Raw genomic sequence first — 57,671 nt, 5'->3', positions numbered from 1 at the left:
CCGGCGGGATTTATCAACTGTTTTGGCCCACAAATACCGGCGAGGTTCCGGCGAACAAACGGACAAATAGTAAAAGTTTCGCCTTCTCACTTGCCGGTTCGGCCGGCTCGTGACGCCCCCCCCCCGGTGGCCCTCGTCCTTTTCAAAGGTGGCGGGGTTCTTAGGGGGCGGCAACCGCCGGTGGCGATTGCCCGTCGCCGACCGAGGCGGCAGCCGAGAATCAGAGCCCAAGAGTTGGCGTAGCCAACTCTCCGCCGCCGGAGGCCAACATTTCGTCATAGACTCTTCATTTCGGACACACCCCCTTTAGTTTAGGCTATGGACATTTGCGCGGGGGCATGGTATAATATATGTTAATTTGATTTTTTGGAGTTGATCTCATTGGATTTTAACGCTTTTGAGCTGATACAGACCGCGCTGGGGGCGGAACTTACCCAGCAGGGCTTTGAAGAGCCCGTCGCGCTGGAGGACGCTGCCGGCCGCGCGTCCATGTTCCGGGCGGCGGATGTAGCCTACAGCCTGCTATATGCCACCGAGCGGAAAAGCTTTGTCCTGCGCTCTACGACCCTGACGGCGGATAGCAAGCCGGGAGACTGGCGGGAGCTTTCGGCCTGGCTCTTTGATATGAAAACTGCCGATCGCTCGGACGCGGAGAGCATCATCAATGACTTTTTGGAGGTCGTGCGGGGCCCCAAGCGGGTGGCGGTGGTGCAGCAGCGCAAAAAGGCCGCCAAGGGTGAGGACCGTACGGTAGACCCGCTGTTTTTCATCAACCGGCTGGCGAATATCTTCCCGGAGATAAAAGGGGAACTGAACGAGGAGAAGATCGTGTACGGGCAGGTGCGGTATATCACCTTTTTAAAGGCCCATGTAATCCCCCGGGCCGATGACCTGCTGCAAAAGTACCCGGACAGCGAGCCGGCGGACAAGCTGTGCGCGCTGCTGGACGATATGTATAAAAACGGCGATATGGACCTGCGTTCGATCATAAGCTTTACCTTTTTAAACGGCCTCTCCGACGGGGCCTTCCAGGCGGCACAGGGCAAGCTGGAAGACGAACTGAAAAAGCACAGCGGGTATTCCAGAAAGCTGAAGGGGAAAAACATCAAGCCGGAGAAGAAAAAGAAGGCAAAAGGCAAGAAGGTAGAGGCTCGGCTGGAGGGCTGATGCCCAAAGCCCGGCATAAGGGCTTTGGGCCAGGGCGGCGGGCGTGCCATACGGCAGGGCCCGCCCTTTGGTTACGGGGGTATGGGAAGGCGCCGGTTTTCCCCTATTTCCCGGCATTGGCCTATTGACAAGTCCGGGGCGGTTATGCTATACTAAAGATACCTCGAAAAGGGGTTTCTTTTTTTGCGCCCTTCTTTTTGAGGGAGGCAGAGGGCCACGGCCCTGCGCCTTAGGCAAAACATCCAACGTTTATGGAGGTGCTGAAGAGATGCGAGTGAAGATCGTGCTGGCCTGCACGGAGTGCAAGCAGCGCAACTACCTGACCAAGAAGAACAAGAAGAATGACCCGGACAGGCTGGAAATGAACAAATACTGCCGGTTCTGCCGGAAACACACCCTGCACAGGGAAACCAAGTAAGGAGCGGGTGAAGATGGCGGAAAACGAGAAAAGCACGAAAAAGCCCAACGCCCTGGTAGCCTTTGGCAAAAAAGCCACAAAGTTTGCCAAAGATTGCAAGGGGGAGCTGAAAAAGATCGTTTGGCCCACCCCGAAGGCGGTGTTCAAGAACACCGGCGTGGTGCTGGTAACCATCATTGTGCTGGGGCTGTTCGTATTTTTGCTGGACACGGCGTTTATGAACCTGCTGGGCCTGGTGATGAACGTAGCGGCGTAAACAGGCCCTTGCCTGGCTGATTTTTTGGAGGTTGACATGGCGGAAGAAGCGAAGTGGTATGTGGTGCATACCTATTCGGGATATGAAAACAAAGTGGCCTCAAACCTGGAAAAGACGGTGGAAAACCGCCAGATGCACGAGCTTATCCAGGAAATACGCGTGCCTACCGAACAGGTGACGGAGATCACCGACGACGGCAGGCGCAAAGAGGTAGAGCGGAAGATTTTCCCCGGTTATGTCATCGTAAAGATGATCATGACCGACGAAAGCTGGTATGCCGTTCGGAATATCCGGGGCTGCACGGGTTTTGTGGGGCCTTCCTCCAAGCCGGTACCCCTTACGGACGCAGAGGTGGCCCGCCTGGGCATTGACCTGCGGCAGGTGGAGGTCAGCTACGGCGTGGGCGATTCGGTGAATATCATCGACGGCCCCCTGGAAGGCTTTGTGGGCGTGGTGGAGGAACTGGATACGGAGAAAAACCGGATCCGGGTAACGGTTTCCATGTTCGGCCGGGACACCCCGGTGGAATTGGAACTGGACCAGGCCGAGCCGGTAGGCTGAGAAAGCGCGGCCGCCCCAGGGGCAAGGCCGCCAGGCAGGCAAACGAAAAGAAGGCCGCACAGACAGTAGCCGGCTTACGGGCCGGGAAAAGGGCCGGGGGCGAAAGGTCCTTGGGGCAGCGCCCCAAGCCGCCAAAGGCCCAAAAGAAAGCGCAGCGCCCGGGGTATTCCGGGGCGCTGGTGGGAGGTACGGGTAAAAATTTCCTGCCCGCACCGTTATGACCACATGATTGGGAGGTAATGTAAAATGGCACAAAAGGTAACGGGCTTTATTAAGCTCCAAATTCCTGCCGGCAAAGCAACGCCGGCCCCGCCGGTAGGCCCTGCGCTGGGCCAGCACGGCGTCAACATTATGGCGTTTACCAAGGAGTTCAACGAGCGCACCAAAAACGACGTGGGGCTGGTTATCCCTGTAGTCATCACCGTGTACGCCGACCGCTCCTTTACCTTTATCACCAAGACCCCCCCTGCCGCGGTGCTGATCAAGAAGGCCGTGGGCATCGAAACGGCCTCCGGCGAGCCCAACAAGAAGAAGGTCGCCAAGATCACCAAAGAGCAGATCCAGAAGATCGCCGAAACCAAAATGCCCGATCTGAACGCCAGTTCTATTGAAACAGCCATGAGCATGATTGCCGGCACCGCCCGCAGCATGGGCGTGGAAGTCGTAGACTAAGGGAAGGGGGAAACTGCAATGAAACACGGTAAGAAATACAGAGAGAGCGCTAAGCTCATTGACCGCGCGAAACTTTACGATACCGCAGAGGCCCTGGACCTGTGCGTAAAGACCGGCACCACCAAGTTTGACGAAACCGTAGAACTCCACGTAAAGTTGGGCGTGGACGGCCGCCATGCGGACCAGCAGGTCCGTGGCGCCATTGTGCTGCCCAACGGCACCGGCAAAAACGTGCGGGTGCTGGCCATCTGCAAAGGCGACAACATCGAGGCCGCCCAGGCCGCCGGCGCCGACTTTGTAGGCGCGGAGGAAATGGTGCAGAAGATCCAGTCCGAGGGCTGGATGGACTTTGACGTGGTCGTTACCTCGCCCGACATGATGGGCCTGGTGGGCCGCCTGGGTAAGATCCTGGGCCCCCGTGGCCTGATGCCCAACCCCAAGGCCGGCACCGTGACCCCGGACATCGCCCGGGCCGTGCAGGAGGCCAAGGCCGGTAAAATCGAGTACCGCCTGGACAAGACCAACATCATCCACTGCCCCATCGGCAAGGTGTCCTTTGGCCCCGAAAAGCTGGCCGAGAACTTCAACACCCTGATGGACGCCATCGTGAAGGCCAAGCCCGCTGCCGCAAAAGGCCAGTATGTGCGCTCCTGCGTGCTGAGCGCCACCATGGGCCCCGGCATCAAGATCAACCCGGCAAAGTTTGTCTAAAGCATTTGCATAACAAAAAGGCGCCCCTATCCATAGGGCGTCTTTTTTGTGAGCCGGCAAAGGAGCCGGGCGGCACCGTAAACCAGCCAGCCGGCCAGGCTGCCCAGCCAGATCAACCCGGCAATGCCCAGGGGGAAGAGGTAGAGCAGGTTTTCACCCAGAGCCAGGAACGCGCCCAGGACCGCCGCTATCAGCAAAACGCCCAAAGCGGCGGGTAGCAGCTTGAGCAGGAAGCGTTTTGTACGAAAGCACAGCAACACCTGGCAGGTGAAGGCCAGAAATACGGGCAGCACGAAATAGCAGAAACCAAAAAGATCGGTAAAAATGAACTGGATAAATCTTTGATTCAGCGGGTTTAACATAACAGCTCACCATTTTGCTTTTCTTTTAGTATAGCATGATGGGTGATACGGCCGCAAGATGTGCAGAGAAACTGTAAGAATACCGTAAGAGGGGAGGGCAATCCCGTTTTCTTTTGCGGAATCCTTGAAGGTTTTGGCTTGACTTTTCCTGTGGGCCGTGCTATAATAACAAAGCTGTCCAACCAAAGACAGCAGGCGCCCGCCATGCGGGCTGAAATGGGAAACCGGCCTGCCGAGGGGAGATAAGCGTGTGGAACAGGGGCATACCCCTGCATTTGCTTGCATTCCAGCGCCTTTCCCGGCCTTTCCGGCGGGAAGGCGCTTTTGTTTTGGACTGGCAACACCATGTATCGGAGGTGAAACAAATTGCCCAGCGAGAAAATTCTGGAACAGAAAAAGCAGCAGGTGGCTGAACTGTGCGAGGCCTTTAAGACCGCCAATGTTGGCGTGCTGGTAGACTACACAGGCATCAGCGTGGAAAAGGACACCAAGCTGCGTAAGGAACTGCGTGAGGCCGGCTGCGAGTACAAGGTTGTCAAGAACACCCTGCTCTCCCGTGCTTTTAAGGACGCGGGGATCGAGGGCCTGGACGGGTACCTGAACGGCGCCACAGCCATTGCCTACAGCGACAAGGGCTATACCGAGGCCCCCAAGATCTTCTCCGAGTATGTAAAAGCCAACCCCAACGCCGCTTTCCAGGTCAAGGCCGGCTTTATTGACGGCGCCGCGGTGGACGCCAATGGCATTGAGGAATTGGCAAAACTGCCCCCCAAAGAAGTGCTGCTGGCCCAGGTGCTTGGCGGCCTGAATGGGCCCATCCAGGGCTTGGCCAACGTGTGCAGCGGCGCGATCCGCAGCCTGGTTATCGCACTGAACGCCATTGCGGAAAAGCAGTCTGCGTAAGGGTAGCCTGTGGGATTTGGCGCAGATACCAAAAAGATTGTACCATAAAACAAAAATTATCCTATTAAATTGGAGGAAATTACCATGTCTGAGAAAGTAACCAATCTCATTGAAGAAGTAAAGGCCCTTACCGTCCTGGAGCTCTCCGAGCTGGTCAAGGCTCTGGAGGAGGAGTTCGGCGTATCCGCCGCTGCCCCCGCTGCCGTGGCCGTAGCTGCCCCCGCTGCCGCTGCCCCCGCTGCTGAGGAAAAGACCGAGTTTGACGTAGTCCTGAAGTCCGCCGGCGCCAACAAGATCAACGTCATCAAAGTGGTTAAAGAGGCTACCGGCCTGGGCCTGAAGGAAGCCAAGGCTCTGGTTGACGAGGCCCCCAAGGCCGTGAAGGAAGGCATCTCCAAGGACGACGCCGAGGCCCTGAAGAACAAGCTGACCGAGGCCGGCGCTGAGGTAGAAGTAAAGTAAGCTTTGCGGCTACGGGATGCGTGAAGAATACTTGTGCAAGGACGGGCAGGGAAAACCTGCCCGTTTTTGCTATCGGGCACGGCATACAGGAGGACGAAAGCAGTTTGGAGCGGGTTATATGTGAACATTCTGTTAACATTTCTGAATCCCCTTGCATTTTTCCGTAATACGTGCTAGAATGTAACCAATTTGTAACAGTTGTAATTAAAATGCAATCTTCAATAGACATAATTTACCGCCAATGGGGCGGTAGGGAGGCATGGAATGGGCCGGAAGGTTTTCAGCAAACTCATCCCCTTTATGCTGGTGTTGATCCTTACAGTGGTGCTGGTCGCAGTGCTAAGCGCTGCCAGCCGGGTCAGCCAGGAGGAAGCGGTTGACCGTTACATACAGCAGGCCCAAAGCCGGCAGGTAGAGCAGCAGGAGCTCTCCGCGCCTGCGGTGGAGGGGCCGGGCATCTCGTTCCTTACCAGCCTGACCGGGTTCATGGCCCTTTTGGCCATCCCGCTGGCCGCCCTGCTGATGTACGCAAGGGCCTGCCGCAGGGCAAACCACAGGCGCAGTGTCCGTGCACGCCGGCAAAGCCGCCGGAATGGGCAAGATCTGTACCAGCAAGGTGCATATGCCACAAGATATAGAGTATAAGGGTTTTCGTCCTTTCATATTTTACCTCGAATTGGGCCGGCTTTTGCCGGCTCAATTTTTTGCTTGTTTTTTGTGGCCCCATTCCCGCCTGAACGGGCCGAAATAGCACTTGACAAATCCTGCGTTTTTTCGTATAGTTAATACATTGCGTTTGCATCTGAAAAAGGCCGCGTGTGTCGGAGGTCCGCGGCCATAAAAGCGGCCCGGATTTACGCTGCTCCGGCCTGTGCCTGCTGCCGAAAAGCGCAGGCAGAGGACCCAAAATCCTTTGCGGGAGGCAGCGCGCCCCATTCCGGGCTGGGTTATGTTGTGAATAACGAAAGACACGCAACTAATTTTTACCCGGTGCCTGTCCGGCGCCGGCCGCAAAGGAGAAATGCAAATCATGAACCAAAGCACATGGGGAAAGTCTATCATTTCGCTCAAAGACATCGCCGTATCATTTGATGGCGAGCCGGTGCTGTCCGGGTTTGGCCTGGACATCCGGGACGGGGAGTTCCTTACCCTTTTGGGGCCCTCCGGTTGCGGAAAAACCACCGTGCTGCGCACCATCGGGGGCTTTATCAGGCCGGATGCGGGGGATGTGTTTTTTTATGGCGAAAACATCACGGCCCTGCCCCCCCACAAGCGGGAGGTGAACACCATCTTCCAAAAGTACGCCCTGTTCCCCCACCTAAACGTGTACGACAACATCGCCTTTGGTATGCGCCTAAAAGGCAAGCCGGAGAAGGAAGTCAAAAAGACCGTGCACGAGATGCTGGCCATGGTGAACCTGACCGGCTACGCCCACCGGGGGGTCAGCCAGCTTTCCGGGGGGCAGCAGCAGCGGGTGGCTATGGCCCGGGCCCTGGCCAACGAGCCCAAGGTCCTGCTGCTGGACGAGCCCCTCAGCGCCCTGGACCTGAAACTGCGCAAGGATATGCAGGTGGAGCTGAAAAAGCTCCAGCAGCAAACCGGCATCACCTTTGTGTTTGTAACCCACGACCAGGAAGAGGCCCTGTCCATGTCCGACCGGGTGGTGGTCATGGACGGCGGGGTGATCCAGCAGATCGGCTCCCCCACGGACATTTACAACGAGCCGGAAAACGCCTTTGTGGCGGACTTTATCGGCGAGTCCAACATCTTGGACGGGCTGATGCTGGAGGATTACCAGGTGAAATTTGCCGGGCACAGGTTCCAGTGCCTGGATAAGGGCTTTGGCACCAACACCCCGGTGGATGTGGTCATCCGGCCCGAGGACATTGACGTGGTGCAGGCGGACTCCACCCATATTACCGGCGAAGTGACCAACGTAACGTTTAAAGGCGTGCATTACGAGATCATCGTGGATGTGGCGGGCTTTAAGTGGATGATCCAGTCCACCGACTGCCGGCAGGTAGGCGACCGCATCGGCCTCTCCCTGACCCCGGACGATATCCACGTTATGGCCAAGTCCCAGTATTCCGGCAAATTTGGCGATTACAGCACCTTCTCCGATGAAATGGAGGAGGACAGGCTGGCCAGCGAGGAGGGCAGCGGGGATGAAAACTAACTCCAGGCTCCTTTCCGCCCCCTATACGGTGTGGATGACCATCTTTATTGTGCTGCCCATGATTTTGGTGGCCATTTTCGCCTTCACGGACAAGGGGGGGCACTTTACCTTAGACAACATCCTCAGTGTGGGCCAGTACTCCAATGTGTTTTTGCGCTCCATCTGGCTGGGGGCCTTGGCCACGGTTATTTCCCTGGTAATGGGGTACCCCCTGGCTTATACCATTTCCCGGCTGCCGGCCAAGCGCCAAAGCGTCATGGTCATGCTGGTCATGCTGCCCATGTGGATGAACTTTTTGCTGCGCACCTATGCCTGGATGACCCTGCTGGAGGACAACGGGCTCATCAACGCCGCCCTTTCGGCCGTGGGCCTGCCCCGGGTCCATATGATCAACACCGCCGGGGCCGTGGTGCTGGGCATGGTGTACAACTACATCCCCTATATGATTCTGCCCCTGTACTCGGTGCTGACAAAAATCGACCCCAGCGTGATCGAGGCCGCCCAGGACCTGGGCGCCGACGCCCGGAAGGTGTTCCTCAAGGTAACGGTGCCCATGAGTATGCCAGGCATTATTTCCGGGGTAACCATGGTGTTTGTGCCCGCAGTCAGTACCTTCATTATTTCCAAAATGCTGGGGGGCGGGGGCAACCTGCTCATCGGCGACCTGATCGATATGCAGTTCTTAGGCAGCGCCTACAACCCCAACCTGGGCTCGGCCATCTCCCTGGTGCTCATGGTGATCATCCTCATCTGCATGGGCATTATGAACCAGTTTGATGACGGCCAGGAAAACGCGGGAGGGGGTATGCTGCTATGACAAAAGCAATCGGCAAGGTGTACACGTGCCTCATTTTCCTGTTCCTGTACGCGCCCATCCTGGTGCTCATCGTGTTCTCCTTTAACGATACGGAAACGGCCAGCCGCACCGTGTTCAGCGGGTTTTCCCTGCGCTGGTACGAAAAGCTTTTCAGCGACCGGCTGATCCTGGAAGCCCTGCGCAACACCCTGGTGATCGCCCTGGCCGCGGCTGTGGTGTCCACCGTGCTGGGCACGGTGGCGGCCATTGGCATCAGTTCCATGAAACGCCTGCCCCGCCGGGTGATGATGAACATCACCAACTTCCCCATGGTGAACCCGGAGATCGTCACCGGCGTGTCCATGATGCTGCTGTTCGTGTTCGCGGTGGGGCTGTTTGGGGGCAGAAGCCTGGGGATGGCCTCCATCATCGCGGCCCACATCACCTTCTGCCTGCCCTATGTCATCCTCTCGGTGCTGCCAAAACTGCGGCAGATGGACCCGGCCCTGTACGAGGCGGCCCAGGATCTGGGCTGCCCGCCGGTCAAGGCTTTCTTCAAGGTGGTGCTGCCGGAGATCATGCCCGGCATCGTCACGGGGATGATCATGGCCTTCACCCTGTCCATCGATGACTTCGTGATCAGCTACTTCACCAGCGGCACCACCCAGACCCTGCCCATCTACATCTATTCCATGACCAGGAAACGGGTGAGCCCGGAGATCAACGCCCTGTCCACGGTGCTGTTTGTGGTGGTCATGGCCCTGCTCATCGTGGTGAACACCCGCACGGCCAAGGTGAACCGGCAGATCCGGGAAATGGAGGAGGAGCAATGAAACAGCTTTTTGTACTGCTGATGGCCGCCCTGTGCGCGGCGGCCCTGGCCCCCTGCGCCTGTGCCGGCAGCGGGGAGGCGCCTGCCCCCCGGCGCAATGTGACCATCAATGTGTATAACTGGGGGGAGTATATAGCCAACGGCACGGACGGCTCCATGGACGTAAACGCCGAGTTTACCCGGCGCACGGGCATTGACGTAAACTACACCACGTTTGACAGCAACGAGTCCCTGTACTCCAAGCTGGCCGGCGGCGGCGCGGACTATGACCTGATCGTCCCCTCCGACTACATGGTGTCCCGGCTGATTGACGAAGGGATGCTGGCCCGGCTGGACTATGGGAATATCCCCAACTTCTCCTACATTGACCGGCAGTTCCTGGCCCCGGATTACGACCCGGAGAACCTGTATTCGGTGCCGTACACCTGGGGGGTAGTGGGCATCTTTTACAACACCGACTATATCCAGGAGGAGATCACCGGCTGGGAGAGCCTCTGGGATGACCGCTACCGGGGGAAGATCCTGATGTTTGACAACCCACGGGACAGTTTTGCCGTTGCCCAGTTCCTGTTGGGGCAAAATGTAAACGGTACCGACGCGGCTGCCTGGCAGGAGGCCGCGGCCCTGCTGAAACAGCAAAAACCCCTGGTGCAGGCTTATGTGATGGACCAGATCTTCGACAAAATGGAGAGCGGGGAAGCCTGGATCGCCCCCTACTACGCAGGCGACGCGGCCATTTTGGTGGATAATTCGGACAACATTGCCTTTGCCGTGCCCGAAGAGGGCACCAACTTCTTTGTAGACGCCCTGTGCATCCCCGCCACGGCCAGCCATAAGGCGGAGGCGGAGGCGTACATCAACTTCCTGTGCGACCCGGAGATCGCCGGGGCCAACATGGACTACGTAGGCTATTCCACCCCGGAGAGCGCCGCCAAAGCCTTTATGGACCCGGAAGTGGTGGAGAGCCCCCTGCATTACCCCAGCCAGGAAACCCTGGCCAATACCCAGGTCTTTGTAAACCTGCCTACGGAAACAGCGGCGCTGCTGGACCAGTTGTGGGCAGAGGTCAAAATGGGCGGGCCGGGGGAATCGGCGGTGCTGGTGGCGATCATACTGGGCTTTTTGGCAGTCTATATAGCCATTATCGTGTATAAGCGCCGTAAAAGAAAGCGGGAACTGGCCTGACCGTCAAGCGGCCTAAGCCTAATAAAAGGACGCCCCCGGTAAAACCGGGGGCGTCCTTTTATGGGTAAAAGCAACGGGCAGCACGGGTGGGGCGCGGTACAGGGGGGCAGCCGCCTTATGCCAGCCAGGCGTCTATGGCCGCAGCCTGCCCGCCGCGGACAGCCAGCGCCAGCTTTTCTTCCAGCACATCGCCGGCCACGTCTATATCTCCGCCCTCCATATGCACCTGCATACGGGCCACCTTTACGCCGTTGGGGCCATAGCAGTCCTGTTTGCCGGGGTTATGGTATGTAACCCGGCACCGGCCGCACAGCATAAACGCGGCCTCGCCCTGGGCGTCAAACATACGGCCTGCCAGCAGCGGGGCCAGGCGGAACCGTACCTGGCCGTCCTGGGCAAAGAAACCGCCCTTCCCCAGGAACATCCCCAGCCACATGGAAATAGCCTCTACCGTAGAGCCGGACAGCCGCCCCACAAACCCCTGGCCGTGTACAGAGGGGTCCGGGTTTGCGCTGGAGGCCAGGAAGGAGGAGTTCTCCAGAATGCTGCGCCCGTAAACGGCGGGGTCCTGGTAGGGGATAAGCGCGTCGCCCATGGCCGCGTAGAACGCCTCGTACAGGCCGGCTTTCAGCATCCCCAAAATGTACTTGTACTCCATATGCAAAAAGACGCTCTCCCGCTCCAGCCAGCCCGGGGTAAAGGCCCGGATGCGGCCGTTCTCCATAGAAAGGCCCTCAATCGGCGCGGAGGTCTTGTACATTTTCAGTTTCCCGTCATACACGTCCGTTTCCTTCAGCCGGGCGCACATGGTGGCGGCCGCCTCCTGTTCCTGCCCGGTAACGGCGGCCAGCATCCGGGCCGGCCCCTCCAGGAAATAGGGCAGATCCTGCCGGGTGAAATGCTCCACCCGGACGCTGGGCAGGCCGTAGGGGCTGATGCGCTCCGTGCCGTCCGGGTTCTTTACCACCTGATACCGGTCGGCCTCATAGGTAAAATAGGTGGGCATAATGCCCCGGCCGATCTCCAAAGCCCTGGCCGTGGCAGCGTGCAGCTTGCCGGAAAACGCGGACAACACCCGTTCAATCTCCGTAAAGGGTACCGCCACCTTTTCCCCGCTGACGGAAAATTTCGTCCTGTCCCGGAAATCCTCCCGCAGGGTAGCGGCCCTGTCCCAGTAGTCAAAGGGGGAGAGGCCCTCCGCCAGCAGCCCCATAAGCCCCTGCATAAAACCGGCCAGCTCCCGGCACAATTCCACACCCAAGCCGGTTTGCCGGGCCAACTGCCCCCGTACGGCCGCCAACATAAAATCCACCAGGCGCTTAAGTTCCAAGGTTTCGGGCATACTGCTGCCAAAAAGCCCCGGCAGGCCGTTCATGGCGTCGTTCCAGCCGGGCTTGCCGCCCTCCATCTCAATGCCCAGGCCCTCCGGGTCCAGCAGGGCAAACTTGTTGATGGCCAGGGTCATCATCTTCCCGAACAGGCTGGTGGTCACCGGCCGGCCTGTTTCGTCCCGCAACCAGTTGGTGCCGTTCTCCACAAAGCCCGGACGCCCCGCTTTTTCCCGGCAATGCTCCACCGCGCCGTACTGGCGCACCTTGCCTTTACTTAGCACATAGGTGTCCCGGCGGGGGCGTACAACCCCCACGCTGTCATAGTACCGGTAGCTGTTATCCTCAAAAAGCAGCCGGCCCTTGTCCTCCGGGTAAATCAGCAAGTAATTCTCCACCAGGTCAAGGGCATAGTCCCAGTGGTCGCACCAGTAGCCCTCGCCAAAACCGGCCTCCTGCCGCTGCTCGGCCAGCAGGAGCAGGGCCTCCACCAGCGCCTCTTCGTCCCCCTGCACGGCCAGCCCATGGGCCGCAATGGCGTTGGTGATCTGCCCCGGCGTAAAGGGCTTAGCTATAACCTTTTCCAGCACCGCCTCCCCGCCGGGCACAAACCGGGCCAGTACCCCACGGGCCTGCTCCAGGTTGCCACTGGGGATGGCAAATGTGTTGGGCCGTATCTCCAGGGGGTTGTAGCCGTCCATCTGCACCAGGTTATAGAACTGGCGCACGTTCAAATCCCCGATCTCCGGGCAGAAAAACACGTCGTTGCGCCGGTTCTGGCACACATCCCGGAAGTTGCCGTTGCCCTGGGAGTAATACTCCCCCGCAATGGAGAAGAAGTTGTAATCCCGTTCCGGGTCGCCGTGCTTGCGGCTGAACAGGTGGAGCACCTTTTTGTCCGCCCCCTGGCCGATCACAAAGGGATAGCCGCCCCGCAGGAAGTTGTCCAGGTAGCACTGCTCGATATAGCGGTCGAACAGCGGGTCAGAGGACCGGGTCCACACGTCGCGGGTAAACTGGGCCACCAGGCTCCGGGCCTCGGCCAGCTTGGCCTGCACATAGCCCTCCCGGCAGAAGGCCGGGGTCTTGCTGTTCAGCAGCGCTATCGAGGGCGCAAAGCCGGCATAGGCGGTAAAGGTAAAGGTTTCGCCCGGTGCCAGTTGGCGTTTCATGGGCACAAACCCGCAGGGCACCTTGTTGGCAAAGCACTGCGTCTTGGCCAGCACAGCGTCCAAACCCTGTTCCATAAAGGTAACAGGCCATTGCATGGAGTGGTTGTAGTCAAAAATCACCTGCTTGTCGTACAAAATAGGCTGCAAGGCGCCGTCTGCCGCCACACAGTAAAAGTAGCCCCCCTCTATTTCCGAAACCTCGGCGGAATCGTCGCTGGAGGCACGCATGGTATACACCGGCGCGCGCCCTTCCAGGTTCTTAATATCCGCCCAGCTTTTAAACAGGTTAGACATCTCCTTATACTGGCTGTTGGTCAGGCCATACTGGATGATCTGCGCCATGCCGTCCAGCAGTTCCAACTGGCAGGCGGGGCCCAGGTTCTCCACCGTAACATGGCGCACCAGGGCACCTATGTTCTCGTTGGGCAGCACCATGTATTCCACGGCAATGCGCAGGCCGTGCCCCTCCTCGGCAATCGAAACCACGTTTTTCTCAATCTCCATACGCCGTTTCGCGGCAGGGTCATAGCTGCAAAAGGGCTCAAAGAAAGCCCCGTCCCGGCGGATAAACGTCCGAAACCCCTTCAGGTTCACGTTTTCGTAGCCGGTGATGGCAGAGTTAAACTCCATCATGGCGTTGTCCTTATTGTGTATGCCGAAACTGTTGATGCCCTGGCCGCGGTTGGTATAGAAAGACCAGATGGGTATGCCCTTTACCCCCGCAAGGCCCGGCAAAAAGCTGGAAAAAGCCGGCAGGCGGTCATAATCCTCCATAACAAATGTATCGCCCTGCAACGTGCATGATGGTTTGCTCATAAGCGTGCTCCTTTCAAATTGATGGCTTTCCGTCAGCGCCGCGGCTAGGCCCGGCGGCGGGGCCTGCGGATATTATAGCACAACAGGCCCCCAAACGCAAACAATCCTGCCGTATTTGTTGAGGGATTTTTGTAGATTTTACTTACCCGCCCTGCCCCCCTGGCCAGGCCCTACCGGCAGCGCGGCACAAAAAAGTAGCCCCCACCCCAGCGGCAACCTTGACTTTGCCCGGCGCCTGTGGTATAATGGCCCCAAAGACTGAGATGGAGCCAAGCGGTGCCAGGAATGGGCGCAGAGAGCCGGCGGTTGGTGCGAGCCGGTGCCCGGATGGCGGCCGCATCCCTCCTAAGTTGCCAGCCGAACGGCCGGCGCGTGCCCAGGGGCGCCGCCGCCTATTAAGCGGAGCCGGCACCCGCCGTTACCGGGGCGCGTATTATACGGGCAATGCCCGCGATAGGCGAAATGGGTGGTATAGCGAAGGTTGCCTTCGTCCCGTTTTGGGGCGGGGCATTTTTTATTTTGCGAAAGGATGATGGTTTTGAGCAAGTACCGGGAAGTACCCACCAACATGAACTTTGTGGAGCGGGAAAAAGAAACGGTCAAATTCTGGACAGACAACAAAATCTTTGAGAAAAGCGTAGAGGAGCGGGCGGGCTGCCCAGCCTATGTCTTTTACGACGGCCCCCCCACGGCCAACGGCAAGCCCCATATCGGCCACCCGGAAACACGGGCGTTTAAAGACCTCTTCCCCCGCTACCAGACCATGAAGGGGAAGGTCGTGCCCCGCAAGGCCGGCTGGGACACCCACGGCCTGCCGGTAGAGCTGGAAGTGGAAAAGCTCCTAAAGATCAACGGCAAAGAGCAGATCGAGGCCTACGGCATCGCCCCCTTTATCGAGAAATGCAAAGAGAGCGTGTGGAAGTACAAGGGTATGTGGGAGGACTTCTCCAAAGCCATCGGCTTTTGGGCGGATATGGACCACCCCTACGTGACCTATGACAACAGCTATATCGAGAGCGAGTGGTGGGCCCTTAAGCAGATCTGGGAGAAGGGCCTGCTGTATAAGGGGTTCAAAATCGTGCCCTACTGCCCCCGCTGCGGCACGCCCCTGTCCTCCCACGAGGTGGCCCAGGGCTATAAAGACGTAAAAGAGCGCTCCGCCATTGCCCGGTTCAAGTGTAAGGGGGAGGACGCGTACATTTTGGCCTGGACCACCACCCCCTGGACCTTGCCCTCCAACGTGGCCCTATGCGTCAACGCCCAGGAGGACTATGTAAAAGTCCAACACACCGCCGGGGACACGGTGTCCACCTATTACCTGGCCGCGGCCCTCTGCGATACCGTGCTGGGGGAGGGTAGCTACACGGTGCTGGAAACCTGCAAGGGCGCGGACCTGGAGCACAAGGAGTACGAACCCCTGTTCCGTTTCGTCAGCCCCCAGGAGCGCTGCTGGTACGTGGTGTGCGACGATTATGTGACCCTGACCGACGGCACCGGCGTGGTGCACATCGCCCCTGCCTTTGGTGAGGACGACGCCAAAGTGGGCCGCAAATACGGCCTGCCCCTGGTGCAACTGGTAGACGGGAAAGGCCAGATGACCGCCGAAACAAAGTGGCCCGGCCTGTTCTGCAAGGACGCGGACAAGGAGATCCTAAAGGACCTGGAAAGCCGGGGCCTGCTGTTCAGCGCCCCCAAGTTTGCCCACAGCTACCCCTTCTGCTGGCGGTGCGACACCCCCCTGATCTACTACGCACGGGAGAGCTGGTACATTGAGATGACCAAGGTGAAGGACCGGCTGATCGCCAACAACAACACCGTCAACTGGCTGCCGGAAAGCATCGGCCAGGGCCGTTTCGGCGATTGGCTGGAAAACCTCCAGGACTGGGCGGTCAGCCGCAACCGCTACTGGGGCACCCCGCTGAATATCTGGGAATGCGCCTGCGGCCACCGGCACGCGGTGGGCAGCATCGCCGAGCTCAAAGAGATGTCCCCCAACTGTCCGGAGCAGGTGGAACTGCACCGCCCCTTTGTGGACGAAGTGACCATCACCTGCCCCCGCTGCGGTAAGCAGATGCACCGGGTGCCGGAGGTGATCGACTGCTGGTTCGACAGCGGCTCCATGCCCTTTGCCCAGCACCACTACCCCTTTGAGAATAAAGCCCTGTTTGAAAGCCAGTTCCCCGCAGAGTTTATCTCCGAGGCCGTGGACCAGACACGGGGCTGGTTCTACAGCCTGCTGGCCATCTCCACACTGCTGTTTGACAAGGCCCCCTACAAAAACGTGCTGGTGCTGGGCCATGTGCTGGACGAAAACGGCCAGAAGATGAGCAAATCCAAAGGCAACGCGGTAGACCCCATCGAGATCCTGGACAAGTTCGGCTCCGACTCCCTGCGCTGGTACTTCTACACCACCTGCGCCCCCTGGCTGCCCAAACGGTTCTCCGAAAAAGCCGTGGTAGAGGGGCAAAAAAAGTTTTTCTCCACCCTGTGGAATACCTATGCCTTCTTTGTGCTGTATGCCAATATCGATGGTTTCGACCCCACCCGGTACCGGCTGGAGGACTGCGCGCTGACGGCCATGGACCGGTGGCTGCTGTCCCGGCTGCACAGCACGGTGCAGGCGGTGGATACGCACCTCAGCCAGTACCATGTGCCGGAAACTGCCCGCACCCTACAAGATTTTGTGGATGAGCTGAGCAACTGGTATGTGCGCCGTAGCCGGGAACGCTACTGGGTGCAGGGCGAAACCGCCGATAAGACCGCCGCCTATATGACCCTGTATACCGCGCTGGTCACGGTGGCCGGGCTGCTGGCCCCCCTGGCGCCCTTCATGAGCGAGGAGATCTACCGCAACCTGGTGTGTTCGGTGGATGCCTCCGCCCCCGCAAGCGTGCACCTGAGCCGTTTCCCGGTGTGCGACCCGGCGCGTATCGACCCCCAACTGGAAAAGGATATGGACGAGGTGCTGCGGATCGTCACGCTGGGCCGGGCCGCCCGGAACCAGGCCAATATCAAAAACCGCCAGCCCCTGGGCCGGCTTTGCACCGACGGGGACGCTGGCTTGGGCGAGCAGTACCAGGCGATCATCCGGCAGGAGTTGAATGTAAAGGAAATTGCTTTCCTTCAGGATATGTCCGCCTTTACCGCCTATACCTTTAAGCCGCAGTTGCGGGTTTTGGGGCAAAAATACGGCAAGCAGGTGGGGGCCATCCGGCAGGCGCTGCAACAGTTGGACGGCGCCGCCGCCAAAAAGGAACTGGACAGCACCGGCGCCCTGCATCTTGCCCTGGCCGATGGGGACATCAGCCTGACGCCTGAGGAATTGCTGATCGAAACAGCCCAGAAGGAGGGCTACACCTCGGTTTCCGACCGCGGGCTGACCGTGGTGCTGGATACAGCCCTGACCGGGCAGTTGATCGAAGAGGGCTTTGTGCGGGAGATCGTAAGCAAGCTGCAATCCATGCGCAAGGACGCCGGTTTCCACGTCACAGACCACATCCGCGTCAGCCACCAGGGCAGCGGGAAGGTGGAAGACATTTTGCGCCGGAACCAGGACGCCATCCTGGCAGACGTGCTGGGTGACGGCTGCACCTACGGCCAACTGGCAGGCTACACTGCCCAGTGGGACGTCAACGGCGAAACCACCACCTTCGGCGTAGAAAAGGTAGAGCCCTAAACCACCCACCCAAAAAAGAGCAACCCTCCCGTACCACAGGAGGGTTGCTCTTTTCTTGTTTCCGTTAAGGTGCCGGCATAAGAATCCGCCCTTTGCCTCCGGCGGCTTAAGGCTCCGCCTTAAGAATCCGCCAGGGGCCAACCGCCCCTGGACCGCGAAGGTTGCCCAGTAAAAGCGGTCGCAAAAAAGAAAAAATAAAATAAAAACAAGAAAAACAACAAAAAAATAAAAAATGAAAAAACAGAAAACCAAAAACTGAAAAGAAAAAATGAAAAATAAGAAAAAGAAAAAAGAAGAAAAACCAAACCTCCCGGTCGAGCATAAACCCAGCCATACGAACCCGGCCGCAAACGGCAAAAAAGTTTTTGAAGATTGTCAAGGAACTTTTTTCAAAAAGTTCCTTGACCCGCCGGAGGCAGCCAAGCGGGAAACAGCCAGCAGGAGGCAGCCCAAAAGCCTATCCACGGGCCTCACGGACAATACGGCCCATAGCGGCGCGATAGTCCTCCATCTGTTTAGCCAGGCAGAACTGGTTACGGGCGCGGTCCAGGTTATGGCGGGGGTGGGTGGTACGGAAGTACACGTCGCCGTTGAGGTAATCGGTCAAAAACCGCACACCCACCTCGTAGGTCATGGCCCAGGCGCCGTCGGGCAGGGTGTCCAGTTCTTCTTCCGTAAGGGCAGCGCCGGCGGTGGAGAGGAACCCGCGGGTGTAAGCCCGGTACAGTTGCATATCAAAGCGGACCTTGCTCAAATCCGTTTCGTCCTCCGCGGCGGTAGAGGCCCCGGCCCGGATGGAATCCCCAAAGTCAAACGCCGTAAGGCCGGGCATCACGGTATCCAGGTCAATCACGCAAACCGCTTTTTTGGTGGTTTCGTCAAACAGGATGTTGCTCATCTTGGTGTCATTATGGGTAACGCGCAGGGGCAGCCGGCCCGCCGCCAGCAAGCCGGTAAGCAGCCCGGCGTCTTCCCGGCGGCTAAAGGCAAACTCCAGCTCGGCGGCCACCTCCTTCAACCGGCCTTTGGGGTCGGCGGCAGCAGCGGCCTCCAGTTGGGAAAGGCGCACCGGGGTGTTGTGGAAATCCTTGATGATCTCGTGGAGGGTGTCCGCCGGATACCCGTTGAGCATCGCCTGAAAGTCGCCAAAAGCCCGCCCTGCCTCAAAAAGCATATCCGGGCTGTCCGGGGTTTCAAAGGAAGAAGTAGCCTGCACATACAGGGTGCAGCGCCAGTAATTCCCTTCCTCATCCCGGTAGAAGGGGTCGCCCGCCCCGGTCAGCACCACCTGCAAGCTTTCCCGCTCCGGGTCGCCGCCGCGCTGCAAAATCTTTTCCCGCAAAAAGCGGGTGACGCCCAACATATTTTCCATAATATGCTCTGGATGCGGAAACACAAAGTGGTTGATGCGCTGCAACACATAGGTGCCGTCTACCAGGTAGGTGTCGTTGATGTGCCCGCCCAGCATATCGCGCAGGTCCGCGCTGGGGGAGAGGCTAAACGCCTGTAAAACCTGAGGGGGGATTTTTTTCTGCATGGGAATCGCTCCTAACAAAATGGATTAATTGGCAGGGCCAATGCGCTACCAGAAATGGGAACACGCCCTAGAACCGCAAAGTCGCCCGGAGGATCACCTCGCCGCCGGTGCCGGAAACCGTCAGGCTGCCGCTGTGGGCCAGCACGATCTCCGCGGTGTTGTCCAGCCCGTGGAGTTCGTCCTCCGCCTGGGGCGTGTCGTCAAACATCCAGGCCAGCAGGTCGGTAAGCTTCTTCCCCGCCGGATGAAAACGGGTTTTCTCCGGCAGGGCGCCGGTATAAAGCACCTCCAACCGCAAGGCGTCCTCCGCCGGGGTGGCGGTAAACCGCAGGCGGCGCTGGCCCTCAAAGGCCAGGGCGTCCCCGCAGGCACGGGTCAGCAGTTCGTTGACCATCACGCACAGCTCGGCGGTTTTCAGCGGCGCGTCGGCCTGGGCGGCATTGCTCTGAAAATCAATACCGTTCTGGGCCGCGTAGGCCGCTTTGGTGGCAATCACGGCATTCAGGTACGGGTTTTCGTGGTACGGGAACAGGATGGGGTTGTGCTGGGCGTTCCGCTTGATCATGTTGATGTAAACGGGGATCTTCTCCGGCTGCCCGTCCCGTATAAGCTGCTGGATGGTATCCAGCGCGTATTCGCCGTTTTTTTGGGCCGCCCGCACCTCCCGGATGTTGGCCAGCAGGTCCAGCATATCCCCCGACTCCATGGCGAGCATCCGCTTGCGCACAGCGGCGCTGACGTCCTGGGCCTGCCAGCGCCCGGCCTGGTATACGCTGCGAAAGCAAAAAACCAGCACGCAGTACAGCCCGGTAGCCAGCAGCAGCCGCCGGGTGGGGGTGCGTATACCAAATAGCCCGTCCAGCTTGCCCAGGCAAAGCAGGTATTGAAAGCCCATCAGCACCAGCATCCCGCCCAGGAACAGCGACGGGCCCCGCTGGCTGAACCGCTGCAAGGGCCGGTACAGGCACAGGCCCGTCAGCAGGTTGATAAGCAGCATGGCCAGCACCGAGAGGAACCCGCCCCAGGCCCCGGCAGGGGAAAAGGGCATAGCCCCCAAAAACAGGGGCACAAACAAAAGGGCATAGGCAAAATTGGTGATGCAAAGCGCCGCTACAAAACCCTTTTGCAGCAGGTTGTTGCTATGTAAAAACACAGAGGCCAGCAAAAACAGCCCGGTACCCACCGCGCAGGGCAACTGCCAGGGCAAATTCTCCCCGCTCAGCCGGCCGTCCAGCAGGGCGGCCGTCACCAGCGCCAGGATATACGTCCCCGCCATGCCGGCAAGGGTTGTCCAAATGCGGTAGCGGTCCTGGAGCAGGGTCAGGAACAGGCCGCAGACACAAATAAATACGATCGGGAAATAAACCATATGCGTCACGCTCCGTGGGCTTTGTAGCGGTAAAGTCAATTAAAAAACAAAAACAACAGGCAGCAGGGTACTACAGGGCACTACCTACTGCCTATTGTATCACACTTTTGGTTCCAATACCAGACCTAAATTAAAATATAGTGGTTTTACATGGAAAACAGCAGGCTTTTTGTCGGATGTAGCCAAAGGCTAACCCCGGTACATATCTGTAGAAAGGTACCGGTCGCCCCCGTCCGGCAGCAGGGCCACCACAACCTTCCCGGCGTTTTCCGGCAGCCTGGCCAGCCCCATAGCCGCAAACAGCGCCGCGCCGGAGGAAATGCCGCAAAGCACCCCCTCGGTCCGGCCCAGCAGGCGGCCGGCGGCAAAGGCGTCCTCGTCCGCCACCGGCACCACCCGGTCCACCACGCCCATGTCCAGCACTTGTGGCACAAAGCCCGCGCCAATGCCCTGTATCCGGTGGGGGCCGGGCCGGCCGCCGCCCAGCACCGGCGAGGCCGCCGGCTCCACCCCCACCACCTCTATCCGGGGGTTGCGGCTTTTCAAAAACCTGCCTGTCCCGGTGATGGTCCCCCCCGTACCAATGCCCGCCACAAATATATCCACCTGCCCGCCGGTGTCCGCCCAAATCTCCGGGCCGGTGGTGGCAAAGTGGGCGGCCGGGTTGGCAGGGTTCACAAACTGGCCGGGGATAAAGCTGCCCGGTATGCCGGCAGCCAGTTCCCTGGCCTTGTCGATGGCGCCCTGCATCCCCGCCTCCCCGTCCGAAAGCACCAGTTCCGCCCCGTAGGCGCCCATCAGCAGGCGGCGCTCCAGGCTCATGGTTTCGGGCATCACAATAATCACCCGGTAGCCCCTGGCCGCCCCCACGCTGCAAAGGCCAATGCCCGTGTTGCCGGAGGTGGGCTCAATGATCACCGAGCCGGGCCCAAGCAGCCCTTTTTCCTCCGCGTCGTCCAGCATGGCCTTCGCCACCCGGTCTTTCACGCTGCCGGCAGGGTTCAGGCCCTCCAGCTTTACCAGCAGGCGGGCGCAAAGGCCCTGTGCTTTCCCCAGCCGGGCCGTTTCCAGCAGCGGGGTATTGCCAATCAGTTCTTCGGCCGTGCCAAATCGTTTATGCAAAGGTATCGCCTCCCACAGGGTATAAAACCATCATACCACCCCCCGGCCATGCAGTCAAGGGGAATGTGCCGGCATAGGGCCAGGGGCCGTGCCCCATCCTGGCGAGGCGCGGCCCCTGGCGGTTCCGGCCCCTGGCCGGGAAAACGGTTTTACGGCCTGCCTGCCGGGCGGCGCCGTTCAGTGCCCACAGCCGCAGCCGCAGTCGGGCAGGTCCGTAGCCCTGGGCGGGAAGAACGCGTCCGTGGGGAAGTCGATGCGCCTGAACAGCTCACAGGGGTTGTCGGTGGTGGGCACGCATTCTTTTTCCGGCACGCAGAAGTCGTAGGTGGGTATCAGCATCTGTACGCTGCGCACAATCTGCACAATGGTGAAAAGCCCGATGGTGGCGTACACATGGTTGCGTTGGGGGGCCGTGTCAAAGTCCCCGCCATAGCGCTGGCAAATGCTTTCGGGAATACGGCAGTAGGGCTCGTTGCGGCAAGAGCAGTCGCACAGCTTGGCGGAAAGGGCCACCGGCTCGGCCACCTGCACCGTGGCCTTTGGCAGGGCCCGCACGCCGTCGTTGGGCTCCGGCTCATCCTGGCAGCCGCCGGATGTAAACACCTTCACATTGCCCTCGCTGCCGAACAGCACCACCTTTTTGTTGAATACCGACACACCGCTGACCGTCACCGGGCAGGCGGAAGGCCCGCCGAACAGTTCCACGGTCACGTCAAAGAAATAGGTCATATCCACCGAGTAAAAGCCCTTGTTAAAGGGGATGGGCTGTAGGTCGATGTACACGGTGATAACGCTCACGTCCTTGATGCGCACGTTGGTGGCGCTGTCTACCATCGGCTGTGCCGCCGCGGAGAACAGCACCCTTATGTCTTCCAAGCAGTCTTTATCGCTACAGCTATCGTAAATACGCATAGCGTCGATGCAGACGGCCTCTTTAAAACAGTCCCTGTTCTCAAACGCAGGGACGCCCTCATGTTCCGGCATATGATCTCCTCCTTTTGGGTTCTTAGTCCATTGTATGACGCGGGTGATATTTTGTGCGGCCTTAGGCTGCCGGGCCGGTAGCGTTGGGAAACGTCCAAAATAAAGCATTTATGTCGAAATTTCGGCCTCTGGCAGTGGAGAGTTGGCTACGCCAACTCTTGGGCTTTGATTCTCGGCTGACGCCTCGGTCGGCGACGGGAAATCGCCACTGGCGATTGTCGCCCCCTAAAAACCCCACCACCTTTGAAAAGGGCGAGGGCCACTGGGAGTGGCCGTCACGAGCCGACCGAACCGGCAGGTGAGAAGACGAAACTTTTACTATTTGTTCGCCGGAGCCTCGCTTTTAAACTCTTCACTTTGGACACACCCCCCCTAGGTGTTCCCCCTTGCCAAGCGCCCCTTTATCCGCTATAATAAAGGGAAAACAGGAAAGGGACGTGAACCGGATGGCATCCTCCAAATTTTTCAAAAGCAAAAAGATTTTTGACCATGTTACCCTGATCACCGGCCTTGGCTGGGAACAGAGCTACCTGATCGAAGGCCGGGACAAAGCCCTGCTCATCGACGGCCTGGCAGGCGTAGGCAGCCTGCGGGCCTTTGTGCGGGAGTTGACCGACCTGCCGGTAACGCTGGTCAACACCCACGGCCATGTAGACCACATCGGCGCAAACTTCGAGTACGGCCAGGCATACATCGCCCCGGACGACGTGGCCCTGATGTACCGGCACAGCGGCCAGGAAATGCGCCTGGACTTTGCCAAAAGCGGGGGGATGTTCGCCCCCCTGCCCGTAGAGCCCCGGCTGGACGACGTAACGGTGCCCGGCCCGGTCAAAACCCTGCCCCTCTATGACGGCACCCGGTTCGACCTGGGCGGCGTCTGCCTGGAAACCATTGCCGTCCCCGGCCATACCAAAGGCACCGTGGTGTTCCTGGACCGGGACCTGCGGGTGGTCTATTCGGGGGATGCCTGCAACCGCAACACCCTGGTCTATGGGGAGGAAAGCACCTCCATCGAGGCATACCGGGAGAGCCTTTTGCACTTTAAAAGCTACCAGCCCGCCTTTGACGCCCTCTGGGGTGGCCACGGCGGCGCCCCGGAGGACATTGCCATTATAGACAGCGCCATCGCCCTGTGTGACGAGATCATGGCCGGCACGGACGACAGCGTGGAGAGCGTAGGCTTTACCGGCCGGCCCTGCTGGTACGGCAAAGCGAAAAACGAACGTTTCCAGCGGCTGGACGGCGGCATTGCCAACATCGCCTATGCCAAAGACCGCATCTGGAAAAAGGACCTGGCCTGAGAAAAGCAGGTACACATATATAAGAAAAGAGGGATCAACATGAAAAACAGAAAACCCATGGCTTTGCTTTTGGCGGCCCTGCTGGCGCTGGCTGTGCTGGCCGGGGGCTGTTCCACCCCAAAGGGCGAGGGCGCCTTTACCGCCAAAACCCTGGACGGCGGCACCTTCACCCCAGAGGACCTGGCGGCCAAGGACCTGACCGCCATCAACTTCTGGGGCACCTACTGCGCCCCCTGCATCCAGGAGATGCCCGACCTGGCCGCCTTTGAAAAGGCCCTGCCGGACAATGTGCAGATGATCACCGTGTGTGTAGACGCCCAGTTCAACGAGGCAACCGCCAGCGCCCTGCTGGAACAGGCCGGCTACGAGGGTATCACCCTGGTCAGCGGGGACGAGGCATTTGACGGGCTGCTGGAAGGGGTCCAGGCAGTCCCCACCACCCTGTTCCTGGACTCCACCGGCAAGCAGGTGGGCACCCCCATAATCGGCGGCGGGTTCCAGGACTTTTCCGGCACCTTCCTGCAAGCCATGAACCAGGCCCTAACGGCCAGCGGAAAGGCGGAGATCAGCCTTGAAGAGTAAAACAGCCAACCGGGCCAATGGGGTAAATGGGGTAAATAGGGTAAATTTGGCCCGCTGGGGCCTGCTGGCCGCCGCGGCCCTGCTAATCCTGGCGGGCCTGCTGGGCGGGCAGCACATCCAGGTCATGCAAAAGGCGGTGCGCATATGCCTAGAATGCATCGGCATCGGGTAAGCAAGGGGGGCAAGCGGCGGCTGTCCTTCCAGCGCCGGGTGCAGTTGCTTTCCGCCGCGCTGGTCAACGGCTACGCCCTGGGCTTTCAAAAGGGGCGCATTTTCACCGGCGGCACAAAGGCCGTCTGTGTGCCGGTGCTCAACTGCTACTCCTGCCCCGGCGCGCTGGGGGCCTGCCCCATCGGGTCGCTGCAAGCGGGGCTGGGCGGCGGGCGGTTCCCCTTTTATGTGCTGGGCCTGCTGATGCTGTTCGGGGTGGTGCTGGGCCGGGTGGTGTGCGGGCTGCTGTGCCCCTTTGGCCTGGTGCAGGACCTGCTGTACAAAATCCCCTCGCCCAAGTGGGAAATCCCCCCCAAGCTGGACCGGCCCCTGCGCTGGCTGAAATACCTGGTGCTGCTGGTCCTGGTGATCCTGCTCCCGGCCTTTGCCCTTACCGGGGCCGGGGTCAGCGTCCCGGCCTTCTGCAAGTACCTCTGCCCCGCCGGCACCCTGGAAGGGGGCATCCCCCTGCTGCTGGCGGACCCGGCCCTGCGGCAGTTGGCCGGGCTGCTGTTCAGTTGGAAGGCCCTGGTATTGGCCCTGATCCTGGCAGCGTCCGTGTTTATCCGGCGGCCCTTCTGCCGGTACCTCTGCCCGCTGGGGGCCTTCTATGCCCTGTTCAACCGGTTCAGCTTTTTCCAAATGAAACTGGACCAGGGCAAGTGCGTAGGCTGCAAGCAGTGCGAGCGGGCCTGCCCCATGGCGGTATCAATCACCAAAACCCCCCGCAGCATCAACGGGCCGGAATGCATCCGCTGCGGCAAATGCAAGGCCGTGTGCCCCAAAGGGGCCATTTCCATGCAGCCGCCCGGCGCCCCCCGCGAAAAAACCCCGGCGGACCCCCCCGCCCCCGGTAATCCCCCGCGCGGCTGATCGCGCCCCCTCTCCATCCCCAAAAGCCCCCAGCAAAGCACACCTCCCCGTAAGCTTTCCTGTCATCCTTTTCCTCGCTCCTTTTCCCACCACCTCCTCCCAACCGGTAAGGCGGTTTCATCCTCCGCAAGGGTGTTCGGCAGATGGCAAGCAGCCCTCCTCCATACACATCCCAAATGGGGGAGAGGCCATACCCGCACCCCCCAGGAAGCCGCAACCCATTGGCACCCCTTCCCAACTAAAACCCACAACCCGAAAGGCCCGGCCCGGTAAAAACCGCACCCCCTCTCCATCAAAAAAAGCTCACAGGAATGCACGCCTCCCTGTAAGCTTTTTTGTGCACTTTTTTTGCCCTCTTCCTTGCCCATCGTCCACCTCAACTGAAAAGGAATTTTCCATAAAAAATCGCAATTTATTCCCTGAAAAGCGTGTGTTTCATACAATGCCGGCAAGCAGGCCCGCCCGACCCCCGTTTCCTATATGGGTGATAAGGGGTAAGTACCGTACGAGTATCCCCCCAATAGTTGCCACTAACCGGCCAAAGACCCGCCGATTAGTTGCAGCTAATTTGGCCCAAAATGCACCCCAATACCCCCTCCTGGAAGAAAAATGAGTAACACCCCCCACACCCAAAAGGCAAAACAGCATCCCCCCATAACGGTTTCCACCCCCCTTTTGGCAAGCCCCCGCAGGGTTTGCCCCCGCCATCCCGCCCTCACAAAAAGGGAGAAATATCACCCCCTTAACGGTTTTCGCCCCCTTTTTGGCAAAACCTCGTAGCTTTTTCCCCTTGCCGGTGGCGCACACTAAAGGCATAGCCATCCCCCTGCGGCGGCCCATTTTCACCATAAAACGAGGCATTTCCCGGAAAAATTTCCCCATTTTCCCTTGACAAGCCACCAAGATGATATTATAATAATATCATCAAGCAATCAAACCGGCACCATGAAAGGGGATACTTATGGACAACAACGAGATCACAGAGAAAATCGTCAACCGTTACCAGGAAAAACCCGCCAAAGCCCACAACGGCTTTGCGGCGCTGCTGGCCGTCCTGCTGGGCTTTGCGGCGGGCGTCGCCCTGCTGGTCCTGGGCATTGTAGAGCTGGTGCGCTATGCCGCCGAGATGGGCAGCGAGGATGCGGTAAACGCCCTGGGGATGGCCATGCTCTTTGGTGGCATTGCGCTGATGCTGCTAGCTGCGTTCCTCTGCATCGGCTTTAAGGTGCTCAACCCCAACGAGGCCCTGGTGCTGACCCTGTTTGGCAAATACTACGGCACCCTGAAAAACGACGGGTTTTACTGGACGAATATCTTCTGTTCCGGCATCAATCCCGGGGCCGAAAGCCGCTGGACCGGCAATTCGAACGGCAATTTCAGCTATGTGGGGGGCAGCAAAAAAATCAGCCTGAAAACCATGACCCTCAACAACGAAAAGCAGACCGTCAACGACCAGCGCGGCAACCCCATTATCATTGGTACCATTGTCATCTGGCGGATTGTAGACACCACAAAGGCCGTGTTCAACGTGCAGAATTACCGCACCTTCCTCTCCACCCAGTGCGATTCCGCCACCCGGAACATCGCCCGTATGTACCCCTACGACCTGTTCGATGAGGGGGATACCGACGAAACCACCTTGCGGGGCAGCAGCCAGGAAATCGCCGATATGATGCGCCAGGACCTGCAAAAGCGGGTGGCTATGGCCGGCCTGGAGATTCTGGAGGTGCGTATTACCCACCTGAGCTACGCCTCGGAGATTGCCGCGGCCATGCTCCAGCGCCAGCAGGCCGAGGCCATTGTGGCCGCCCGGAAGAAGATCGTGGAAGGGGCTGTGGGAATGGTGGAGATGGCCCTGGATCAACTGGGCCAAGATCAGGTGGTGCAGTTGGATGAGGAGCGCAAGGCGGCTATGGTCAGCAACCTGCTGGTGGTGCTTTGCGGCAGCAAGGACGCCCAGCCTGTGGTAAACAGCGGCTCGCTGTACTAAACGCCTATGGACGAGAAAAACGACAAGGCCAAAAAGCAGATCCTGTTGCGGATCTCGCCCAGTCTGTGGAAGGAACTGGCCCAGTGGGCCGAGGAGGACTTCCGCTCCATCAACGGCCAAATTGAATTCCTGCTGACCGAGTGCGTGCGCAAGCGGAAGAAAAAGCCGCCGGAAGGGGACGCTTAAGCCCCGTAAAAGCGGCCAAAAACCCGTAAGCAAGGGGCCCCTGGATTGCTTTGGCAAGCGGCCAGGGGCTTTTGGCCTGTCCCAGGGCGGGGAGCCGGCAGAGGGACTGGGTGTCCGGGTGCCCACTGGGAGAAAAGCAGAATTTAGCAAAACCCCATTGATTATTTCTCTTTTCTGTGATAGAATATAAGCCAGAATTGGTTCCTACAAATCTCAAAATTTCCTTATATTTTTGAAAGGAGCAAATCACAACATGACCAACAACAAAACCGTTCTGAACTGGCTGGAAGAAATGAAAGAGCTGGTTACGCCTGATCAGGTAGTGTGGATCGACGGCTCTGAGGAGCAGATCGAGGACCTGCGCCGCCAGGCTTGCGAAACCGGCGAAATGATCAAGCTGAACCAGGAGAAACTGCCTGACTGCTACTACCACCGCACCGCTGTAAATGACGTGGCCCGGGTTGAGGGGCGCACCTTCATCTGCTCCAAGAAGGAAGAGGATGCCGGCCCCACCAACCATTGGATGGATCCCGAAAAGGCTTACAAGATGCTGTTCGACATTGCACGGGGCAGCTATAAGGGCCGCACCATGTATGTCATCCCCTACTCCATGGGCCCTGTGGGTTCCCCCTTGGCCAAAATCGGCGTAGAGGTCACGGACTCTATCTACGTAGTACTGAATATGTCCATCATGACCCGCACCGGCAAGGCCGTGCTGGACGTGCTGGGCGACAGCACCGACTGGGTGAAGGGCCTGCACTGCAAGGTGGATATCGACGAGGAGAAACGCTATATCTGCCACTTCCCGGAGGACAACTATATCATCAGCGTCAACTCCGGCTACGGCGGGAACGTGCTGCTGGGCAAAAAGTGCTTTGCCCTGCGTATTGCGTCCTACCAGGCCAAGAATGAGGGCTGGATGGCCGAGCATATGCTGATTTTGGGCATCGAGAACCCCCAGGGCGAAGTGAAGTACGTCTGCGCCGCGTTCCCCTCTGCCTGCGGCAAAACCAACCTGGCCATGATGATCCCCCCCGAAGGCTACCGCGAGAAGGGCTACAAGGTCTGGACGGTGGGCGACGACATCAGTTGGATGCGCCAGGGCCCGGACGGCCGCCTGTACGCCATCAACCCGGAGAACGGGTTCTTCGGCGTGGCCCCCGGCACCAATATGAAGAGCAACCCCAACGCCCTGATCTCCACCCAGAAGGGCACCATTTTCACCAACGTGGGCCGCAACCTGGACGACAACACCGTATGGTGGGAGAGCCTGGACAAGAACCCCCCTGTCAATGCCCAGGAGTGGAAGGGCGCCGAGGTCAATGGCCCCGCGTTTATCGCCGAGGGCGGCAAGCTGGCCCATCCCAACAGCCGCTTTACCGCGCCCGCCAAGAACTGCCCCTGCATCAGCCCCGAATTTGACAAGGGCGAGGGCGTGCCTGTGTCTGCTATTATCTTTGGCGGCCGCCGCCCCGACACGGTGCCCCTGGTTTACCAGTCCCGTAGCTGGAACGCCGGCGTGTTTGTAGGCTCCATCACCGGCTCCGAAACCACTGCTGCCGCTGCCGGCGCTGTGGGCATAGTCCGCCGTGACCCCATGGCCATGCTGCCCTTCTGTGGCTACCATATGGGCGACTACTTCCAGCACTGGATTGAGATGGGCGAAAAGCTGGGCGACAAAGCCCCCAAGATCTTCAACGTCAACTGGTTCCGTACCGACGAGGACGGCCACTTCATTTGGCCCGGCTTTGGCGACAACTTCCGCGTAGTGGAGTGGATCATCAAGCGCTGCGAGGGCAAAGTGGACGCGGTGGAAACCCCCATCGGCTTTGTGCCTAAGGCGGAGGACATCAACCTGGAGGGCCTGGAGGACTTCTCCATCGATACCCTCAAGGGCATCCTCACGGTGGATAAGGCCGCCTGGGCCAAAGAGGCCGAGGGCATCGAGGAGTTCTACAAGCAGTTTGGCGACAAACTCCCCGCAGCCTTGAAAGAGCAGCTTGCTACCCTGAAGGCCAACTGCCAGTAAGCTGGTACCGGCCGCTTAAGGGGTTCTGCCCCAAACCGGCTATGTACGCCCGGTTTTAAGATAGGCAATTCAATCAGGCGGCCGGTTTTATACCGGCTGCCTTTCCTATTACCCATGTCCTACCCCTATGCAAGAAGGGCCGCCGGTTTCCCGGCAGCCCTTTTTTGTTGTGGTTTGTTAAGCGTACACCCGCACCTTAGCGCCCCACTTGGCGCCTTTCTGCCAGTCACGGAACTGGTTGTAGGTGATGTTCGTGATTTTGCCGTTTTCCTTGATAGAACCATTCGATGCGGTCGTGCTGAGGTTGCCGTTGATTATCTGGATGGTGCAGCGTACGTATTTATCTTCCACCAGCTTGCCGCCGGACAGGGTGTACAGGGTATAAGATTCCCCATAGCGGTAGTTTAGCCCGCCGGTTTCACCGTTTTTGGTATAGATGCACAGCTTGGTTTTCCCGTTGTCGTTAAAAGCGCCTACCGAGGCATTAGGGCCGCCGGCCAGGGCAAACAGGATTTTTTTCTCCAGCAGGCATTGCACGGTGCCGCCTCTGATGGTGTACACCGATACCACCTGGTGGTCAAAGAGGTTGTTGGGGTCACCATTGACAGGCATTTGGGTGGTGTAGCTTAGGATCAGCTCCTCCTTGCCGTCGCCGGTCAAGTCAGCATAGGTGGCGCGGTTGAGGCCTTTTTGATCATTGATTAAGCTGGTGATGGTTTTCTCGTAGCCGGTGCCGGTAAAGGACAGTTTGCTGATGCGGTGGACAAATGCTGCCAGGTGGGCACGGGTAACGGTGCCTTTGGGATCCAGTACAATCCTACCGTTGTTGGTGCTGCCGACAATAATGTTATTGGCAACACACCAGGCCATAGCCTCCCTGGCATAGCTGCTTACCTTATTGGCGTCAGGGAAAGTGCTGAGGGAAACTGTGGTGCGGCTGGCGCCCTTGTACAGCACGGCGTAGCGGTAGAACATGGCCGCAGCCTGTTCCCTGGTCACGTTGCCGTCAGGAGAAAACTTGTGATCCTCGGTGCCGTTGGCAACGCCCCGGCTGTCTGCCCAGGTGGCAAAGTACTTCGCGGTGGTTTTGGTGTTCACATCGCTGAATGGAAGGGAACTGCGCACGTGCTTAGCGTATTTCTGCATATTGTAAAGCGCCCCGGCCAGGGTGATCCGGCTGGCATAACGGTTGGGCTCAAAGCTGGTGCGGTAGCGGTATGTCATCAGGCTGTTGTCATACACATACTGCACGTCGTCGTAAAACCAGTCCGTGGGTTTCACGTCTTTAAAGGGCATGGTCTTAGCCGCCGCCCCTAGGGGCAGGTAGCCAACGCAAAGGCATAGGGCCAGCAACAGGGCCAGCACTCTCTTTTTCATGCTAAAAACTCCTTAAGATTATTCCCACCCCGGCCAATGGCTGGGGTTAAGGGCTTATTTACGGCTCCCAAAGCACCGCCCGGCCCGCCGTCAGGGAGGCTTTTGCGTCAATGAGCCGCTGGTTGCTACTACCCCGGAACAGCAGGTCTATATCCCGCTGGGCCTCCACAAAGGGGCCGTCGATGAGCAGGTCGGTTTCCTCCAACAGGGCGGCCACAGCCGGATCAGGGGAGGCAGCCAGTTCCTCAAAGGTGTAACCGGTGTACACGGCCACATCTTTGCCGGTGCCGTGCACCAGCCGGGCCAGTTCTGCCAGAGGTTCCGCCTGGCAAAAGGGCTCGCCCCCGCTCAGGGTAATGCCCTTTAGCAGTGGGTCCGCCTGGAACTGGGCGAAAATACCGGCGGTATCCATGGCACTGCCCCCTGCAAAGGGGTGGGTTTCCGGGTTATGGCAGCCCGGACAGTGGTGGGGGCAGCCTTGCACAAACACAGCATACCGTATGCCGGGCCCGTCAACAATCGATTCCCTAACGATACCGGCCACTTGCAGCGTCATGGGGCCACCTACTGCCAGGGCAGTTCCCGGCGGCCCTCAATCGGCTGTTCCAGCCGGTAGGTCAGGGGCGTCAGGGTGATGTAGCCGTCATTCAAACTGTTCCAGTCATCCGTATTGCCGGGGGTGATCTGCGGCGGGCGGCTGGGCGGGTAAAAGGCAGGCTGGCCGTTTTCGGTGATGCGCTGCTCATAGGGGCCCTGCCACTGGTTGTCGCCCAAAGCGGCCCAGCGCAGCCCCCGAATCTCTGTGAGCGGCAGGTCGGGCAGGTTGATGTTCAGCACCTGGTCAAAATCGTTTTCCAGATCCAGCAGGCCATATAGGCTAATAAAGGTTTCAATGGTCTGCTGATCGTCGGCCCCTATGGGGGTAGAAAGGGCAATGGCCTTTACCCCCAGCATGGCGGCCTCCAGCGCGGCGGCCACTGTGCCGGAATACAGCAGGTCAGAGGCCGCGTTGTGCCCCCGGTTAGGCCCGGAGATGACCAGATCCACCGGACCGGGGGCCAGGTTTAACAGGCCCAGGCGGGTACAGTCCGCCGGGGTGCCGGAAACCGCCCAGGCCGCCACCCCCAGGGGGTAATCGATACGGTGGGCAAAGATAGGCGCGCGCAGGGTAATGCCGTGGCCAATGGCGCTGCGGTTGCCGTCCGGGGCTACTACCGTAACCACATGGTTGCGTGAAAAAGCCGCAGCCAGCGCGTACAGGCTTGGCGAGGAGATCCCATCGTCGTTGACAAGTAGCAGGTTCATACGCGGGGCTCCTGACGCATAGAGTGCTTGACCCGGTCCCGCTCTTCCGCGCGCTTGGCATTGTTCCAGCGATCGATGGTACCTACCAGGTAGCCGGTGATACGGCGGATGCGCTCAAAGTCGCGCCCCTCGCCAACCATGATCTGATCGGTTCCGGTGATGTTCGCGTTCTTTTTGGATGTGTTTGACATAGTAGGTTCCTCCTAAAAATAGTATATTAAACTAAAAATATGTGAATTTCAGAGAAGTGGGAAAGCCCCAAACCAAACCCCTACAAAAGGTTTTTGGGCCCTTCAAAAATGGCGCAAAACTGACAGCCACCACCCTTTGGGTCAACTGATCAGGCTGGAATAGTCGGGCACATCATGGTATTTTTTCCGCAGTTCCTCCAGCTTTTCCAGGGGGACGCCTTCCCCGGCGCGGCGGCCGCAGCGGGGGCAGGTTTCGCCTATAATGCCATTATACCCGCATACCGGGTCCCGGTCCACCGGATGGTTCACCGAGCCGTACCCCACGCCCGCTTCCTTCATATAGCGGATCACACTCTCAAAAGCGTCGATATTCTTGCAGACATCCCCGTCCAGTTCCACGTAGCTGATATGCCCTGCGTTGGTCAGGGCATGGAAGGGGGCCTCTTTTTTGATCTTTTCAAAAGCCGTGATGGGGTAGTAGACCGGCACGTGGAAGGAGTTCGTGTAGTACTCCCGGTCAGTGACGCCTTCTATGACCCCGAACTTCTTCTTGTCCAGCCGGGTAAAGGTGCCGGAAAGCCCCTCGCCCGGGGTGGCCAACAGGGTGAAGTTCAACCCGGTTTCGGCGGAAAGCTTATCCATCCGTTCCCGCATATAGGTGATGATCTCCAGCCCCAGCCGGTAACTCTCCTCGCTTTCCCCGTGATGCTTGCCGGTAAGGGCTTTCAGGGTTTCCGCCAGGCCAATGAACCCTACGGACAGGGTACCGTGTTTCAGCACCTCTGCCACCGAGTCATCCCGGTCCAGTTTCTCCGAATCGATCCAGACCCCCTGGCCCATCAGGAAGGGGTAGTTATAGGCTTTTTTGCTGCATTGTATCTTAAAGCGGTGCAAAAGCTGCTCGACGCACAGGCCCATGCGCTCGTCCAGAATCTTATAGAATTTCTTCACATCCCCTTTTGCCTCAATGCCGATACGGGGCAGGTTGACAGAGGTAAAGCTTAAGTTGCCCCGGCCGCAGGTGGTTTCGTGGGTGCGGTCGTGCACATTGCCCATTACCCGGGTGCGGCAGCCCATGTAGGCGATCTCCGAGTCATAGTCGCCGGGCTTATAGTATTGCAGGTTAAAGGGCGCGTCAATAAAGCTGAAGTTGGGGAACAGCCGCTTGGCGGACACCTTCATGGCCAGCTTGAACAGGTCATAGTTGGGGTCATCCTCGTTGTAGTTGACCCCCTCCTTCACTTTGAAGATCTGTACCGGGAAGATGGGGGTTTCCCCGTCGCCCAAACCGGCCTCGGTGGCCAGCAGCAGGTTGCGTATCACCATGCGCCCCTGCTCGCTTGTATCCGTGCCGTAGTTTAGGGAGGAGAAGGGCACCTGGGCCCCTGCCCGGGAGTTCATGGTGTTCAGGTTATGTACCAGGGCCTCCATAGCCTGATAGGTGGCCTTGTCCGTTTCCCGCCAGGCGGTTTCTTTGGCATAGGCCGCAGCGTCGCAGGCCTCCTCCCAGGTCACTTCCTGAAAACCGCTTTCCCGCTGGTGCCGGGGTAAAAACTCTGCAAAGCGCTGCCCATAGGCGTCCACATTCTTCATGGTTACTTGTGTGTGCAAGGCCACTTTGGCGGCATCCACCATCGCCTCGGCCTGGCCGTGGGGCATTACCTTCATCAACTGTAAAAACTGGGTGAGGGCCTTGAAATACTCCTTATGGTAGGTCTTGTCCACCCCTTGGGCCATGGAGTAGTCAAAGTTGGGCACGCTCTGGCCCCCGTGCATCTCATTCTGGTTGGCCTGTATGGCGATACAGGCCAGCGCCGCGTAGCTGCGGATATCCTTCGGCTCCCGCAAATAGCCGTGGCCGGTAGAAAAGCCGTTTTTGAACAGCTTGATCAGGTCGATCTGGCAGCAGGTTTCGGTGAGGGTGTAGAAGTCCTTGTCGTGGATGTGGATATCCCCTTCCTCGTCCGCTTTGGTCAGATGGGGGGGGATAACATACTTATCGTAAAAGCTTTTAGCCCCCTCCGAGCCGTACTTCAGCATGGTACCCATGGCGGTGTCCGCGTTGATGTTGGCATTTTCCCGTTTCAGGTCCACGTCCTCCGCAGGGACAAAGGTGAGGGCCGAGTAGATCTTCACCAGTTCGTCGTCCATCTCCCGCAGCCGCTGGTGCTGGGCCCGGTAGAGGATGTAGGCTTTGGCCGTTTTGGCATAGTCAGCGGCAATCAGCTTTTCCTCCACAATATCTTGGGTCTGCTCCACCGTGGGGATAGCCTTCATTTTATCCAGCTCTGCCACAACCTGGGCCGTAAGGCCGTCCAGGTCCGCGTCGCTGAACCGCTCTGTGGCAATGCGGACATTGGCCTTGAAGATGGCCCCGCGAATTTTTGCCGGGTCAAACTTTACCTGTTCGCCATTGCGCTTGATAATTTTCTTTGGCATGATTTGACTGATGACTCCTCTCAAAATATAGTTTTCCATGTATAGTAAAGCCGTTTCCTGTAACCAGAGGCCCTGCCTCCGGGCCTGTTAGCCAGCCCTATTGTCCAGGCGACGGCGCATATTGCAATTTCGTATGAAAGAAAGCGAAATTCACAGAAAAAACCTTTTATCAAAAGCCAGCTAAATGTCCCCAATCAAAAAGGAGGAAGAAAAACAAAATTATAGAAGAAAAATCAAGAAAATTCCACCCTCAAAAACGGATAAATCTCCTTACAAAAAGCAGCCCGCTTACCCCCACACAAAAGTTTTTGAAGATTGTCAAGGGTATTTTTTCAAAAAGTCCCTTCATCCGCCGGAGGCAACTTCATAGATGCACCACAGGCACACAGGCAGCCATAAGCCAAGGGGGGCCTTTCTATTATAGGCCAAGTAGGCAATGTTGTCAATACCACATATTGTGTGTTTTGAAAATTCTGTTTCGAAGTGACCGCAAAATATGGGCGAAAATTTGAATGAAAAAAGGGGCTGCAAGCAGCCCCTTCAGGTGGATATTTCCAGTTTTTTCTAGGGAGATGGGGCGTTTAACGGCCTTCATCCTCGTGCCGGGTTATGGCGATACTCAACTCCCGCAGTTGCGCGTCAGACACTGTGCTGGGGGAGCCCATCATCACGTCCTGGGCACTCTGGTTCATGGGGAAGGCGATGACCTCGCGGATGTAGCTTTCGCCGGTAAGGAGCATGATCATGCGGTCCACGCCGGGGGCTGCGCCTGCGTGGGGCGGCGCGCCATAACAGAAAGCGTTATACATAGCCGGGAACTTGCCCCGCACGTCCTCCTCGGTCAGCCCGGCCAGTTGGAAAGCCTTTACCATGATCTCCGGGTCATAATTCCGCTCTGCGCCGGAGGCCAGCTCGTAGCCGTTGCACACCAGGTCATACTGGTGGGCCCGCAACTCCAGCGGATCCAGTTCACCGCGCTCAGCCTTTAGCAGGGCCTCCCGGCCGCCGTAGGGCATGGAGAAGGGGTTGTGGCCGAACTCCAACTTCCCGCTCTCCTCGCCGATCTCATACATGGGGAAGTCCACGATCCAGCAGAATTCATAGCGTTTTTCGTCCATGTGCGCCGGGCAGGCCGCACCCAGCAGCTTGCGGGCCACGCCGGCAGTTTTTTGGGCAGTGGATTTCTTGCCGGCGGCCAGCATTACCAGGGTGTTGGGCGTAAGGCCCATCTGGGCCACGACCTTCTCGGCCAAAGCCGGGCTGGCGTTGATGAATTTTGCAATGCCCCCGGCGATCTCACCCTTCTCGTCCAGCTTAAACCAGTAGGTTTTCTGGGCGGTCTGCACCTCTGTTTCGGCCACAACCTTGTCTATGGCCTTGCGGGTGAGGGTACAGTTGGATACAGGCACGGCCTTCACCACCGCGCCCTCAAAGGGCCCAAAGCCGCAGCCGGCCAGCAACTCCGTCACATCCTGTACCAGCAGGTCGATGCGCAGGTCAGGCTTGTCGCTGCCGTAGTCCTCCATGGCCTGCAAAAAGGGGATGCGCTTAAAGGGAGCCTTGGACACCTGCTGCCCATAGGTGCCGAACTTCTCAAAAATTGGTGGCAGGACCGCCTCTATAACAGCAAATACATCTTCCTGGCCGGCAAAGGCCATTTCCATGTCTAGCTGGTAGAAATCCCCGGGCGAACGGTCGCCCCGGGCGTCCTCGTCCCGGAAACAGGGGGCGATTTGGAAGTATTTATCAAACCCGGCGGCCATCAGCAGTTGCTTAAACTGCTGGGGCGCCTGCGGCAGGGCGTAGAATTTGCCGGGATGCTTGCGGGAGGGCACCAGGAAATCCCGTGCTCCTTCCGGGGAGGAGGCGGTCAAGATGGGGGTGTTGATCTCCATAAAGCCCTGTTCCTCCATGGCCCGGCGCAGGGCAGAAACCACCTGGCTGCGCAGCACGATGTTGGATTTTACACCGGGGTTGCGTAAATCCAGATAGCGGTACCGCAGCCGCTGGCTCTCGTCTGCGTCCCTGGAAAAGTTGATCTCAAAGGGCAGTTCATTGTAGTGGCAACGGCCCAACACCTCGATGGCGGCAGGGCTTATCTCAATGTCGCCGGTAGGCTGTTTGGGGTTTTTGTTGGTGCGCTCCCGCACCGTGCCGGTTACGGCGATGGTGGTTTCCTTGTTTAGCGCCTTTACCTGGGAAAGCAGTTCCGGGCTCTCCACCACCACCTGTGTGGTGCCGAAAAAGTCCCGCAGCACCAAAAAGGCAATGCCGCCGCCTACCTCCCGCAGGTTTTCCATCCATCCGGCCAGGGTCACGGTTTCCCCGGCGTTCTCCAAACGCAACTGGCCGCAGTTGTGGGTACGAAATTTTGACATGGGTCATCTCTCCTTAAGGTCTATGCCCGCCTTTGGCGGGCTTTCGGCGGCTGCGGCGTGCGAGCCTCCGGGTTGTTCAAAAATATGTATGCGCCCCGGCATGGGGGCAGGATATCTATCTCTCTATTTGGGCAATGCGGACACAAAAAGCCAGCATCTAAGCCAACGCACACGCTGCTGCCGTGCAGGGACGCAAGGGTTTGCCGGTGCTTAGCTACCTTTATGGTAAGGCGAATTCCAGGGAGTAAGCTGCGGGCATAGCCCTCAATTTAGCACCCAAGGCTGGGTGCTGGCAGCCGTGTAGCTGGCGGCAAAATTCTCGCCGATGCTGACTTCCTGGGTGCTGCCGTCTGCCATAAATTTTAGCTGGGCCCGGCCCTCTGCCAGTTCGGTATCGCCCAGCACCATGCTGAATTTTGCGCCGGTTTTCCCGGCATATTTCATCTGCGCCTTCAAGCCACGGCCGCAGATATCGCAGTCGGCGTAAATTCCGCATTGGTGCAGCGCGTTCACCAGCGTCAATGCCTTTAGCCGTGCCTCGTCGCCTACGGCCGCAATGTACACCTCGCACGGGGGAATGTCCCCAAAGGGGGCCTGCTGCTCCTCCAGCGCCAACATCAGCCGGTCCATGCCCATGCCAAAACCCAGTCCGGGTGTGGGCGCGCCGCCCATTTCCTCTACCAGGCCGTCGTAGCGCCCGCCGCCGCCCAGGGCAAAGCCCAGGCTTTTAGAGGGGAACTCGAACACGGTGCGGGTATAGTAGTCCAGGCCCCGCACCAGGCCGGGATCCAGGGTAAAGGGGATGCCCATAGCCGTTAGATAGGCCTGCACCTTGTCAAAGTGCTCCTGACAATCATCGCAGAGGTATGCGGTGATTTTGGGCGCGCCGGCGGCGATGGCCTGGCATTCCGGGCTTTTGCAGTCCAGGATGCGCATGGGGTTCCGATCCAGCCGGGACAGGCAGGTGGGGCAAAGCTTGTCCTTTTGGGCGGAAAAGTACGCTTTTAGCGCCTGGTGGTAGACTTTGCGGCAGGTAGGGCAGCCAATAGAATTCAACTGTAGGCCCACGTCTGCCAGGCCCAGCCGCCCAAAGGCCGACATGGCCATGGCAATCAGTTGGGCGTCGGCCATGGGCTCGGCGGCGCCAAATACCTCCACGCCAAAGGTGCGGAACTCCCGCATCCGCCCGGCCTGGGGCTTTTCGTAGCGGTAACAGGGGATATTATAGTACAATTTGACCGGATAACCGGCATTGTACAGGCCGTTTTCCAGCATGGCCCGTACGGCCCCGGCCGTGCCCTCCGGGCGCAGGGTGACGGAACGGCCGCCTTTGTCCGTAAAGGTGTACATCTGCTTTTCTACCACGTCGGTCACGTCGCCCATACCCCGCTGGAAGAGCTCGGTGTGCTCAAAAACGGGGGTGCGTATCTCGCCAAAGCCGTTTAATGTGGCCTCACTGATAAGGGCCTGCTCCACCTGCCGCCATTTGGCCGCCTGGGCGGGGGCCAGGTCCTGGGTGCCCTTGGGGGCTTTTGTTATCAATTCCATGGGTATCTTCCTTTAAGGCAGTAGTCTGGGGGTACACGCTAAAACAGCGGCACCCCTCTTTATTTGGGTATAATTGGCCCCGGTTAGCCGCATCTATCAAGGGGTTCTCAGGCAGGTAACAGGCGGATAGTGGGCCGGTATGGAGGCGGTCTTGGGCAGGTCTTGGGTGGGTCTTAAAAGGGCCTCCGGCGGGGGCGTTGGTTTTGCCTCCGGCGGGGGAGAGTCGGCGTAGTCAACTCTTGGGCGTTGATTCTCGGCTGCCGCCTCGGTCGGCGACAATCGCCATCTAAGGACCCCACCACCTTAATGCCTCCGGCGGCGGAGAGTTGGCTACGCCAACTCTTGGGCGTTGATTCTCGGCTGCCGCCTCGGTCGGCGACGGGAAATCGCCACTGGCGATTGTCGCCCCCTAAGAACCCCACCACCTTTGAAAAGGGCGAGGGCCACCGGGGGTGGCCGTCACGAGCCGACCGAACCGGCAGGTGAGACGACGAAACTTTTGTGTGTGCCTGTGGAGGCGCTGCCTGGAGCCGGCTGGTGGGATGGGGAAATTCTTTTTTGGGCTATGGACAGGCGGGCTTGTGCTGCGGGCGCTGTCCGGGGGTGGGGCAGGCTCAGGTTTTTACCAGGTCGCGCCAGTCCATGTCGCCCCGCTCCAGGCCGTGGATGAGCACCTCGGCGGTGGCGATGTTGGTGGCTACGGGGATGTTATGCATATCGCACAGCCGTAACAGGTTCAAAGCGCTGGGGTCATTGGACTGGGGGTTCAGCGGATCCCGAAAAAACAGGAGCAGGTCGATCTCGTCACAGGAAATGCGGGCCGCGATCTGCTGGTCGCCGCCCTGGGGGCCGCTGAGGAAACGTTGCAGCTTGAGCCCCGTGGCCTCGGAGATCATCTTGCCGGTGGTGCCGGTGCCGCACAGGGAGTGCCGGCTGAGTATCCCGCAGTAGGCTATACAGAACTGAACCATCAGCTCTTTTTTTGCGTCGTGCGCCGTTAATGCAATGTGCATAATAAACTCCTCCCAATGGTAAAAGATATATGATAAATATGGTAATAGGCTGTTGGTCAGGGCCGCGAACTACAGTTTCTCCGGCATGGGCACGGTACTGCCCTCCAGGCGGGCGGCGGCCCGGTGCAGGGCCATCATGCCGGGGGCGCCGTCTGCCGCGGCGGTACCCTTTAAAAAGGCTGCGGCCATGGTGATGTCCTCGGGGACCAGGGCGAACAGCCGGACCCCGGCGGCGTCAATGACACCGTCCAGGTCGCTGTACACGCCGGTCTGGTCAAAAAAGGCGCCGTTGAAGCGGTTGATGAGCAGCCGCTTGTCCGCCACGCCCAGCCCGTCCAGCAACTGCCGGACGTTCCCTGTGCTGCGCACGCAGACCGGGTCCGGGCTGCACACCAGCAGGGCACGGTCTGCCGCGCAGGCCGCGGAACGGAACCCGATACCCACCCCTGCCGGGGAATCCAGCAGCACATGGTCGTAATAGCGTTTGAGCAAGGGCACCAGCCGGCGCATCACCCCCGGACGGATCAGGTCATCCCCGGAGGCGGGGGCGGGCAACAGGAACAGGCCCTCGCTGACCGGGTAGATGGCCTCGGCAGGGGAACAGCGGCCAAAGACCACATCGGAGGTGTCGAACACCAGGTTCTCCTCTACGCCGGTCATCCGGTCCAGGCTGCGCAGGCCCGCGTCGCAGTCTACCAGCAGCACCCGGCGGCCCCGCTGGGCAAGGGCCCGGCCAAGCCCTACCGCGGCCGTGGACTTGCCCACGCCGCCCTTGCCGGAGGTGATTACAGTTGCAATTCCCATAGGAGAACACCGCCTTGTCCTATATCTTATCACACTGGAAAGCTTTTGTCAAAAACAAATAGTCTTTTTTTGGAATTATATTAGCCCTGCACAAAAAAGCAGGGCCTTTTTTGGTATATATTCAAACTTGCCGGTTGGCGGAAGCGGCCAGGCGCTTGCCGGTTTCTACCGCGGCCTGTAGGCAGACCTCCTCCAGCCCGGCGCCCTTGCCGCTGAGGATGCCCTTGTCCCAGCCGTCCCCGTCCAGGGTGTCGGTGGCCCAGAAGAACTGGGCGAAGGGCACGCCCCGGAACTGGGCCACGGCGGCCAGGCTGGCGCACTCCATCTCTACGGAGATACAGCCCTGGGCTTTGCGGCGGGCCAGCTTGGCCTGGGTTTCCCGGTAGAAGGCGTCGGTGGTCCAGGTTTTGCCCTCTGCAAAGGGGAAACCCAGCCCGGTGAGGGCCTGGCGGCAGGCGTCTACGCACAGGGGGTCCAGGGCCACTTCGTCGGCCGGGGGCAGGTAGTGGTAGGAGAGGCCCTCGTCCCGGACAGCGGCGGTGGGCAGCAGCAGCTTGCCGTGGGCGATTTGGCTATCCAGCACCCCGGCGGCACCGCAGAACACGAAATAGCGGCCCCCTTTGGGGATCAGCTCCTCGATAAAGCCAGCGGCACCGGGGCCGCCCACCATGGGCAGGAAGAGGGTGAGGCCGGCGCCGTAGGCGGTGAGCCGGTACAGGGGGATATCGCCGGTACAGCAGTGGCACTGGCTGACCTGGACGCCGCCGAACCGGGCGACCAGGTGCTCGACAGTGCGGTGGGAGAAAATGCCCACGCACAGGGGCGGGAGGCCCTCTACGGGCTTGATATGGTCCTCCGGGTTTATGATAGCCCGGCGCTGGGGGTCAAATTCATTGGTGATCATGGTAGCTGCTCCTTTTTTGGATTTTGAGCGGTCAGCCGTCCCCGTTGTCCGGGTCGGGTGGCGGGGAGGGGGAGGGTTCCGGGGAGGCGGAGGGGGCGTGGGTGGCCTGGCCGTAATAGTAGGGGATGCTGCCCGGCGTGGGGGTGGGCGCGTCCCCGGCCGGGGCCTCTTCCTCGCCGGGGGCGGGGGTGGCCGGGGTATTGCCGCCGGTATAGGGGGTGTTGGGGATGCTGCTGCCCCGCCCGGGCCAGGGGGTGGGGGTAGGGGAGGGGGTAGGCTCTTCGCCCGCCGTGCCTTCCCCGCCCACCCCGGCAGGGGACTGGGTGGGGGCAGGGCTGGCGGTACCGGCTTTGGCAGCGGCCTCTTCCTCCAACTCCTCTTTGGTTTTGAGGACATTGCCCTCGTCGTCCACCATATCGCCGTCCTGGTCGTAGCGGTTGCCGTCCTCATCCCAGGTGTAGAAACCGAAGTAGCAGTCCAGGATATCCTTGGCCACGTTCATGGCATAGTTGCCGCTGCTGCCGTGCTCCAGCACCACGGCCACGGCGATCTCCGGGGCCTGGGCCGGGGCGTAGGCGATGAAGGTGATATTTTCCTCGGTGCCGCCTTCCTCCCAGGTGAGGCCGGAGGTTTGGGCGGTGCCGGTTTTGCAGGCCACGGGGACCGGGTAGTTGCCAAACACGCTGCTGGCCAGGCCGTCGGTGGCGGTCATGACCATGGCGTTGTTGACCACGGCCAGCACGTCGGAGCGGATGACCGCGTCTTTGAGCACTTCGGGCTCGTACCGGCGGATGAGCTCGTCGCCGGTATAGTCGGTTACCTGCTGCAAAAAGTGGGTGCGCAGCCGCACGCCCCCATTGGCAATGGTGGCGCAATAGGTGGCCAACTGTAGGGGGGTGAACATATTGTCCGCCTGGCCGATGGCCGTTTGGGCGGTGTTGCCGTCGGTCCAGTCGGCACCCAGGTCGGTGTGGCGCTCCCGGTACTCTTGGGGGCTGGTCATGATGCCTTCGGACTCGTAGAGCTCCACGCCGGTCAATTCCCCCAGGCCGAAGTACTCGGCGTAGGCGTCCAGCCGGCGGATGCCTAGCTGCAAGCCCAGCTCGCAGAAATAGGCATTGCAGGAGTACATGAGGGCCTCGTAGACGTTGGCCCAGGGATGTATGCCGGTGCAGCGCAGGTGCAGGTCCTCGAAGTCGAACATCCCCTCACAGGGGTACAGGCCGGTGCGGTCGTCGACGACACCCTCTTGCAGGCCGGCGATGGCCACCATGGGCTTGAAGATAGAGCCCGGCGCGTACATACCCTGTAGGGCCCGGTTGTAGGCGGGCTGCATCTCGCTGTCGTTGATGATCTCCGTGCGGTAGCTGCTGTCGGTATAATAGCGGTTCAGGTCGTAGCCGGGGTAAGAGGAACTGCACAGCACCCCGAAGTCGGACACATCTATGGCGACGGCGGCCCCGAACTTGCAGTTATGGGCCCGCCGGTCGCCTTTGGCGCCGGAGTTTTTGTTGGCCTTTATGTTCTTCTCCAAGGAGAGGTTGGCCACCCGTTGCAGGTCGGAATCCAGGGTGAGCTGGACGCTGTGGCCCTGCTCCGGCTGGATGGTGGTGGCCGTGGAGGTTACGCTGCCGTTTTCGTCGGTGAACACGGCCTCCAGCCCCCGCTTGCCCCGGAGCTCTTCCTCGAAGGCGGCCTCGGCCCCGCTGGTGCCGATAACATCAATGGCCTTGTAGCCGGAGATATTGGTTTCGCTGTCATAGGCGTTGCCGCTTTCCTCGGCCGCTTCCAATTGTTTGTCGGAGATGCGCCAGGTGTAGCCCACCACGTGGGGGGCCAGGGAGCCGTCCTCGCCATAATACCGGCTGACGTTTACCCGTGTTTCCACGCCGGGCCACTGGGAGGCGTACTCGCCGAATACCCCCACGGTTTCGGAGGAAACGCCGGTGGCGAACACATAGGGGTCATTGATGGAAAAACCGTCCTTGGTCATGGAGTAGCGCACGGACATGACCGTGCGGGTGTCCTCTTTGGAGTAGCCCTGGTAGCGGTATTTTTTGGCCAGCTCCTGCATACACTCGTCGGCGGTGGCGTAGTCGGCCAGGTTGAGGAAGTCCCGGCCCTTGAGGATTTCGATCTCGTCCTCCTGGCCCTCGATAAAGCGGTAATTGCCCTGCTCGTCCAGTTCGATGGGCAGGATATCCCGCCATGCCTCGCCCCGCTCTACCAACAGGTCGATGACCTCCAGGATGGTAGCGTTGCGCCGGCTGTCATCCATATACAGGGCGTTGTAGATGACCTCGTACACGATTTTGTTGCCGGCCAGCACGTTCCCGTCCCGGTCCCAGATCTCCCCGCGGGCAGCGGAGATCTCCACCGCGTCGGTGCGGTGGCTCATGGCCTCCTGCTCAAAGGTTTCCCCGTGCAGGATCTGCCAGTTGAACAGTTGCAGCTCAAATATGGTAAAAAAGATGACGACCACCAGGACACAGGCAGTGGTGCGGCCAATTTTTATGGAAGGCAGTTTCATGTAGAGTACCTCTATAGGTCAGTTGGGCCCCTCCCGGCTAAAACCCCTGGCTCTCTTGGGACTGGAGGATATCGGACAGGCCCCGGTTGAGAAAGTAGAGCAGCGGGGTGAACAGGAGGGTGTACAGGTATTTGGGCAGGTAGTGGTAGCGCAGGGCGTACAGGGGCATGGCGTAGCGGAAATAGTAAAAAAACAGCCACTGCCCGGCCATAAGCAGGCCCAGGGCGCCGGCGCCGGCCAGCAGGGCCGTAACCACGTTGACCTGCATATAGCTGCGCACCAGCAGGCTGATGAAAAAGCATAGCAGGGCCATGAGCAGGCCGTGGAACCCCAGCACCCCGGAATAGCCGAAGTCGCAAAAAAGCCCGGCCGCCACGCCAAAGGCCATGGCCGGGGTTTCTTCCTCGAACATGGCAATGGCCAGGCCGGCGGGCAGCACCAGCACCGGGCGCGCGCCGAATATGTCCGGCAGCAGGCCGGGGGTTTCTTGCAGCATGAAGAGGACCAGCAGCTCCAGGGTGTAGGCCAGGTACCGGGTCAGGCGGGTCAGGTCCCTCATTCCGCGTCCTCCTCCCCGCCGTCGGGGATCGTCGCCGGGTCGATGATGCCGTCATCCTCCCCCTTGCCGGGGAAGTCGATGATCACCTGCACCTCTTTGACGGTGGACAGGTCCTGGAAGGGGCGGATCACCGCGTAACGGGACACGTCCATCTCCGACTTCTCAATGCTCTCTACCTGGCCGATCTTCAGCCGGGCGGGATAGACCCCGCCGGCCCCGGAGGTGGTGATAATGTCCCCGGCCTCCAGCTTGGTGTCCGGGGAGAGGTAGTCCATGCGCAAGAGGCCGGAGTTGGCCATCATGATGTCGCAGGTGACAACGCCGCTCTCCTGCTTATCAATGGAAACGGCGGCTACCTCCACCTTCTCGGAGAGCAGGCAGGACACCTTGCTGGTGGTGGCATAGGCCTGGGTGACAATGCCCACCAGCCCCTGGGAGGTGATGACGGGGTCGCCGGTGCTGACACCGGACAGGGTGCCGATACCGATGGAGAACCCGAAGAACATATCGTTGGGGTCCCGGCCGATGACCGCGGCGGAGCGCATCTCCACCTGGGGCTCGGCCTCGCTGATACGCAGTTGCTCTTTTAAGCGGCTGTTCTCCTGCTTGACCTCGTCGTAGTCCACCAGGCGGTCCTGAAGCTGGCTGTTTTCCTGCTGGAGGGAGGCCACCAGGGACTTTAACTCGTCTTTGGTAAAGCCGTCCAGGTCCAGGAACTCGGTGACATTGCCGGTTACGTTGGAGGCCACCCCCTGCATGGGGGTGGACACGAACCCCAGGAGGCTGGCGATAAAGGAGCCCCCTGCCGAGGCCGTATAGATGATAAGCCCCAGCAGGACCACCACCGTGACGGCCAGCACCCGAAACGAACCGCCTTTTAGTATGTCTTTCACAGGAAACCTCCTCTCTGGGGGGATGGGCGGCGCGGCTTACTTGCGCCGGCTGTTGCGGTAATAGGATTTGGGCAGCTCGATCTCCAGGCTTTTGCCGGTGCCCTCTACCACGCAGTCCAGGGGGCGCTCTGCCACATGGACGGGGATGCCGGTTTCCTGGCTGACCAGCCGGTCCAGGCCCTTGAGCAGCGCGCCGCCGCCGGTGAGCATGATGCCCCGGTCGATAATATCCGCGGCCAGCTCCGGGGGGGTTTGCTCCAGGGTTTCCTTGATGGCGTCTACCACCACCATCACGCTGTCGGCCAGGGCCTCCCGGACCTCATCGGCATGGATGGTGACGTTTTTGGGCAGGCCGTCCACCAGGTTGCGGCCTTTGATCTCTACAAAGGCGTTGATGGTTTCCTCGGTGGGGAAGGCCGAGCCGATGCGCATTTTGATCTCCTCGGCGGTGCGCTCGCCGATGAGCAGGTTGTACTTCTTTTTTACATAGGTGACGATGGCCTCGTCGAACTTGTCCCCGGCCATGCGCACGGATACGGCGGTGACGATATCCCCTAAGGAGATCACGGCCACCTCGCTGGTGCCGCCGCCGATATCCACCACCATGCTGCCCGTGGCCTCGGCCACAGGCAGGCCGGCGCCTACCGCCGCGGCCATGGGCTCTTCCATCAGGTCCACATTGTTGCTGCCGGCCTGGCGGGCGGCGTCCTCTACGGCCCGGCGCTCTACCTCCGTTACCCCGGAGGGGATGCAGATGATGATGCGCGGGCGGCTGAGGGCCCCAGATTTCAGGGCCTTTTTGATAAAGTACTTGAGCATGGCGGCGGTCACGTCAAAGTCGGCGATGACCCCGTCCTTTAAGGGGCGTACGGCCACGATGGAGCCGGGGGTGCGGCCCAGCATCTCTTTGGCCTGCTTGCCCACGGCCAGCACCTCGTCGGTGCGCACATCCACAGCCACCACCGAGGGCTCACGCATTACAATGCCTTTGCCCCGCATGAACACCAGGGTGTTGGCGGTGCCCAAGTCGATGCCGATATCTTTGGAAAACATGGAGAACATGGAGAGGAATCCCGAAAAGCCTGCCATAATATAAACTGCCTTTCTCCGGCCGGGCCGGTGGTCTTAGGGGTTGTGGTACGACCCATGCGGCGGCGCCGCACGGATACAGTATTCCCAATTATTGCCGCTTTATTTGCCGCTACAGGGCGCCTGCGGCGTGGATAGGGCGCGGAACCATACCTACCATTATACCGTACTTTTCGCCGATTCTCAACCTTTAAGTTGGCTATCCTGTGAACAATCCGTAAATTCTGGCACATATCCGCCCTGGCCGGCAGGCCCGGCACAAGATAGCAGGGGGGTCAGGCGCCCCCTTTGCCGGTGCTGCCAAAGCCCTCCTGGCCCCGGCCGGTGGGGGAAAGCTGGGCGGCCTCCACAAACGTGCCGGCGGAGAAGGGCAGGAAGACCACCTGGGCGATCCGCTCCCCCGGAGAGAGGGTGTAGGGGCTTTGGGACAGGTTGCGCAAGGGCACGCACCACTCCCCCCGGTAGTCGCTGTCAATGACGCCTACCCCCTGGGCCACCACCACCCCCTTGCTGCCCAGCCCGCTGCGGGAGAACACGAACCCGGCAAAGCCAGGCGGGATTTCGGCGGCAAAGCCCAGGGGCACGGTGAGGGCCTCGCCGGGGGCGATACGGGCCGGGGCGGGCAGGCAGGCGGCCAGGTCTGCCCCGGCGCTGCCGGGGGTTTGCCGCTGGGGTGGCTGGGCGCCGGGACGGAGTTTTACATAGTTGATCTGCATGGATTTCACCTCATAGGGGCCGACGGGGCGGCCCGGAATTTTTCAACGGTACTTTTCAACAATGGATGCGATGGGAAACACTATATAATGTAATAGGAAACGCTGGGGATATCCCCCCAGGAGGCCGGTGGGGTTTTCCCCAGGGTAAAACAGGGTTTTGGGGCAAGGAAGGAACTTTCTTGTGGAAGGTGCACACTTATAGATTGAAATTTGGCGGTTGTATGTGCATTGCGCCGTAATGGCGAATTACTTGCCAACAATTTCAACCGAGTTTTCCACATTACAACACGCCCCGGCGGAAAAGCCCGCGGGTGTACGAGCCCACGGGGCTTTCCCCCTGTTGGACGCGGCGGGAGATTTCCCCACATTCCACAGAGTTTTCCACAGTAAACCGCAGGATGCCAAAATCGGCGGCAAGGCCAGGGCCTTCATCGCCCAGCCAGAGGGGGACGCTGTTGAGCAGCTCGGCCCCGCCCCGGCCGCCGGCCCGGCACATCACCGGGAACCGCTTGCCTTTACGGTCTGACAGCCAGCCGGGGGACTGGCAGTGCCGGCAGCCCCCGGAGGCATTGGCCAGGGGGCAGTTGCGGGTGAGCATAAGCGCCTGCCGCCCGTAGACCATGACCCCCCGGCGCAGGCTGCCGCCAAGCCCGGCGATCTCCCGGCCGGTGAGCTCCCAGCTCAGTTCCGCGTCTTGCAGGCCCAGACGCGCCAACTCCTCCAGCGCGGCGGTGTTGGTGATGTTCAGGCCAAAGGAGCCGTGGGCTGTGGCCCCTACCTCCCGGCAAAGCTGTAGCGCCCCCAGATTTCCGCAGACAAAGTGGCGGAACCCCTGCTCCATGCGCTGGCGGATCAGGGCGCGCAGCTCCTCCTCCCAGCCGAACAGGCCCCGGGGCAGGTCCAGCAGCAGGGCCTGGCCGGGGGCCAGCCGGTTTTGCAGGCGGGCCAGCGCCTGGGGTGGGGTTTCTATAGGGAGGGAAACCGACTGGTACATAGGGAGGCTGGGGGGCAGTTGGGCCGCCGAGGCAAAGCAGGCCCGCAAGGGCAGGGGCTGACCCTGGCGGCTTGGCTGGTAAGGTGCTGGCTTTACAACCGGGATGGATGTAAAGGGGATAGCTTGCCGCTCTCCCCGCAGGGCCAGGAGCCCTTCCAGGGCCCGGCGGCGCAGGGCGTTGAGCCCGGCTACGGAGAGGGATACACCATCTGTAGGGATATGGACGTCCCCGGCGCAAAATGGCGTGCCGCCGGTTTTGCGTAGCTGCTGTTCCGCCCGGCCGGCGTCTGTGTGTAAAGGCTCTAAGCTTGCGTCTACCCGCAAGGAGTTGCCTTCACAGTCCTCGGCGGTGAGCAGGGCGCGGCCTTGCCCCTGGGACAGGGTGAGGCGCACCGGGACGCTTTGCCGTTCGGCCCGGTACAGGCCCCGCAGGCCGGCCAACACCTTTTCGGTGGCGGCGGCCACGTCCTCTTTGCGGCGGGTGCCGAACATCGCCCGGCCCCGCTGCCCGGACAGGTAGCCGGCGGTAAAGCCGGAGCGGGAGAACACGGCCTCCAGGCTCTGGGTGAGGGCCGGGGGTACCGGTTGGCCGCCGGCTGCCAGCCGGCAGGCGGCGGTGGCGGCGGCTACGTACTCCGGGCGTTTCATGCGGCCTTCGATCTTGACGGAGCACACCCCGGCCGCCTGGAGCCGGGGGACGCCCTGGATGTAGGAGAGGTCTTTAAGGGAGAGGTCATGGCCCGTGCCCCCGGCGGCGGCAAAGGGCAGGCGGCAGGGCTGGGCGCACTGGCCCCGGTTGCCGGAGCGGGCCCCGCCCTTCTGGCCGCCCAGCATGGCGCTGAGCAGGCATTGGCCGCTCAGGCACATACACAGGGCCCCGTGCACGAAGGTTTCCAGTTCCATGTGGGTGCTTTGGGCGATCTCCCGGATCTCCGGCAAGCTCAATTCCCTAGCCAGCACGGCGCGTACGGCCCCCAGTTCCCCGGCCAGGCGGACCCCGGCGGGGGTGTGCAGGCTCATTTGGGTGGAGGCGTGGATGGGCAGCGCCGGGGCCCGGCGGCGCAGCAGGGCCAGCAGGCCCAGATCCTGCACCAGCACGGCATCTACCGGCAGGCTGCACAGGAAATCTACAAAAGCCAGGGCAGGGGCCAGCTCGCTGTCTTTGAGCAGGGTGTTGACCGTGACGTGCACCCGCACCCCCCGCTGGTGGCAATAGCGCACGGCCTGGGCCAACTCCTCCTGAGAGAAGTTGCGGGCCTTGGCCCGGGCCCCGAAACTTTTGCCGGCCAGGTACACGGCCCCGGCCCCGGCCCGCACCGCTGCCTCCAGGGCCTCCCAGTTGCCGGCGGGGGCCAGCACCTCCAGCGGGGCGGTCACGGCGTGTTCTCCTCGCGGGCAAAGAAACTTTGCAGGCCCTCCTGCTCCATGGGCTCTTCCTCCCGGCGCAGGGGGTTTTTGCGGCTTTTGCCGGCCCGCCGGGGGGCTGCCGCCGGGGCGGCGGGCTGCTCTTGGGCGGCCTTTAGGGCCTGCGCCATGTGCTCCAGGCGGTCCCGCAGGCCCTGGTTTTCCTCCAGGCGCTGGGCCAGGCGGTTTTCGGCCAGTTTCAGCGAATCGCTGTTCTGGCGCACGGTTTCGCTAAGCTTGTCCAGATTCTCCCGCAAGCCGGCGTTTTCCGCTTCCAGGGCCTGGATCCGGGCGTCGGGCTCCTGGGCGGCCTGGCGGAGGGCCTGGTTTTCCTCTTCTACCTCCTGCAACCGGGCTACGGCCTCTTGCAGCCGGGCGTTTTCCGACTCCAGCCGGGCGGCTTTTTCCGCCAGTTGGGCGTCCTTCTGGGTGTCTACCGCTGACTTTAGCAGTTCTACCTTTTCCTCTTGCCACAATTCGGCCTCTACCTCCAACTCCTCGGCCTTGCCGGCCAGGGCGGCGGCCCGCTCGGCATTTTTGTGGCAGTCGTCACAGATGCTGAGGGCGGCGGTGAGGGCGGCGGCCTCCCGTGTGATCAGCGGGGAAGAGGCCATGATCTGGCCCATCAGCCCGCCCACCTCGTCGGCCAGCGTTTGCATATACGCCTCGCTTTCCCCGGTGATCAGCCCGCAGACAACCCCGTTGATCGTCAGCCTTACTCGTCTTTTTTCCAAATGCTACCCGTCCCTTCTTCATTAATAAAGGTAATATGCCTTTATTATACGACAAAACCCGCCGGTAGGGAAGAGGGAATTCTGTAGAAAAACAGGGGATGGCGGCCATTTTTTGGTGGGGCGGGGTGGGTTATAATGATGCAAATTAATTGTTGAAATTTTAACCGCAAAAGTGTATAATAAATATTAGTATAAGGAAGTGGCGATTCTTTTCGAAGAATGGGAGTTGCTTTTTCGGAAAAATTAGTGTATAATTCATATATTCCATCTGGTATGCGCGAAAGAGGAGTTAAAATTTTTGCTATAGTACACACAATATTATACTTTCATTATTTCTTACACCCTTTTGAATTGGAGGCATTTACATGAACTATTCTCTTACCGTCCCGCAGATCAAGGAGGCCATTAAGGACAAGCTGTCCCACACCTTTGGGGTGTCGCTGCAAAACGCCACCGACGAGGAATATTATAAGGCTGTGGCCCTGATTGTGCGGGAACTGATGGCCAAGGGCCGGGCGGAGTTTAACCAGAACGCCGAGCGCACGGAGACCAAGCGCATCTATTATTTATGTATGGAATTTTTGCTGGGGCGTTCGCTGAAAAACAACCTGTTTAACCTGGGGCTGGAGGAGAACGTGCGCCAGGCCCTTTCGGAGTACGGCATCAAGCTGGAGCACCTGTACCGCCAGGAGCCGGACGCGGGCCTGGGCAACGGGGGCCTGGGAAGGCTGGCGGCCTGCTTTTTAGACGGGCTGGCCACCCAGGGGTACCCGGCGATGGGGTACTCGCTGCGGTATGAATACGGGCTGTTCCGCCAGAAACTGGTGGAGGGCTGGCAGACCGAGCTGCCGGACTTCTGGCTGCCGGGAGGCACGGTGTGGATGCAGCAGGTGCCGGAGAACTCGGTGGAGGTGCGCTTTGACGGGCATATTGAGGAGCGCTGGAACGGCCAGTACCATGCCGTTAAGCATAAGGACTACACCACGGTGACGGCCATCCCCTTTGACCTGTATGTTTCCGGCATGGACGGCAAGGGCATCAGCCTGCTGCGGGTGTGGAAGGCGGAGAACCATCAGTTTGACATGAGCCTGTTCGGCAGCGGCAACTATATGCGGGCCATGGAGCAGCAGGCCATGGCGGACGCCATTACCAAGGTGCTGTACCCGGAGGACGACCACGCCGAGGGGAAGATACTGCGGCTGAGCCAGCAGTACTTTTTGGTGTCCGCCTCCATCCAGGACATCATCCGGCGGCACCTGTTTGTGCACAGCAACCTGGACCAGTTGCCGGAGCTGTGCGCCATCCACCTGAACGATACCCACCCGGTGCTGGCGATTCCGGAGATGATGCGGGTGATGCTGGACGAGTGCGGCTACGGCTGGGAGGCTGCCTGGGATATTGTGAAACGCACGGTGGCCTATACCAACCACACGGTGATGAGCGAGGCCCTGGAAACCTGGAAGTGTGAACTGGTGAAGATGCGCCTGCCCCGGATCTACCAGATTATGGAGGAGATCAACCGGCGGTTCTGGGAAGAGATGAAGGCCAAGGGCGTGGACCACGGCAAGATTGCCCGGATGGCGCCGGTAAGCGACGGGTACGTGAAAATGGCCAACCTGGCGGTGATCGGCTCCCACAGCGTTAACGGGGTGTCTGCCCTACACAGCGATATTTTGAAAGACGACCTGTTCCACGACTTTTACGTGGAGGAGCCCCAGAAGTTTACCAATGTGACCAACGGCATTGCCCACCGCCGGTGGCTGAACCAGTCTAACCCCAAGCTGGCCGGGCTGCTTACGGAACTGATCGGGAAGGAGTATATCTATGACGCCGACCAGCTTTCCGAGTTGCTGAAATATAAGGACGACCCCGCTGTGCTGGAGCGGCTGGAGAAGATCAAGCGGGAGAACAAGGAGCGGCTGGCCAAGCACCTACTGCGCACCCAGGACCAGGTGGTGGACCCGGATTCCATTTTTGACGTACAGGTGAAACGGCTGCACGAGTACAAGCGCCAGCACATGAACGCCCTGAATATTTTGGCCACCTACCAGTGGCTGCTGGACAACCCCAACGCCGACTTTACCCCCCATACCTGGTTCTTTGGGGCAAAGGCCGCGGCGGGCTACTACTTTGCCAAGCAGATCATCGAGTTTATTGCCACCCTGGCCCATGTCATCAACCATGACGAGCGGGTGAACAAGAAGATGAAGGTGATCTTTGTGGAGAACTACTGCGTGACCTGGGCCGAGGCGTTGATACCGGCGGCGGAGATCAGCGAGCAGATCTCCCTGGCGGGCACCGAGGCCAGCGGCACCAGCAACATGAAGTTTATGATTAACGGCGCGGTGACTTTGGGCACCCTGGACGGGGCCAATGTGGAGATACACGAGGCGGTGGGGGATGAGAACATCCTGCTGTTTGGCATGACGGCCAGCCAGGTGGAGGGCCTGAAACGCACCGGCTACCATCCCATTCAGCATTACCAGCACGACGGGCAGATCCGCCGGGCGCTGGACGCCCTAAACCAGGGCATTGGGGGCAAGCATTTTAACGATATTTATAAGACCCTTTTGCAGCGGGACCAGTATATGGCCCTGGCGGACTTCCAGTCTTACCGGGCGGCCCAGGAACGGGCCCAGCGGCTGTACGGGGACAAGGCGGCCTGGAACCGTATGTCCCTGGTGAACATTGCCGGGGCAGGGCGCTTTGCGGCGGACCGGGCTATCAGGGATTATGCGGGCAATATCTGGCATGGCAGCCCTGTGCCGCCGGAGAAGAACTTGGCGGCGAAGATCGCCCCGTAAAAACGCTAAAAATGTAGTAACGTAAAGAAGTAAAATAGGCAGCCGGCGTTCTCCCCCGCCCGGTGGGTGGGGGAGAACGCTATGCGGCCCCTTGGACGGGCCGCAACCATTTTGTGAGGAGTTGGTTGGCCCATGTTCTATTCGCGTAACCCCAAGTACCGCACCCCGGTGGGGGCGGTGGAGGCGGAGAGCACGGTGCATTTCCGCATTACCCTGCCCAGGGAGCTGGGATGCAGCGCCGCCCGGCTGATTGTGGAGCAGGAGGGGGCGCCTGCCCGGTTGCAGGATATGTTTTGGTGTGGCATGAACGGCGACAACAAGGAGTGGTGGGAGTGCGACTTTACCCCGGAAACGCCGGGGCTGTACTTCTACCTGTTTGAAGCCAGCACCTGTAGGGGGGTGCAGCGGCTCTCCAGGGGGGACCGGGGGGCGGCGATTTTCGGCGGCACCTACCGCTGGCAGCTAACCGTATACCAGAAGGGCTTGCAGACCCCTGCCTGGCTGGAGGGCGGGGTGATGTACCAGGTGTTCCCGGACCGGTTTTGCAAGGCCGGGGGGGAAAAGGAAGGGGTGCCCGCCGGGCGCAGCCTGCATAGCGACTGGTATGGCCAGCCGGATTGGCGGCCCAATGAGCAGGGGGAGATCACCAACAGCGACTTTTTTGGCGGGGATCTGCGGGGCATTGAGGAAAAACTGCCGTACCTGAAAAGCCTGGGCGTGACCTGCCTGTACCTGAACCCGGTGTTTGAGAGCCACTCGAACCATCGCTACGATACGGCGGACTATGAGAAGATCGACCCGCTTTTGGGCGGGGAGGCGGACTTCCGCTCCCTGTGCGCAGCGGCGGAGGCGGTGGGCATCCGGGTGATGATCGACGGGGTGTTCAGCCACACAGGCAGCGACAGCGTGTATTTTAACCGGGAAGGGCGCTACGGCAGCCAGGGGGCCTATAATTCGGTGGACTCCCCCTATTATAAGTGGTATAATTTCCGGGCCTGGCCCCAGGAGTATGACAGTTGGTGGGGCTTTGCCACCTTGCCCAATGTGAACGAGGTGGAGGAGAGTTACAACCGCTTTATCAACGGGGAGGACGGCATTGTGCGCCGGTGGCTGCGGGCCGGGGCCTCCGGGTGGCGGCTGGACGTGGCGGACGAACTGCCCGACCCCTTTATTGACCGGCTGGCGGCCGCGGCAAAGGCGGAAAAGCCCGACGCCCTGGTGCTGGGCGAGGTGTGGGAGGATGCGTCGAATAAATCGGCCTATGGTGTGCGGCGGCGGTACCTGCTGGGGGGCCAGTTGGACAGCGTGATGAACTACCCGTTTCGGGACGCCATACTGGGCTTTTTGCTGGGCGGGCCGGCCGGTGGCTTTGCCGAAACGGTGGAGAACATTGTGGAGAACTACCCGCCCCAGTGCCTACGCCTGTTGATGAACCATATTGGTACCCATGACACGGAGCGGGCGTTGACCGTACTGGGAGGTGAGCCGGCAGGCCACCGGGGCCGGGAATGGCAGAGCGCCCAGCGGATGACAGCGGCCCAGCGGGAAAAGGGGATCAGCCGCCTGAAATTGGCGGCTATACTGCAATTTATGCTGCCGGGGGTGCCGTGCATCTATTACGGCGACGAGGCCGGTATGGAGGGCTACCGGGACCCCTTTAACCGGGCCTGCTACCCTTGGGGCCGGGAGGACGCGGACCTGCTTGGCTGGTACCGGCAGTTGGGGGCCATGCGGGCTGCCAACCAACGGATACTGGCCAGGGGCGGGTACCGCACCCTGCGGGCTGAAGGCAATCTGCTGGCCATTGAGCGCTGGAAACTGACCGCCAGCGACGGGGAGGACCGGGTGTACCGGGACAGCCTGCTGTTGATTGTGAACCGTAGCGAACGGCCACAGAGTATCATGAGCCTGAAACTGAACCTGGCCGGCGGCCATCTGGTGATGGGGGAGCCCTTGGGCGAAGTGAATGTGCTGCGCCCCTTTGGGTGCTCGCTGATGAAATTTTGCAAGGAAATTGAAACTTCCTCTTGACAAACACCGGAAAAAGGTATATACTAATGAAGCTGAAACAAGCGCCAGTAGCTCAGCTGGATAGAGTGTTTGGCTACGAACCAAAAGGTCGGGGGTTCGAATCCCTTCTGGCGTGCCATCCTGTGGATATAAAAAAGATATTCGCTCAAAAAACCGCGCTGTGGCGCGGTTTTTTGATGCCTGAAAGCCTGGATTTCGAAAGTGCAAAAACGTGGATGGCAAAACTGCGTTTTGGCTTTCCGGCAGGATGTGAACCCTTACAACAACAGAATAGAACGAAATGAGAGGGCCAGCGGAGATGGTCTGCTGGCCCTTTTTCGCAAAAAGACGTTAGTCTTTTGCGTGCATAAGGGCGATAGCCCGTTGCATACATAGCCGGTCGCTGGAGAACCTTCTCCAAAACAAGCGACCGGCTTTTTCTATTTCATGAAAGAAGGTGCATCAAATGATTAAAGCAAAAATCACCAGTAAAGCCGGAACCTCTCTTGAATGGGAGCTGCCCACCAACATCCATGAGCTCCACCACGCCCTGGTGGAAATGGGTATCCGAAAAACACCTCGGAGCCTCTTGCTCATGGATGACAATGCCGCTGACGTGGAGCTCACAGCCGACAGCGAGATCGGCAGCCGCCTGCTGCGGGTGTTCGGCAAGAACGACACTCTGGCCGACGCCAACACCGTGGCCTTCGCCGTCAGCACTGCCAGAGAAGAAATTCTCACAGACCTGGAACAGAATATCGTCCACAATCAGTACCTCACCAAAGAAATGCTGTTCGATGATATCAAAGCCATGACCCAGGCCGCCGGGCCGGTCAAGCTGACGTTCTACTGCCCCCTGGTGGGCCAGCTTGACGATGGCGAGTGCGACGAGTATATCGAGGTTGGCAGCGGTTTTCTGACCGCGTACCAAGACCAAATCGAGCTGGGCATTGCCGATGAGCAGGCCCCCGAAATGGGCGATATGGCTCAGTATTTGGGCGATAATCCTGGAGTGGCAGATAAGCTCATGTCGGCTGTTTGGACGGTGGAGGAAATGGATGGCAGGCTCCTGGGACGGATCGACTGCCACCTCAAGGAGCCGCTCACGCCGGACGAGATGGCGGATTTGCGGGAGGAAATCCTCGGGCAGTGTTCGGATGGGCTTGGAGAAGGTTTCGAGCAGCGGCCTATTGAAACGGATGAGGGCGACTTGTACGTTTCGTACAGAGTTCGCGAAGCGAAACTCTTGAACAGACAGTGATGATTATTTTCTCTGTACGGAGGATGAGTTGGACGAGCACCTGGAACCTCATCAAGGAATGGGCGGAATCTGAAGGAGGTTTTCGAGATGAACGAATGGGATAGGCTGCACAGGATGGCTGAGTATTACAAGGCCGAGTACCCCAGTGGCACTCGCATTATGCTGCTGAGCATGGGTGAAGATATGCACCGGGTCGATGACAACACCCGCGGTACAGTTCTCACTGTGGACGATATCGGCACCCTGCACTGTAGATTTGACAATGGCCGTGCTCTGGGGCTCATCCCCAGCGAGGACTCCTTCCGCAAGCTAACGGAGGAAGAACTGGCAGAGGAGCAGGAGCCGGATATGGACGAAGATGAAGATTTCGGCATGAAAATGTGAGGTGAAAGTTAATACAGTGAAGTGGTCGGATGGCGCATGGCTATCCGATTTTTTGATATGTTCGCGGGGATATGCGGCTTTCGCTCCGGCCTGGCCACTGTAGGCGGTTTTGAGTGCGTCGGCCACTGCGAGATAGATAAGTATGCGAATCAGGCATACAACGCCATATACAATACGAAGGGAGAAGTGTTTTTTGCAGACGCCAGAACCATCGACCCGACAGCGCTGCCGGATATCGACCTTATTTGCGGCGGCTTTCCTTGTCAGAGCTTTTCAATCGCTGGAAAACGGCGAGGATTTGCGGATGACGCCAGAGGAACTCTGTTCTTTGAAATCGCCCGTCTTGCCGCCGCTAAAAGACCTGCATTTCTGCTGCTTGAAAATGTTCCCGGATTGCTTTCGCACGACAACTGCTGGACGTTTGCGACCATCCTCAGTACGCTGGATGAACTGGGGTACGATGTCGCGTGGCAAATGCTTAACAGCAAGGATTTCGGAGTCCCCCAGTCCCGCAAGAGAGTGTATATTGTCGGATATCTTAGATGGCGTCGTCAATAAACAAGGAGCCAAATAGCAATACAACGGATCTGGACAGCGGCGGCGAAGGAAGAGGCGTTTTTGGCGTAGCGCGTAGCAATACCGCGCCATCTTTTGAGAA

At 59.7% G+C, this 57,671-nt stretch carries 50 protein-coding genes, 1 tRNA gene, 1 pseudogene and 1 other annotated feature; of the genes and pseudogenes, 28 read left to right on the top strand and 24 right to left on the bottom strand.

Annotation, left to right across the window (positions count from 1 at the left end; genetic code table 11):
• The first annotated feature begins 381 nt into the window (after positions 1–381).
• The 6 genes from U8U01_RS11600 to rplA all read left to right on the top strand — a co-directional run bounded on the left by U8U01_RS11600 (position 382) and on the right by rplA (position 3,785).
• Positions 382–1,167 carry a DUF7674 family protein gene (locus U8U01_RS11600; protein ID WP_322174347.1) on the top strand — a complete coding sequence of 262 codons (786 nt, stop codon included), beginning with the start codon at positions 382–384 and terminating at the stop codon, positions 1,165–1,167.
• Between the two features lie 268 nt (positions 1,168–1,435).
• Positions 1,436–1,585: a 50S ribosomal protein L33 gene (gene rpmG / locus U8U01_RS11595; RefSeq protein ID WP_066539368.1), complete on the top strand. Its 150-nt coding sequence runs from the start codon at positions 1,436–1,438 to the stop codon at positions 1,583–1,585.
• A 13-nt stretch (positions 1,586–1,598) separates the two neighbouring features.
• Positions 1,599–1,841: a preprotein translocase subunit SecE gene (gene secE / locus U8U01_RS11590; RefSeq protein WP_322174344.1), complete on the top strand. Its 243-nt coding sequence runs from the start codon at positions 1,599–1,601 to the stop codon at positions 1,839–1,841.
• Positions 1,842–1,877: 36 nt separating this feature from the next.
• Positions 1,878–2,402 carry a transcription termination/antitermination protein NusG gene (nusG, locus tag U8U01_RS11585; RefSeq protein ID WP_322174342.1) on the top strand — a complete coding sequence of 175 codons (525 nt, stop codon included), beginning with the start codon at positions 1,878–1,880 and terminating at the stop codon, positions 2,400–2,402.
• Positions 2,403–2,648: 246 nt separating this feature from the next.
• Positions 2,649–3,074 carry a 50S ribosomal protein L11 gene (rplK, locus tag U8U01_RS11580; protein ID WP_322174340.1) on the top strand — a complete coding sequence of 142 codons (426 nt, stop codon included), beginning with the start codon at positions 2,649–2,651 and terminating at the stop codon, positions 3,072–3,074.
• An 18-nt stretch (positions 3,075–3,092) separates the two neighbouring features.
• Positions 3,093–3,785, top strand: coding sequence for a 50S ribosomal protein L1 (gene rplA / locus U8U01_RS11575; protein WP_322174338.1), 693 nt, complete (start codon positions 3,093–3,095; stop codon positions 3,783–3,785).
• A gap of 26 nt (positions 3,786–3,811) precedes the next feature.
• Here the strand turns inward: rplA and U8U01_RS11570 are convergent, their stop codons facing one another.
• Positions 3,812–4,147, bottom strand: coding sequence for a hypothetical protein (locus U8U01_RS11570; RefSeq protein ID WP_322174337.1), 336 nt, complete (start codon positions 4,145–4,147; stop codon positions 3,812–3,814).
• A 164-nt stretch (positions 4,148–4,311) separates the two neighbouring features.
• Positions 4,312–4,484: a sequence feature (ribosomal protein L10 leader region), on the top strand.
• A 29-nt stretch (positions 4,485–4,513) separates the two neighbouring features.
• Between U8U01_RS11570 and rplJ the strand changes: the two genes are divergently transcribed.
• From rplJ to U8U01_RS11535, 7 genes are all read left to right on the top strand, one after another.
• Positions 4,514–5,050, top strand: coding sequence for a 50S ribosomal protein L10 (gene rplJ / locus U8U01_RS11565; RefSeq protein ID WP_322174336.1), 537 nt, complete (start codon positions 4,514–4,516; stop codon positions 5,048–5,050).
• 84 nt (positions 5,051–5,134) lie between these two features.
• Positions 5,135–5,512, top strand: coding sequence for a 50S ribosomal protein L7/L12 (gene rplL, locus U8U01_RS11560; protein WP_322174335.1), 378 nt, complete (start codon positions 5,135–5,137; stop codon positions 5,510–5,512).
• A gap of 264 nt (positions 5,513–5,776) precedes the next feature.
• A complete protein-coding gene (locus U8U01_RS11555; protein ID WP_322174334.1) occupies positions 5,777–6,157 on the top strand; it encodes a hypothetical protein in 381 nt (126 codons plus the stop codon).
• A gap of 385 nt (positions 6,158–6,542) precedes the next feature.
• On the top strand, positions 6,543–7,688 hold the full coding sequence (locus tag U8U01_RS11550) for an ABC transporter ATP-binding protein (RefSeq protein ID WP_322174332.1): 1,146 nt from the start codon (positions 6,543–6,545) through the stop codon (positions 7,686–7,688).
• The gene (locus U8U01_RS11545) at positions 7,678–8,505 is read left to right on the top strand and encodes an ABC transporter permease (protein WP_322174331.1); all 828 of its coding nucleotides are present in this window, start codon (positions 7,678–7,680) and stop codon (positions 8,503–8,505) included. The genes U8U01_RS11550 and U8U01_RS11545 overlap by 11 nt, the downstream gene beginning before the upstream one ends.
• Positions 8,502–9,317, top strand: coding sequence for an ABC transporter permease (locus U8U01_RS11540; RefSeq protein ID WP_322174330.1), 816 nt, complete (start codon positions 8,502–8,504; stop codon positions 9,315–9,317). The genes U8U01_RS11545 and U8U01_RS11540 overlap by 4 nt, the downstream gene beginning before the upstream one ends.
• Positions 9,314–10,501, top strand: a complete 1,188-nt coding sequence (locus U8U01_RS11535) for an ABC transporter substrate-binding protein (protein ID WP_322174328.1) — start codon at positions 9,314–9,316, stop codon at positions 10,499–10,501. Before U8U01_RS11540 ends, U8U01_RS11535 begins: the two co-directional genes overlap by 4 nt.
• 115 nt (positions 10,502–10,616) lie before the next feature.
• Here U8U01_RS11535 and U8U01_RS11530 read toward each other — a convergent pair whose 3' ends face one another.
• A complete protein-coding gene (locus U8U01_RS11530; protein ID WP_322174326.1) occupies positions 10,617–13,817 on the bottom strand; it encodes a cellobiose phosphorylase in 3,201 nt (1,066 codons plus the stop codon).
• A 568-nt stretch (positions 13,818–14,385) separates the two neighbouring features.
• Here U8U01_RS11530 and ileS point away from each other — a divergent pair.
• Entirely contained in the window at positions 14,386–17,493 is a 3,108-nt protein-coding gene (gene ileS / locus U8U01_RS11525; RefSeq protein ID WP_322174393.1) for an isoleucine--tRNA ligase, read from the top strand.
• 457 nt (positions 17,494–17,950) lie between these two features.
• Here ileS and U8U01_RS11520 read toward each other — a convergent pair whose 3' ends face one another.
• From U8U01_RS11520 to U8U01_RS11505, 4 genes are all read right to left on the bottom strand, one after another.
• Entirely contained in the window at positions 17,951–19,030 is a 1,080-nt protein-coding gene (locus tag U8U01_RS11520; RefSeq protein ID WP_322174325.1) for a phosphotransferase enzyme family protein, read from the bottom strand.
• A gap of 67 nt (positions 19,031–19,097) precedes the next feature.
• Complete coding sequence (locus tag U8U01_RS11515) at positions 19,098–20,399, bottom strand: hypothetical protein (RefSeq protein ID WP_322174324.1); 1,302 nt, start codon at positions 20,397–20,399, stop codon at positions 19,098–19,100.
• A gap of 189 nt (positions 20,400–20,588) precedes the next feature.
• Positions 20,589–21,521, bottom strand: coding sequence for a cysteine synthase A (gene cysK / locus U8U01_RS11510; RefSeq protein ID WP_322174322.1), 933 nt, complete (start codon positions 21,519–21,521; stop codon positions 20,589–20,591).
• 177 nt (positions 21,522–21,698) lie between these two features.
• Entirely contained in the window at positions 21,699–22,505 is an 807-nt protein-coding gene (locus U8U01_RS11505) for a hypothetical protein (RefSeq protein ID WP_322174320.1), read from the bottom strand.
• 446 nt (positions 22,506–22,951) lie between these two features.
• On the opposite strand from U8U01_RS11505, the gene U8U01_RS11500 reads away from it, so the two are divergent.
• The 7 genes from U8U01_RS11500 (at position 22,952) to U8U01_RS11470 (ending at position 29,676) form a co-directional block, all read left to right on the top strand.
• On the top strand, positions 22,952–23,806 hold the full coding sequence (locus U8U01_RS11500; RefSeq protein WP_322174391.1) for an MBL fold metallo-hydrolase: 855 nt from the start codon (positions 22,952–22,954) through the stop codon (positions 23,804–23,806).
• Positions 23,807–23,845: 39 nt separating this feature from the next.
• Complete coding sequence (locus U8U01_RS11495) at positions 23,846–24,388, top strand: TlpA disulfide reductase family protein (protein WP_322174318.1); 543 nt, start codon at positions 23,846–23,848, stop codon at positions 24,386–24,388.
• Positions 24,378–24,560 carry a CD1871A family CXXC motif-containing protein gene (locus tag U8U01_RS11490; RefSeq protein WP_322174316.1) on the top strand — a complete coding sequence of 61 codons (183 nt, stop codon included), beginning with the start codon at positions 24,378–24,380 and terminating at the stop codon, positions 24,558–24,560. The genes U8U01_RS11495 and U8U01_RS11490 overlap by 11 nt, the downstream gene beginning before the upstream one ends.
• On the top strand, positions 24,533–25,471 hold the full coding sequence (locus U8U01_RS11485; RefSeq protein WP_322174314.1) for a 4Fe-4S binding protein: 939 nt from the start codon (positions 24,533–24,535) through the stop codon (positions 25,469–25,471). Before U8U01_RS11490 ends, U8U01_RS11485 begins: the two co-directional genes overlap by 28 nt.
• A gap of 961 nt (positions 25,472–26,432) precedes the next feature.
• Complete coding sequence (locus U8U01_RS11480; RefSeq protein WP_322174312.1) at positions 26,433–27,461, top strand: SPFH domain-containing protein; 1,029 nt, start codon at positions 26,433–26,435, stop codon at positions 27,459–27,461.
• Positions 27,462–27,467: 6 nt separating this feature from the next.
• Entirely contained in the window at positions 27,468–27,647 is a 180-nt protein-coding gene (locus tag U8U01_RS11475) for a type II toxin-antitoxin system antitoxin (protein WP_322174310.1), read from the top strand.
• Between the two features lie 253 nt (positions 27,648–27,900).
• Positions 27,901–29,676, top strand: coding sequence for a phosphoenolpyruvate carboxykinase (GTP) (locus U8U01_RS11470; RefSeq protein WP_322174308.1), 1,776 nt, complete (start codon positions 27,901–27,903; stop codon positions 29,674–29,676).
• Between the two features lie 177 nt (positions 29,677–29,853).
• On the opposite strand, the gene U8U01_RS11465 is transcribed toward U8U01_RS11470, so the two are convergent.
• The 5 genes from U8U01_RS11465 to U8U01_RS11445 form a co-directional block, all read right to left on the bottom strand.
• Positions 29,854–31,053: an S-layer homology domain-containing protein gene (locus U8U01_RS11465; RefSeq protein WP_322174306.1), complete on the bottom strand. Its 1,200-nt coding sequence runs from the start codon at positions 31,051–31,053 to the stop codon at positions 29,854–29,856.
• Between the two features lie 58 nt (positions 31,054–31,111).
• Entirely contained in the window at positions 31,112–31,609 is a 498-nt protein-coding gene (gene nrdG, locus U8U01_RS11460) for an anaerobic ribonucleoside-triphosphate reductase activating protein (RefSeq protein ID WP_322174304.1), read from the bottom strand.
• An 8-nt stretch (positions 31,610–31,617) separates the two neighbouring features.
• Positions 31,618–32,358: a 5'/3'-nucleotidase SurE gene (gene surE / locus U8U01_RS11455; RefSeq protein ID WP_322174302.1), complete on the bottom strand. Its 741-nt coding sequence runs from the start codon at positions 32,356–32,358 to the stop codon at positions 31,618–31,620.
• Complete coding sequence (nrdD, locus tag U8U01_RS11450; RefSeq protein ID WP_322174299.1) at positions 32,355–32,549, bottom strand: anaerobic ribonucleoside-triphosphate reductase; 195 nt, start codon at positions 32,547–32,549, stop codon at positions 32,355–32,357. Before nrdD ends, surE begins: the two co-directional genes overlap by 4 nt.
• A 141-nt stretch (positions 32,550–32,690) precedes the next feature.
• Complete coding sequence (locus tag U8U01_RS11445) at positions 32,691–34,988, bottom strand: anaerobic ribonucleoside triphosphate reductase (protein WP_322174297.1); 2,298 nt, start codon at positions 34,986–34,988, stop codon at positions 32,691–32,693.
• A gap of 184 nt (positions 34,989–35,172) precedes the next feature.
• On the opposite strand from U8U01_RS11445, the gene U8U01_RS11440 reads away from it, so the two are divergent.
• Complete coding sequence (locus tag U8U01_RS11440; protein WP_322174295.1) at positions 35,173–35,358, top strand: hypothetical protein; 186 nt, start codon at positions 35,173–35,175, stop codon at positions 35,356–35,358.
• A 211-nt stretch (positions 35,359–35,569) separates the two neighbouring features.
• Here the strand turns inward: U8U01_RS11440 and aspS are convergent, their stop codons facing one another.
• The 12 genes from aspS to zapA all read right to left on the bottom strand — a co-directional run bounded on the left by aspS (position 35,570) and on the right by zapA (position 50,554).
• Positions 35,570–37,366, bottom strand: a complete 1,797-nt coding sequence (gene aspS / locus U8U01_RS11435; protein WP_322174294.1) for an aspartate--tRNA ligase — start codon at positions 37,364–37,366, stop codon at positions 35,570–35,572.
• Positions 37,367–37,630: 264 nt separating this feature from the next.
• Positions 37,631–38,914, bottom strand: coding sequence for a histidine--tRNA ligase (gene hisS / locus U8U01_RS11430; protein ID WP_322174292.1), 1,284 nt, complete (start codon positions 38,912–38,914; stop codon positions 37,631–37,633).
• 614 nt (positions 38,915–39,528) lie between these two features.
• Positions 39,529–39,927 (bottom strand): methylglyoxal synthase, encoded by a 399-nt coding sequence (locus tag U8U01_RS11425; RefSeq protein ID WP_322174290.1) that lies wholly within the window; start codon positions 39,925–39,927, stop codon positions 39,529–39,531.
• Between the two features lie 69 nt (positions 39,928–39,996).
• Positions 39,997–40,731: a nucleotide-binding protein gene (locus U8U01_RS11420; protein ID WP_322174289.1), complete on the bottom strand. Its 735-nt coding sequence runs from the start codon at positions 40,729–40,731 to the stop codon at positions 39,997–39,999.
• Between the two features lie 121 nt (positions 40,732–40,852).
• The gene (locus U8U01_RS11415; RefSeq protein ID WP_322174287.1) at positions 40,853–41,635 is read right to left on the bottom strand and encodes a nucleoside phosphorylase; all 783 of its coding nucleotides are present in this window, start codon (positions 41,633–41,635) and stop codon (positions 40,853–40,855) included.
• Between the two features lie 31 nt (positions 41,636–41,666).
• A complete protein-coding gene (locus tag U8U01_RS11410; protein ID WP_322174285.1) occupies positions 41,667–44,165 on the bottom strand; it encodes a penicillin-binding transpeptidase domain-containing protein in 2,499 nt (832 codons plus the stop codon).
• 37 nt (positions 44,166–44,202) lie between these two features.
• A complete protein-coding gene (gene mreD / locus U8U01_RS11405) occupies positions 44,203–44,724 on the bottom strand; it encodes a rod shape-determining protein MreD (protein WP_322174283.1) in 522 nt (173 codons plus the stop codon).
• Positions 44,721–45,617 (bottom strand): rod shape-determining protein MreC, encoded by an 897-nt coding sequence (mreC, locus tag U8U01_RS11400; RefSeq protein WP_322174281.1) that lies wholly within the window; start codon positions 45,615–45,617, stop codon positions 44,721–44,723. Before mreC ends, mreD begins: the two co-directional genes overlap by 4 nt.
• Before the next feature lie 36 nt (positions 45,618–45,653).
• On the bottom strand, positions 45,654–46,670 hold the full coding sequence (locus tag U8U01_RS11395) for a rod shape-determining protein (RefSeq protein WP_322174389.1): 1,017 nt from the start codon (positions 46,668–46,670) through the stop codon (positions 45,654–45,656).
• 311 nt (positions 46,671–46,981) lie between these two features.
• Complete coding sequence (gene dut, locus U8U01_RS11390; RefSeq protein WP_322174279.1) at positions 46,982–47,422, bottom strand: dUTP diphosphatase; 441 nt, start codon at positions 47,420–47,422, stop codon at positions 46,982–46,984.
• A 280-nt stretch (positions 47,423–47,702) separates the two neighbouring features.
• The gene (locus tag U8U01_RS11385; protein ID WP_322174277.1) at positions 47,703–49,793 is read right to left on the bottom strand and encodes a U32 family peptidase; all 2,091 of its coding nucleotides are present in this window, start codon (positions 49,791–49,793) and stop codon (positions 47,703–47,705) included.
• Complete coding sequence (zapA, locus tag U8U01_RS11380; protein ID WP_322174275.1) at positions 49,790–50,554, bottom strand: cell division protein ZapA; 765 nt, start codon at positions 50,552–50,554, stop codon at positions 49,790–49,792. Before zapA ends, U8U01_RS11385 begins: the two co-directional genes overlap by 4 nt.
• 365 nt (positions 50,555–50,919) lie before the next feature.
• Between zapA and U8U01_RS11375 the strand changes: the two genes are divergently transcribed.
• The 6 genes from U8U01_RS11375 to dcm all read left to right on the top strand — a co-directional run bounded on the left by U8U01_RS11375 (position 50,920) and on the right by dcm (position 57,571).
• On the top strand, positions 50,920–53,358 hold the full coding sequence (locus tag U8U01_RS11375) for a glycogen/starch/alpha-glucan phosphorylase (RefSeq protein ID WP_322174274.1): 2,439 nt from the start codon (positions 50,920–50,922) through the stop codon (positions 53,356–53,358).
• Positions 53,359–53,490: 132 nt separating this feature from the next.
• Entirely contained in the window at positions 53,491–55,389 is a 1,899-nt protein-coding gene (locus U8U01_RS11370) for a glycoside hydrolase family 13 protein (RefSeq protein WP_322174272.1), read from the top strand.
• Positions 55,390–55,430: 41 nt separating this feature from the next.
• Positions 55,431–55,507 (top strand) — tRNA-Arg (locus U8U01_RS11365).
• A 327-nt stretch (positions 55,508–55,834) separates the two neighbouring features.
• A complete protein-coding gene (locus U8U01_RS11360) occupies positions 55,835–56,629 on the top strand; it encodes a hypothetical protein (protein WP_322174270.1) in 795 nt (264 codons plus the stop codon).
• 87 nt (positions 56,630–56,716) lie between these two features.
• Complete coding sequence (locus tag U8U01_RS11355; protein ID WP_322174268.1) at positions 56,717–57,013, top strand: DUF4314 domain-containing protein; 297 nt, start codon at positions 56,717–56,719, stop codon at positions 57,011–57,013.
• 36 nt (positions 57,014–57,049) lie between these two features.
• Positions 57,050–57,571: a DNA (cytosine-5-)-methyltransferase gene (gene dcm / locus U8U01_RS11350; protein WP_437124394.1), complete on the top strand. Its 522-nt coding sequence runs from the start codon at positions 57,050–57,052 to the stop codon at positions 57,569–57,571.
• On the opposite strand, the pseudogene U8U01_RS11345 reads toward dcm, so the two are convergent.
• Positions 57,565–57,671 (bottom strand): annotated as a pseudogene (locus U8U01_RS11345) (IS5/IS1182 family transposase); the annotation flags it as partial. The gene dcm and the pseudogene U8U01_RS11345 overlap by 7 nt on opposite strands.

The sequence above is a fragment of the Acutalibacter caecimuris genome (genome assembly GCF_034335085.1).
In the GTDB taxonomy this organism is placed as follows: domain Bacteria; phylum Bacillota; class Clostridia; order Oscillospirales; family Acutalibacteraceae; genus Acutalibacter; species Acutalibacter caecimuris.
This window is presented reverse-complemented; position numbering and strand designations above follow the sequence as displayed.

Bases quoted from the DNA above. Each gene is read 5' to 3' on its own strand.
- aspS (WP_322174294.1), bottom strand. From the start codon at position 37,366: ATGTCAAAATTTCGTACCCACAACTGCGGCCAGTTGCGTTTGGAGAAC.
- U8U01_RS11550 (WP_322174332.1), top strand. From the start codon at position 6,543: ATGAACCAAAGCACATGGGGAAAGTCTATCATTTCGCTCAAAGACATC.
- U8U01_RS11485 (WP_322174314.1), top strand. From the start codon at position 24,533: ATGCCTAGAATGCATCGGCATCGGGTAAGCAAGGGGGGCAAGCGGCGG.
- U8U01_RS11535 (WP_322174328.1), top strand. From the start codon at position 9,314: ATGAAACAGCTTTTTGTACTGCTGATGGCCGCCCTGTGCGCGGCGGCC.
- U8U01_RS11515 (WP_322174324.1), bottom strand. From the start codon at position 20,399: ATGGTTTATTTCCCGATCGTATTTATTTGTGTCTGCGGCCTGTTCCTG.
- U8U01_RS11480 (WP_322174312.1), top strand. From the start codon at position 26,433: ATGGACAACAACGAGATCACAGAGAAAATCGTCAACCGTTACCAGGAA.
- nusG (WP_322174342.1), top strand. From the start codon at position 1,878: ATGGCGGAAGAAGCGAAGTGGTATGTGGTGCATACCTATTCGGGATAT.
- dut (WP_322174279.1), bottom strand. From the start codon at position 47,422: ATGCAGATCAACTATGTAAAACTCCGTCCCGGCGCCCAGCCACCCCAG.
- U8U01_RS11360 (WP_322174270.1), top strand. From the start codon at position 55,835: ATGATTAAAGCAAAAATCACCAGTAAAGCCGGAACCTCTCTTGAATGG.
- rplL (WP_322174335.1), top strand. From the start codon at position 5,135: ATGTCTGAGAAAGTAACCAATCTCATTGAAGAAGTAAAGGCCCTTACC.
- U8U01_RS11475 (WP_322174310.1), top strand. From the start codon at position 27,468: ATGGACGAGAAAAACGACAAGGCCAAAAAGCAGATCCTGTTGCGGATC.
- U8U01_RS11440 (WP_322174295.1), top strand. From the start codon at position 35,173: ATGTCCCCAATCAAAAAGGAGGAAGAAAAACAAAATTATAGAAGAAAA.
- surE (WP_322174302.1), bottom strand. From the start codon at position 32,358: ATGAACCTGCTACTTGTCAACGACGATGGGATCTCCTCGCCAAGCCTG.
- nrdG (WP_322174304.1), bottom strand. From the start codon at position 31,609: ATGACGCTGCAAGTGGCCGGTATCGTTAGGGAATCGATTGTTGACGGG.
- U8U01_RS11545 (WP_322174331.1), top strand. From the start codon at position 7,678: ATGAAAACTAACTCCAGGCTCCTTTCCGCCCCCTATACGGTGTGGATG.
- secE (WP_322174344.1), top strand. From the start codon at position 1,599: ATGGCGGAAAACGAGAAAAGCACGAAAAAGCCCAACGCCCTGGTAGCC.
- rpmG (WP_066539368.1), top strand. From the start codon at position 1,436: ATGCGAGTGAAGATCGTGCTGGCCTGCACGGAGTGCAAGCAGCGCAAC.
- hisS (WP_322174292.1), bottom strand. From the start codon at position 38,914: ATGGAATTGATAACAAAAGCCCCCAAGGGCACCCAGGACCTGGCCCCC.
- U8U01_RS11395 (WP_322174389.1), bottom strand. From the start codon at position 46,670: ATGTTTTCCAAAGATATCGGCATCGACTTGGGCACCGCCAACACCCTG.
- U8U01_RS11505 (WP_322174320.1), bottom strand. From the start codon at position 22,505: ATGCCGGAACATGAGGGCGTCCCTGCGTTTGAGAACAGGGACTGTTTT.
- U8U01_RS11555 (WP_322174334.1), top strand. From the start codon at position 5,777: ATGGGCCGGAAGGTTTTCAGCAAACTCATCCCCTTTATGCTGGTGTTG.
- U8U01_RS11370 (WP_322174272.1), top strand. From the start codon at position 53,491: ATGTTCTATTCGCGTAACCCCAAGTACCGCACCCCGGTGGGGGCGGTG.
- U8U01_RS11470 (WP_322174308.1), top strand. From the start codon at position 27,901: ATGACCAACAACAAAACCGTTCTGAACTGGCTGGAAGAAATGAAAGAG.
- U8U01_RS11465 (WP_322174306.1), bottom strand. From the start codon at position 31,053: ATGAAAAAGAGAGTGCTGGCCCTGTTGCTGGCCCTATGCCTTTGCGTT.
- U8U01_RS11420 (WP_322174289.1), bottom strand. From the start codon at position 40,731: ATGGGAATTGCAACTGTAATCACCTCCGGCAAGGGCGGCGTGGGCAAG.
- U8U01_RS11570 (WP_322174337.1), bottom strand. From the start codon at position 4,147: ATGTTAAACCCGCTGAATCAAAGATTTATCCAGTTCATTTTTACCGAT.
- U8U01_RS11355 (WP_322174268.1), top strand. From the start codon at position 56,717: ATGAACGAATGGGATAGGCTGCACAGGATGGCTGAGTATTACAAGGCC.
- U8U01_RS11425 (WP_322174290.1), bottom strand. From the start codon at position 39,927: ATGCACATTGCATTAACGGCGCACGACGCAAAAAAAGAGCTGATGGTT.
- U8U01_RS11500 (WP_322174391.1), top strand. From the start codon at position 22,952: ATGGCATCCTCCAAATTTTTCAAAAGCAAAAAGATTTTTGACCATGTT.
- rplA (WP_322174338.1), top strand. From the start codon at position 3,093: ATGAAACACGGTAAGAAATACAGAGAGAGCGCTAAGCTCATTGACCGC.
- U8U01_RS11415 (WP_322174287.1), bottom strand. From the start codon at position 41,635: ATGATCACCAATGAATTTGACCCCCAGCGCCGGGCTATCATAAACCCG.
- nrdD (WP_322174299.1), bottom strand. From the start codon at position 32,549: ATGTCAAACACATCCAAAAAGAACGCGAACATCACCGGAACCGATCAG.
- U8U01_RS11375 (WP_322174274.1), top strand. From the start codon at position 50,920: ATGAACTATTCTCTTACCGTCCCGCAGATCAAGGAGGCCATTAAGGAC.
- U8U01_RS11495 (WP_322174318.1), top strand. From the start codon at position 23,846: ATGAAAAACAGAAAACCCATGGCTTTGCTTTTGGCGGCCCTGCTGGCG.
- U8U01_RS11530 (WP_322174326.1), bottom strand. From the start codon at position 13,817: ATGAGCAAACCATCATGCACGTTGCAGGGCGATACATTTGTTATGGAG.
- rplK (WP_322174340.1), top strand. From the start codon at position 2,649: ATGGCACAAAAGGTAACGGGCTTTATTAAGCTCCAAATTCCTGCCGGC.
- U8U01_RS11540 (WP_322174330.1), top strand. From the start codon at position 8,502: ATGACAAAAGCAATCGGCAAGGTGTACACGTGCCTCATTTTCCTGTTC.
- ileS (WP_322174393.1), top strand. From the start codon at position 14,386: ATGAACTTTGTGGAGCGGGAAAAAGAAACGGTCAAATTCTGGACAGAC.
- U8U01_RS11410 (WP_322174285.1), bottom strand. From the start codon at position 44,165: ATGAAACTGCCTTCCATAAAAATTGGCCGCACCACTGCCTGTGTCCTG.
- U8U01_RS11445 (WP_322174297.1), bottom strand. From the start codon at position 34,988: ATGCCAAAGAAAATTATCAAGCGCAATGGCGAACAGGTAAAGTTTGAC.
- U8U01_RS11520 (WP_322174325.1), bottom strand. From the start codon at position 19,030: ATGCAGAAAAAAATCCCCCCTCAGGTTTTACAGGCGTTTAGCCTCTCC.
- mreD (WP_322174283.1), bottom strand. From the start codon at position 44,724: ATGAGGGACCTGACCCGCCTGACCCGGTACCTGGCCTACACCCTGGAG.
- dcm (WP_437124394.1), top strand. From the start codon at position 57,050: ATGGCTATCCGATTTTTTGATATGTTCGCGGGGATATGCGGCTTTCGC.